Below are 57,671 nucleotides of genomic sequence, written 5' to 3' on the forward strand. Positions count from 1 at the left end.
GTTGGTCGTCAAGCCTCATGGTTAATGAAATCGCCTGTGTATGATCATTTTAGTTTGATGATGCATTATCAAGGTCACTTTAATCTTCAAGGTGAACAGATTGAAGTCGCTGGCATGGGCAGCTTTGAATTTGCCCGCGCAGCAACGCCTCATTTGCTGATTGAACAACCTTTGTCCTTGATTGATAAAATCCCTGTCAACTTTATGACCTATCAAATTATGAATCTGGATGATCAAACCCAGCTTATCTTGCATAAGGTGGATATTGCTGGAAAACCAATGAATTACAAAGCCTATATTCGTCACAAAAGTGGGCTTTGTGACGTTTTTGACGATGTTGAGTTTCAAGTGACCGATTATCTGGATAAACCGACCATGTCAAGGTTAGGCGAATACACACTCCTGCCTAAAACATTTGAATGGAAAATTTTTGATCATTCTGCCGATCTGTTCCTCGAAATTCAGGCTGAGGTGAAAACTGAATACCAATTTGGTCTAGGCCTTGGTTATGTTGCTGCTTTTGAGTTTAAAATTCTCAATGATGAGCATATGCATTCTGGTCAAGGTTATATGGAATACATTGATATAGTTGAACAAACTGAAATTTGTCCATATTCAGAAGCTGAAACGACTGAATTAAATACTCGCCATTCAGCGCTGACTGTATAAAGCATAAAAGGCGTTGAATCCTTCGATCCAACGCCTTTATAGCATAGCGTGAGCGTTTTTATTGCTATTTTCTTAGAAAACCAGACACCATATTCAATACATTTTGAATGTCCTGATTGGCTTCCTGATGATTGGTCTGATCACCTTGCGGCGTTAATGAATTAATAATCTGAGGCAATACCGATGAAATTGCGCCATAAATATCTTGCTTAGGGACTTGCGTTTGCTCAGCCACCTGCTCGACTTGTTGATCATCAAACAATTGCTCGACGTTAGCAGCGGGGACATTGTTATTACTTTGCTCAGGATCAACCCAGCTTTGTACTTGCGAACCTAAACCGACATTTCTCAGTTTATCCAAAGCCCCTTGTAAACCGCCCTGTTGTTGAATCCATGCCAAAATTAAAGGAACCACAGCAATCAATAATGCCTGTGTCGAACCACCCGAACGATTACTAGAACTTTGATTGTTTGTATTTTGATTGTTTGTGTTTTGATTATTTGAAGCTGGATTATTTGTACCCACGCCAAACTGATTCAGCACAGAACCTAAAATACCGCCTAGCCCACTGTCTGTATTTTGATTTTGGCTATTCGGCTGATTTTGAGTCTGTTGGTTGTTACCTAACTGACCCAACACAGAACCTAAAATACCACCTAAACCGCCTTGTGAAGATTGTTGACCGCCTAATGCCTGTTTTGCCAGTATTTCAACAATATTGGTTAAATCCGTCATGTTATGTTTATCCTAAAGAAAACCACATCATGATCAGCATAGACCAAATTCTAGGGTCATTCCAAAAGACAAATTGTTTATTTTTGCAAGGTAAAATATATTGAAAACTTACCAACGGAATTTATCCCAGTTTTCAGGATTTGCCCAAAATTTTGAATTAAACCAATCTGGTACATGTTTATAGGTCAAAATATTAAACTGCCATAACGCAAAATCTGCTTCATGGGAGGTTTTATCAATTAACTGAGTAAAACCCAAAGCACGAAGTAATTTTTCATCCTGACGCTGACTGACGACCACAATTCGTTTTGCCATCAAATCACGCAGCTTGACCAACATTTGAGACTTTTCTATGTCTGAAATTTCACTCATCAATGCTGTATCAAAAACCACAAAACCTAAATCATAACGTTGACTAAAGGGCAGATTTAAAAACTCATTTACGTTAAAATAGTCCCACTGGATTGCGCTATTTTGGTCAATATTTTGACCTATACAGAGTGCAGTATGTATGGGCTGTTCACTTGATAAATCGTCTAGCATAGAAGTGATGACATTTAATTCAGCCATAACTGCAACCTTTTTTGATGTGAGTTAAATGAATGGAACGACAAGGCATTTGCCATAAAATGCACGCAGTGCTCAAAGACTGTAGTGTAACTGATCAGCAAGCAAGCAAGGCAAATGTTGAATACAAATTTATATTAGACCGTTCAGAAATTGACCTACCTTTTGTTCCGGGTCAGGAAGTTGAAATTGAATGGACGGGAAATATCTATTGTACCTCTTGCGGTGCAAAAACACCTAAATCCTATTCACAGGGACATTGCTTTAAATGTTTTAAAACCAAAGCTGAATGTGACCTGTGCATCATGAAACCAGAAACCTGTCATTATCATCTGGGCACCTGCCGTGAAGATGATTTCGCGCACAAGGTTTGCTTTCAGCCACATATTGTTTATCTGGCAAATTCAAGCGCACTAAAAGTTGGGATTACCCGTGTGAGTCATATGCCGACACGTTGGCTCGATCAAGGCGCGACTCAGGCTTTACCCATTTTGAAAGTGGGTTCACGGCGTTTATCCGGTCAACTTGAAATTTTATTTGGTACACAAGTCGCGGACAAAACTGATTGGCGTAAGCTGTTAAAAGGTGAAGCTGAACCTTTAAATTTGCTTGAACAACGTGATCAAATTATTGAAGAATTTGCGCCAAAAATTCAGAGTATTCGAGAAGAGTTTGGGCAAAATCTCGAATTTGATGAATCTGTCGAATTACTAGAAAATGAACAGCCACGCGAGTTTGTCTATCCAGTAGAACAATATCCTGAAAAAATTAAATCTTTAAACCTAGATAAAACGCCTAAAATTCGTGGTGTGTTACAGGGCATTAAAGGTCAATATCTAATTTTTGATATTGGAGTAATCAATGTACGTAAATATACAGGTTATGAGCTGATTCTCCGTGCTTAAAGCCTATTCTACTATTGAATAAAAATGGAGTGGTAATCGCTCCATTTTATTAAGTGTCCTGCTTAAGCAAACTTAAAATTGCTTGAACGGGATCTTGAGTATCCCCTGAAATAAGTCGCTTATGCATACAAAGATGCTGCATCACCTGAATTTGTGCTTTTTCAATATCCATGAGTGATTCAATTTCCTGTGCCAAGCGTTCAGGAGTCGCCTGTTTCTGGATCAGTTCCTCAATCACCTTTTTACCTGCTATGATATTCGGTAAAGAATAATAGGGAATTTTGACCAAAAACTTGGCAATAAAATAAGTCAATGCATTTAATTTATAAAACGTCACCATGGGACGGTGAAGTAACATTGCCTCTAATGTTGCTGTACCTGATGCTAAAGCCACAATATCACTGGCATTCATCACCATCCGACCAATTTTTGATTCAGTGTCCGTGTTTTCAAGAATGTGCAATTTAGGAATTAAGTTCGTATCACACTGGGTGACTCCAGCTTCAATTTGAGTTTTACGCGCATCATTAATTGCCGGAATCAAGTATTCAACAGCTGGGTACTTAGTAGATAAAATCTGAGCCGCCCCTAATAGCATAGGAAGAAGCCGTTCTACTTCCCCTTTGCGGCTTCCTGGAAGTAAAGCGACATATGTTTTTTCAGGATCAAGTCCTAATGCCTGTTTGGCAGCAATAAGTGGATTATCTAATGGTAATTGCTTTGCCAGAGGATGCCCGACAAACGCTGCGGGTACACCATGTTGTTCATAAAAGTTTTTTTCAAAAGGAAATAAACACAACACTAGATCGATGGTTTTCTTAATGCCATGAACCCGACCTTGTCGCCAAGCCCATACTGATGGACTAACATATTGCACCGTTTTAATGGGAAGATTTTTCTCTTTTAATGTTTTAGAAAGTCTTAAATTAAAATCTGGGGCGTCAATCCCAATAAATATATCCACCGGCTGTGCTGTCCAGAGTTCAACCAAACCATCACGCACCGCAAATAATTTTTTCAGGTCTTTTAGAACTTCCACAATTCCCATGACTGACAAGGTTTCCATGGGATAATAACTTTTAAAACCTTCCGCAATCATTTGTGGGCCACCAATACCCTCAAATTCGACATCAACGCCTTGTTCACGAAAACTTTTAATGAGTTTTGCACCCAATGTATCGCCTGAAACTTCACCAACCACAATACCAATTTTTAATTTTCGATTAGACAACGGAAATCGCCTTGCATAAGAATTTTTTAATACAACCATTTTAGCATATCTAGTCAGGTAGCTTGAGTCTCTAATCCTTACCTTTTGGATTTTGATGCTCTGTTACAAAAACACATTCAAAATTACATTCAGAAAAGTCTCCACCATCAAAATTTACTATTAAATAAGAATTGCAGCCAAAGAATACAAATAATAAAATAAATGAGAATTATTAACATTACTTATCTCCCATGACGCCATCTACTCCGACTATATTTAAATTATCATTAATTACACTTGCAATTTTTCAAATACATTTGGTACATGCCGAAGACACTACTCTACCTGTGATTGAGCTTCAGGCAGATAGTGCTGGAGGCGAAAGTTCCGAAAAGACCAAATCCTATATCGTCAAAAAGAGTAGCAGCGCGACTAAACTGAATATTGATGCACAAGAAACTCCACAAACGATAAATGTTGTCACTCGCCAGCAGATGGATGATTTTAATTTTAATTCAACACGAAAAGTTCTCGAAAACACACCTGGTGTCACTGTTTCAAATCAAGAAACCGAACGAACCAGTTATATGGCGCGTGGTTTTGAAATATCAAATATTTTGACTGATGGTGTTGGTTTTCCACTGTCAAATTATAATTACAACAATACTAATCCAGATACTTATTTTTATGATCGAGTAGAAGTAGTTAAAGGCGCAGATGCACTTACCAATGCATTTGGCGACCCTAGTGCAACCATTAACAATATCCGCAAACGACCGACGAAAGACTTACAGATCAATGGTGGGATTAGTTATGGTTCTTGGGATACTCAACGCTATGAAGCGGATATATCTGGTTCTTTAACCAAAGATGATCGTGTCCGCGGTCGAATTATGGGCTTTGAACAAACTGGGGACTCATACCTTGACCGCTATTCATCAGAGAAAAATGGTTTTGCAGGTATTTTAGATGCCGATTTAACGGATTCGACTACACTAACCGTAGGTTACAGCGAACAGCAAAATAACCCCAATGCCAATAACTGGGGTGCTTTACCACTTTTAGACCATAACGGCCAGCAAATCTCTTATAGCCGTTCATATAATCCAAATCCTGACTGGACCCATTGGGATCATAAAACCCAAGAGGCTTTTGCAGAGCTCAAGCAAAAGCTTGGAGAAAAATGGACAGCAAAACTGACTTATAATTATACCAAAACCGACCATGACAGTAGATTACTCTATTACTATGGGAATCCTACAGCACAAGGGAGTGACGTTTCTTTAACTGCATGGGGTGGTAAAGAAAGAAACGAGCAGAATCTATTTAATTTTGATTTGCAAGGCAGTTATGCACTTTTTGGAAAAGAACACGAAGCTGCTTTTGGTTATAGTCACATTGAAAATAAACAACATGATCTACAATCATCTGGATATATTAATGATACAAATATCAACAACGATGACTCTTTAGGGTATCCTCGCCAATTGACTACAGACTGGGCAAGTTGGACACCTCAATCTGTGACGTGGTCAGACTTTTCAGATGCTGCAAATTACAAACAAAAAATTGATTCATTTTATGCTGCTACACGTTTGCATCTTACAGATGATTTAAAACTGTTATTAGGCGGTAATTATGTACAAGCCGAAAGTAATGGTGATAGTTATGGTTCAGACATGTCTTATGATAAAGACAAGTTTTCTCCATATGCTGGGCTTACTTATAACTTCAGTCCTGAATATACAGGCTATGCAAGTTATACTTCAATTTTTAGACCCCAAACAGGTGTGGATGAAACAACAAATCAGGCTTTAAAAGCAGTTGAAGGAAAAAGTTACGAAGTGGGCATGAAAAGCTCATGGTTAGATCATAAACTCACAGGGACACTTGCTGTTTTTAAAACTGAGCAGAATAATTATCCATTAAGAAGTTCAGATGGCAATCCACTCAATCGAAAAGTATTGACCAGTGATCTCGACTCTCAAGGAGTTGAAGTTGGTTTAGCAGGACAGCTTACAGATTATGTCAATCTATCATTCGGTTATGCTCAGTTCAGCATTAAAGATAAAAAAAATGGTGGACAAGCTCGTACCTATAATCCATCTCAAACATTGAATTTACTTGCAACTTATACTGTTCCAGTTTTACCGAAACTAAAACTTGGAGCAGGTTTACGTTGGCAAGATGCAATTAAATTGCAAGATGTTAGTTTGGGTACTCAAAACCTCATCAAACAAGATGCATATGCTTTAGTCGATGTAATGGCTAGTTATGATGTGAATGAGCATATCAGCTTGCAGGCAAATGGAAATAATATTACAGATAAAAAATATCTGAATAGTTTTCCAGATGGGCAAGCCTTTTATGGAGCACCTGCCAACTACACCGTGGCTGTAAAATTTAAATATTAATAGATTCAGCCAAGTTCTAAATCCAGAACTTGGCTTTAATTTTAAAAAAGAAGCAAATTGACATGAGTAAAACACATCCTCTTTCTACCACTTACCGGTTTGCAGTGTTATATCGCTTTATGGTGGCATTTATCCTTGGTTTTATTGGTACAGCTTTTTTAAGCATTGCTTTAAGTTATGTGTTTCATTTTGCTTTACCCAAAGCAGAATCTGTCTATTTAGCCGCTTTTTGTTCTATTCTATTTTATGCTGTTTTTGTGATCATCGCATTTTGTGTTCAATCACTCATCAAACTCACAGTTTATAGTGTTGTAACTATAAGCATATGTGCCGCTCTCAGTATAGGATTGGGTTAAATCATGCATAAGAGTATTCGACAATCGATGGCATGGTTACACTCATGGACAGGGTTGCTATTAGGGTGGTTGCTATTTGCTATTTTCCTTATGGGTACAGCGTCCTATTATCGTCATGAAATCAATTTATGGATGCAACCTAAGCTTGCTCAATACGATGTCAATCAAGAAACTGCCATCAAAACCGCCTACCGATATTTAGAAGAACATGCTGTGGGTGCTAAAAGCTGGTATATCGGTGTTGCATCTGAACAATCCCCTGTTACCAATATTTACTGGCAAAAAGCAGATGGTGGTTATGAAAGCAAAACTCTGGATGCCACTACAGGCAAAGAGCTAAGTCTTTCTGCCACGCAAGGCGGTGATTTCTTTTATGCCTTTCATTATCAATTGTTTGGTTTTCCCATCATTCTTGGTCGTATCATCGTTTGTTTAGCCGCATTTATTATGTTGATTGCCCTAATTTCAGGGATTATTACACATAAGAAAATCATTACCGATTTCTTTACGCTGCGTACATTTAAATCGCAGCGTTCATGGCTAGATTTTCACAATGTTTCATCCGTGATTGCCCTACCATTTTTTTTAATGATTACTTTTACTGGTTTAGCCATTTTCTTTTATCTCTATTTACCGTTTGGAATGAAAAAGCTTTATCCAGAGAATTCTTTTCAATTTTTTAAAGAAATTCGCACCAATGTCCTTGAAAATAAAGAACCGCCCAAAGAGATGAAAAATCTACCTCTTCAAGTTTTGCTTGCAAAGGCACAAGCTCAATGGGGTCAAAAGGAAATTGACTCGATTACGGCGGAAAAACCGAATACAAATCAAGCTCAAATTACCCTTACTCAAACTGAAGATCATTCTATTACAGGCAATAAGCCACAAATTACATTTGATGCAACTACAGGCAAGCAGTTGGCTGCCACAAGAAATGATAGTGCTATCGCCACATTAAGTTTTGGGGTTTATGGGCTACATATGGCGACTTTTGCACAGCCATTATTACGTCTTGCCTTTTTCTTTTCTGGAATTTTAGGCTGTTTGATGATTGCCTCAGGGCTTTTACTCTGGAGTTTAAAACGTCAAATTCAAAATAAAACAGAAACATTTCATTTCGGACATTATTTGGTTGATCGCCTAAATGTTGCGACTTTTGTGGGTTTACCGCTTGCCATGCTGGCTTATTTATATAGCAATCGTTTTATCGAACTAAAACCAGATCTGCCTAACTATGAAATTTATACTTTTTTCACCGTCTGGCTCATCAGCTTTATATTTGCACTGTTGACTAAAAAACAATGGCTATGGCGTTCACAACTCAGCATTTTTATCGTTATAGCGGCTGCTCTACCTTTGTTAAATAGTGTCTATCTTATTCAAAATAATCTTGTTTCAGATTTTAGAAGCTATTGGTTATTTTTAAGAGTCGATATTTTTTGGGTGTTGTTTGCAGCATTAGCGGTATTTATCCTTCGAAATATTCATCCTATACAAACTAAATCGCGAGAAAAACTTGAAAAGAAATTAGCGCTTAAAAATACGGAGGTAAATGCTTCATGAGTATTATTTTCGGCATGATATTGATTGGGATAGGCATGTATATTTTATACATGCTGAGTAGCAAACACATTGAAAAAACAAAAAAATCTCAATTTAAGTTTCTCACACATTACATAACAGCAATGCGTCTCTTCGCATTTATTTTATTCTTGATTGCAGGCAGTTGTTTTATTGCCGCCTACGGCTCTTCCATCGGATTTATTAGTTGGTGGCTATTTGCAACACCTTTAGTGTTTACACTTATATTATATATCAATGACTTAAAACCTAAGAATTCAAGAATTCCGCAGCTTGTAAAATCACAAAAATCTTAACTCTTTAAATTTTAGTTTTAAGTCTAATGACGAAATTAAGAGAACGCTAAAAATTTCTTTAGCGTTTTTTTGCATAAGCAAAGCATTATTATTCACAATCCTTTATCTTAAAAAGTCATAAGATATGCAGGTTTTTATCTTTGGCTGATTTGTTCATGTTTGGTCCTCTTGAGTTTATATTGGCAGGTGTTCTGGTTGGTTTCTGTGTTGGGATCACTGGTGTAGGTGGCGGTTCACTAATGACGCCCATTTTGATCAGTTTGTTCCGTATTGAACCGCATATCGCAATTGGTACTGACTTACTCTATGCCGCAATTTCCAAATTTTGTGGTTCGCTGGTTCATGCAAAAAAACTGAATATCGTCTGGCCAATCGTCATTTGGTTAGCGGTTGGCAGTATTCCAGCGTCTTTTGCGACCTCTTGGGTGCTTGAACATTATCTCAGTCAGTCTACTCATTATAAAATGGTACTGACCATGGTGCTGGGGTTCATGTTAACCCTCACAGGTATCTCCATTATTTTTCGCACCAGTATCGAAAAGTTCTTTATGGGATTGCGGAGCAAAAAAGAAGTTGCAAATGTCACGCATGCAGCAAATATTTCAGAAACCAAACGTATTTATATCGTGATTATGGGCATTGTATTAGGCATCTTTGTGACTCTGTCATCTGTAGGTGCTGGTGCATTTGGAATTATGGCTTTAATTATCATGTTCCCTAACCTCCCGATGATCCGGATTATCGGTTCAGATGTAGTCCATGCAGTACTTTTAACACTGGTGGCGGGTTTAAGCCATATGAGTGCGGGTAATGTGGATTTTAGTCTGTTGATGTGGCTATTAATCGGATCAATTCCTGCCATTATTGTGGGGACTTTAATTAGCTCTCGCTTACCAGAAAAAATTATCCGTAAAGTACTCGGTGTGACCTTATTCGCATTAGGTGTCAACTTTATGATTAATCCCATTAAAGCTAAACCAGTTGAAAAACCAGCCATCACCCAAACTCAGCAAACCCAAGTTGTTGATAATACAGCTACAAAATGAGCGATATAACGGATTAATCGTTTGATTTAAGCGATTAATCCGCAGTAAATATAGCCAGTTTGAGCTGATTTCATGGTATATTCATTAAACAAATATTTTCAAGCAATGATCGAATCAGTGACAGCAATGAATAGTCTACAGTCCAATCCAGTCTCACAGCCAGATATCGATGACGTTAATATTAAAAGCATTCAGCCCTTAGTAACGCCAGCAGAATTAAAATCTGAATTACCACTTACCGAAGATGCATATCAAACTGTATTAAAAGGTCGTGAAACCATTCGTAATATTCTGGATGGCAGTGATAAACGTGTCTTTGTTGTCATTGGTCCATGTTCCATTCATGACCCCAAAGCGGCACATGAGTATGCGGATCGTTTAAAAACCTTAAGTGAAAAAGTTAAAGATACCTTATATATCGTCATGCGGGTTTATTTTGAGAAACCACGTACGACTGTAGGTTGGAAAGGATTAATTAATGATCCTGATATGAACGATTCGTTTAATATCGAAAAAGGTTTGCGTATTGGTCGTCAACTATTGCTTGAGTTAAACCAAAAAGGTTTACCATGCGCGACTGAAGCACTTGATCCAAACTCTCCACAATATTATCAGGATTTGATTTCATGGTCTGCGATTGGCGCACGTACCACTGAAAGCCAGACTCACCGTGAAATGTCATCGGGTCTTTCCTCTCCTGTTGGCTTTAAAAATGGGACAGATGGTGGCTTAACGGTTGCAACCAACGCGATGCAATCGGTCAAACATGGTCATAGTTTTTTAGGTCTGAATGAAAACGGTCAAGTTTCCGTGATTCATACCAGCGGTAACCCATATGCTCACGTCGTTTTACGTGGCGGTAATGGTAAACCAAACTACGATGCAGGTTCAGTTGCTGAAGCTGAGGCAGCTTTAGCCAAAGCTAAAGTCAGCAACAAAATCATGATTGATGCCAGTCATGCCAATTCAAACAAAGACCCATACTTACAGCCATTAGTATTACGCAATGTGGTTGAGCAAATTAGCGATGGGAACAAATCAATTGTAGGCGTAATGGTGGAAAGCCATTTAAAAGGTGGTCGTCAGGATATTCCTGAAAACTTATGTGATCTTGAATATGGCAAATCAGTGACTGATGGTTGTATCGATTGGGATACGACTGAACAAGTATTACTAGAGATGCATGAGAAATTAAAACAAACTTTGCCAAATCGTTAAGATTAAATTGTGAAGTTGCAAAAGCCCTTATTTAACATAAGGGTTTTTTTATTCTATGATAAAAACTAGGCTCATTTAAAACTGACTATTTATTCATAGAATCCAGTAGATTTTATAGGGAATTTAAAGCAATATAATTGGGCGGTTAAAATCGAAGTCTATGCGACTAGGCATAACTTCATTATATTCTAATGATATATCAGTATTCCTATGACCACTTTAGAACAATCTTTATCAGAAATCTTGAATTTTTCTCATGTTCATGAACATCTACTCACGTCTGGACAACCTACAGCTGAACAGCTTCATCTTATTAAGGAATATGGTTGCAGTACAGTCATTAATCTCGCACTTTGCGATGCCACACCACGTTTAGAACATGAAGATCGGATTTGTCTGGAGCTGGGACTCAATTATATTCAGTTGCCTATTCTTTGGGACATGCCAGCAGCAGATCAGTGTTTATTGGTTCTGGATTTGGTTGATCATCTCGTACCAAACGAGATCGTCTGGGTACACTGCGCCAAGAACTATCGCGTAAGTTGCTTAATGGCACTATATCGTCAATATTTCATGGGAATGGATATAGGATCTGCACAAGAAATTTTGCACCAGATCTGGGAACCCAATGAAACATGGACAGGTCTGATGCATAGTGTTGCCCTACAATTACAAGGGCGCATGGCAACTCAAGATTTACAACAGTCTTTAATTGACCCAAATCAATTTAGCTGATGCGTCAGTAGCACCGTCGCCGTTGAGAGTATGCCCTCTTGGCGGCCAGTAAACCCTAGCTTTTCTGTAGTCGTGGCTTTAACACTAATTTGGGTAATATCCAAGTCTAAGACATCCGCAATACTTTGACGCATTTGCAAGTGATGTGGGGCAAGTTTGGGACGCTCGCATGCAACAGTAATGTCTGCATTATTTAAAACATAGCCTCGATCAAGAATCAATTGATAAACATGTTTCAACAATACACGACTGTCTGCACCTTTAAACTCTGGGTCGGTATCGGGAAAATGTTGTCCAATATCTCCCAATGCCAAAGCACCCAATAGAGCATCTGCTAAAGCATGTAGTACCACATCACCATCAGAATGGGCTTTTAAACCGTGCGTATGTGGAATTTTAACGCCTGCTAAAGTCACATGGTCTCCATCTTCAAAAGCATGAACATCCATACCCTGACCGATGCGAATTGGTAAAATCATTTATTTTCCTTTACAAAACAAATCACATAACTTGTATTCTGGCTTTTGGTTTCGCTATAGTACGTTTAGCCAATGAAAAGGAAGTATAAGCGATCATGATGGTTCGTACAGATAGATTTTCTTTAAAAAACGTAGTTTGTGCGCTCGCGATCGGTTTTTGCTTTTCATCGACTCATGCGGCAGATCTTCTCAATTGTTCAACAGAACATTCATCATTTGTTTCGAAGAAAATCTGTTCAAGTCATTTTCAAGAACAAAGACACGAACTCAACAATAAGTTTTTAGTGGCTTATCTCGTTTCAGATGCACCCGTTAAATTGCTATACGATACACAAATGTCATGGTTGAATCGTTTACAGCAATGTAAAAGCCAGAATTGTATCAATCAACAGTTCTCTATCCGCGAGGATGACCTTAATTTTTATACTTCTTTAAATCAGAGCCTGACTCAACATTTTTTAAAATTTGAGCATGGAAAAATCTCCAGTCAGCCGATTCATTTACAAGTCCATCAACTGAATAAAGATAAAATTAAGGTTGAAGGTATTGCCTATCGCAATCCTAATAACAGAACTGATCGTCAGACGATTTCTTTTTTAGCCTATACTGCACCTGAAAAGAAAAATCAAATCTATGACAATGAACATGACTGTCAATATGATTTTAATTTTCAAAAGAGTATTTTAGTCGTTAAAACTGAACAAAAAGGCTGTGAACGTTTTAGTGGTGTCTATCGCCTGTATGATTAAACAAGATGAGGATCATCTCCCATCATCTTGTTTAAGTTAAAATAACTCAGTTTACTTAAGCTGCTGCGAGTTTAGCTGAAATTTCCTGACTAATAATCGCTGCAGTGGCTGCTGAAAGTGTCCAACCCAAATGACCATGCCCTGTGTTATAAAACACGCGAGAATGTTTGCCTTGTTTAATTACAGGCATCATATTCGGCATCATAGGACGTAACCCAGCCCACGGAACAGCATGCTCAGTTGAAATGTCGAAATTGGCATTCACCCAATTAATTAAAGGCTGAATACGATCGGCACGGATATCCCGATTGTAACCATTAAATTCGGCTGTACCTGCTACTCTAAAACGGTCTTCGCCTAAACGTGAGGTCACAATTTTAGCACTCTCATCCAGCAAACTGACCCAAGGTGCATTTTGAATACTCTTTTCATCTTTTAAATGTACCGTAATGGAATACCCTTTTACAGGATAAACATTCACTCGATCGCCGAGCATATCTGCTAATTGGTAACTGCCCACACCGCCGCAGACTAAAATAGCATCTGCTTCTATTGTCACAGGCTGATCTTTAGGATCCAGCATGTTTTCAGAACTTGGCTGACAAGACACAATCACTTTTTTATCTAAAAGTTGCACATGATTGACATCCAACCCAAAACGATATTTCACGCCATATTTTTGAGTAGTTTCGGCTAAACCAACAGTAAATTTATGGATATCCCCAGTCGCATCATCGGGAGTATAATAACCTCCAAAATATTCACCCGACAATGTCGGTTCAATTTGCTTAATTTCTTCTGGAGTCACGGCATGACGTGCTAAAGCACCACGACATAACATATCATTGACGCTATTGGCGACTTTATAATCATATTCATTATGGTAAATATGTAAAATTCCACGCTTTTCCAAATTAAAATCAATCTGTTCTTTTTCAGCGATTTCAAATAAACGCTTTCGCGCTAACAAAGCCAGTCGAACTGTTTCAAGGGTATTGGTTTCATAGTGTTTAATACTGGCAAGGAATTCAAACAACCAGCTATATTTATGCACATTAAAAGAAGGATTGAGCAATAATGGTGCATCTTTTTTTGACATCCATTTCATGCCTTTTAACACAGTCGATTTTTGATTCCAGACTTCAGCATTACAAGCAGAAAGTTGTCCACCATTGGCAAATGAAGTTTCCATGGCTGGAAATAAATGCTGATCAATGACGGTAACCTGATGACCTAATAGCGCCAATTCATAAGCAGAAGTCACACCCGTGATTCCAGAACCGACTACAATTACATGAGACATATGAGCTCCTTGAAATGCCACCACATTTCAAAATTGCCCCATCTGTCTATGTACCTGAGAGCTTCGGTTTTCAATAATTCCTATTAATTATTTTAACCATCCCCTTCGGTGAGTATTTTGACAATACTTCTCTCCAGATTGATTTTGATTATTACAGTCCTTTTGCCTGAGAGTTTCCGGGGTCGTTGCTCCTTCGGCGTGTTCACAGGAACATCTCTCCTGCAATAATTCATATTGTTATAAAAGCAATGTACATGCCAATTTTTAAAAAACCAACTTTATTTTGTAGCTTCAATAAAATAAACCTCACCAGTTTAGAACTGATGAGGTTTGTTGAACATTAAAGATTTTAAGCCATTATTCATCGACAGGATAAGTAATTTTCACAGTCTTGATTCTGTTTTCATCCATTTCCAAAACTTCAAAACGAATGCCTTCATAGTCAATGACCGTACCCACACTCACCACGGCATGAGACTTGTCCATAATTAAACCTGATACGCTGATATATTCACCATCTTCAGGCAGTAATTCAATCATTCCGAGTTCAAGTTCAAGCTGATACAAATCCAAAAGACCTGTCGCCTGCCAAGTACGCTCATCAATTTTAACCAGTTCAGGCTGTTCATCCGCATCTGGGAATTCACCTGCAATTGCTTCAAATACATCCAGCGGTGAGATTAACCCCTGTACCATCCCAAACTCATCAGTGACCAAAACCAGAGAGCCTTTAGATGAACGCAAAGTATTAATCGCATCAATCACTTTCATTCGTTCAAAGATAAAAATCGGACGCTGACGTTTAAGTACGAGTTTTACATCCTCAGGATGTTCCAGTGCATCAATCAAATCTTTGGCACGCGCAACAGTGATGACTTTATCCAGACTGCCACGACACACAGGAAACAGGCTATGCGGAACGGACAAGATTTGCTGACGAATACTTTCAGGATCATCTTCAATATTAACCCATGAAATTTGTGATCTTGGTGTCATGATAGATGAAACATTACGTTCTGCCAGCGTCAGTACACCACCAATCATATAACGTTCGTCATTTACAAAAAGATTTTGTGAATCCACACGTTCTGTTGTGGTAGCAATCGTATCTTTTTCGCCCATCATTTTAAAAATGGCATTGGCTGTACGGTGGCGCAATGGAATCTTGGATTGATTTTTTTCCACATTTCGCTGCGAAAATTGGTTAAATGCTTCAATTAAGATCGCAACACCAATACCTGAGTAAATATATCCTTTTGGAATATGGAAACCCATACCTTCGGCAATCAGACTAACACCAATTAACAACAGGAAACTTAAACACAAGATAACCACAGTTGGATGACGGTTTACAAAGGCAGTCAATGGTTTAGATGCAATTAGCATGACAATGACAGCAACAGTGACCGCTGTCATCATGACATAAATATTATCCACCATACCAATTGCGGTAATTACAGAATCCAGTGAGAATACTGCATCTAAAACAATAATTTGTGCAACAACTGCCCAGAAACTCGCATAGGCAACAGACGAGGACGTTCTAATTTCGGGTTTGCCTTCCATTTTTTCATGTAGTTCAGTGACGGCTTTGTAAACCAAAAATAAACCACCGAATAACAAAATTAAATCTCGTCCAGAGAAGGTCATTCCAGCCACTTCGACAAGGGGTTTGCTTAAGGTCACTAGCCATGAAATAACGGAAAGAAGAGCCAAACGCATAATCAGTGCCAAGGATAAACCAATGACACGTGCTTTATCACGTTGTTCAGGAGGAAGCTTATCAGCCAAAATGGCAATAAAAACGAGATTATCAATCCCTAAAACAATTTCTAACACAATCAGTGTGATTAAGCCTACCCAAATACTGGGATCTAATAAAAATTCCATTTTTAGATCACCTCAGACACTTTTGAGCAGTAAATAAGAACAGACCTAGACGGCGATGGATCCATTAAGGAGTACCTTTTCAATTAACATGGTTTTAATTATGCCTAACTTTGGGGACTTATCATTGTTTTTTTGTATTTTTATGCAAATAAAGTAATTTTCTACCTAAATTGTAATTTAAGAGAAATTCAATTTTTTCGGTCAAAGTATTTCATCGCTTAAATTTAAAACATATCGCACAAAAATCAAACAAAAAGTGAATTACATTTATTTTTTAGAAATATAGCGGCTTTACATAAACTTATCGATTGTTATAAATTATATATTCTGAATGATTACTTCGAAACTTGAAGCAAAATACTATGCAATTATAAAAAATATTGCAAACTCAGTCACACAATATTATTATTAAATCGCTAACACAAACTACTTAAGAAAAACACCACATAGCAACAATAATTACTCATTAACCAACCAACTTGGGAATTCTAAAATGAGCAAAAAATATCTGAAGTTTTTACCAAACACGAATGGGGTTGATTTGAATGAATTTCCCTATTACTGGATCACTCAAGTTCATGCACGATATGTGCTCAACATAGATAATGTCCTTAAAAAGTATGGTCTTGACAATTCGCGTCGCCGTATTTTGTTGGCGTTAGGTGCTAAACCTAAAGCGAGTATTTCAGACTTATCAGAGATGATCATTTCTAAAATGTCGACGACCACTAAAATTGTTTATCGTTTAAAAGATGAAGGCTTAGTCAATACGTTTTCATGTTCAGAAGATGCCCGAATTACCCGAGTAGAACTCACAGAAAAAGGCAAAGATATGATTTTAAAAATTAATGATATTACCAGTGTCGTACTAGAACAATCTTTTGAAGGCTTAACTCCCCTTCAATTAGAAAAAACCATTGATAGTTTGAAAGTTTTATATAGAAACTTATCGCATTAATCAAAAAAATTAAGTTGCGGTGAAATTTTCGAATTCATTTGTCGAGGTTTATACTCGCATTCAAACTCTTCTACAGGAAAACCTTCTACAAAACTATGGATATCCGGTGTTTTCAGGTTTAACCACTCCTGTAAACGTTCATGTGGAATCACAATCACAGATCTCTTCACATCACCAGGTTCGTGAAATTCTCTCATCATCGGGTGATCGATCGCGTCCATGGTAATCATTGCTGCGGAACGAATGATTTCATCATCAATTTGGCAAATTTCATAAATTGCAGCAATAAAGAATGCCTGACCATCTTTGCGGCGTACACACCAGCGTTGTGGTTTACCATCAATATATTTGGCTTCATAAAACTCTGTGACCGGAATAATGCCAAAGTTACATTTAATTGCAGCTTCATAGAAACTGGAACGCTGTAAAAGAGTTTCATTACGTGCATTATAGGTTTTCTTGGCAGTCGATAAATCAGTCGCCCATTTCGGCACTAAACCAAACATTACTTCACGCCACTGCAACCCTTGTTCTGAGTTAAATAATAAAGGTAACTTATATGCAGGATAAACTTCATCCACATATTCAAATAGTATAGGCGGCAAATTAAGTGCTTGGCATTGCTCTACAGTTAAAGGCTTAAAATTGGCACACATTGATTGAAAATTTCTTTCTGACCTTATATCTACATAATGCTGATTTTTTATTTTTCAATAAAAAAGTCCCCACAGGGACTTTTTTATCATCAAGTGATCAGATTAATCACCTGTATAACCTTTTAATTTTAAACGTGCAGCATGTAGCAATGGCTCTGTATAACCAGAAGGTTGTTCAGCACCTTTAAAAATCAAGTCAGAAGCTGCTTTAAAAGCAATATCATTGACAAACTTAGGTGCCATCGGCGTGTATTCTGGATCATTGGCATTTTGACCATCGACCACTTTCGCCATACGCTCAAGTACTTCTTCCACTTGTTCTTTAGTCACAATATCATGCCGTAACCAGTTTGCTACATGTTGTGAAGAAATACGTAATGTTGCACGGTCTTCCATCAAACCTACATCATTGATGTCTGGAACTTTAGAACAACCTACACCCAAATCAACCCAGCGAACGACATAGCCCAAAATACCTTGACAGTTATTTTCAAGCTCTTTGGTAATTTCTTCAGTAGTCCAGTCTGTGCTTTCAGCCAAAGGTGGAGTAAGCAAATCATCAAGTAGTAAAGCTTGTGTGTTTAATAACTCTTTTTGACGTTCAGATACATTACACTGATGATAATGAATCGCATGAATCACTGCGCCAGACGGTGATGGAACCCATGCACAGCTTGCACCCGCTTCTGGATGTTCAATTTTGGTTTTGTACATATCCAGCAACATATCTGGTTTTGGCCACATGCCTTTACCGATTTGTGCTTTGCCACGTAAACCTGTTTGTAAGCCAATCATAACATTACGGTTTTCATAAGCAGGGAACCATTTTTGGCCTTTGATTTCGCCTTTACGAACAAATGCACCGGCTTCCATAAAGGTATGGATTTCATCACCAGTACGGTCCATAAAGCCAGTATTAATAAAGATGGTACGATCTTTCGCTTCTGCAATACAATTTTTCAAATTGACAGAAGTGCGGCGTTCTTCGTCCATAATACCGACTTTGAGAGTTTTCGCAGGTAAACCAAGTGCTTGTTCTACGCGTTCAAATAGTTCAACTGTAAAGGCAACTTCTTCAGGACCATGCATTTTTGGCTTCACAATATACATAGAACCTTTACGTGAGTTCTTCAATGTATTTTCACCACGAATATCTGGAATTGTGAGTAAAGGTGTCACCAAAGCATCCATAATGCCTTCGTAAATTTCTTTCCCATCCACTAAAATGGCAGGATTCGTCATTAAATGACCGACATTACGAAGAAGCATAAGTGAACGACCATGTAAAGTTGTCGTACTACCAATCAGGTTTTTGACGACACGGTCTTCGCTTAATTTACGTGTAACAGTTTTACCGTTTTTAGCGATTGATTCTTGAAGATCACCCTTCATCAAACCTAACCAGTTACGATAACCTTCGACTTTTTCTTCTGCATCAACAGCAGCGACAGAATCTTCCAAGTCCTGAATCGTAGTCACCGCAGCTTCAAGCACTAAATCTTTTACGCCAGCTGCATCTGTTTGACCAATCGGGCTGGTTGCGTCAATTTCGATAATGACATGCAAGCCATTATTGAGTAACACCACTTCATTTGGTGCTGATTCTTCGCCATTAAATCCAACAAAAGCAGACTCTTGTTTAAGCTTGGTTTGTGAACCATCTTTTAAAGTCACAACTAAGGCTTTATTCTCAATGGCATATTGAGTTGCATCAGCATGTGAGCCTTGCGCTAATGGGAATGTTTGATCGAGGAAGTTTTTAGCAAAAGCAATAACTTTTTCACCACGAACTGGATTATAACCTTTACCTTTCTCTGCACCATCCGTTTCTGGAATGACATCAAAACCATATAGCGCGTCATACAAAGAACCCCAACGTGCATTGGCAGCATTTAGGCTATAACGTGCATTACGCACAGGTACAACCAATTGTGCACCAGCAAGCAATGCAATTTCTTCGTCTACATTTTCCGTTGTAATCTGGAAATCTTCTACTTCTGGTAATAAGTAGCCAATTTCTGTAAGGAAAGCTTTGTAAGCTTCTAATTCAAATTTGTTATTACGGTGCCACTCGTCAATTTTAGCCTGTAACTCATCACGCTTTGCTAAAAGCGCCGTGTTTTTAGGACTAAGATCAACAACGACTTGTTCAAAGTTCTTCCAGTAAGTGTCACTGTCTAAACCTGAAACGGGTAAAGCTTCATTTTCGATAAAGTCGTAAAGTTCTTTAGCAATCGCTAACTTGCCTTTTTGAATACGTGCCGTCATTGTCTTTCCTGATGTTGCTACTTTTTATAACAAGAGTTTCAAGTATACCGATTTATACTTTGCTGAATAGTAATATCACGCTGCTAAATAACAAGCATTTCTAAAACAAACAATCTTGTTTTGGTCTTGTAGGCATGCGGGAGTTTCATTTCAGCAATTTGAATACCCAATTACAGTGTATAAAATTTTAAAAATGTCGAAATTAGACTTAAGTTCAGGTCAGTCTATTCGACTCCTTTTCATAATGAACCATAGTTATAACAAAAAAATATGGCATTGAAAGCATAGGCTCAAAGAAATTTGTACATTCTTTTATCAATACGTTAATACAAAGAAAAGGCGTTCAATCTGAACGCCTTTGGGATTAGTTATTTTCTGCGGTTTGATGAATTTGCCGATGTTCAGAATGTAGATATTCATCTGACTGCATTTCAAGCAAACGTGAACGTGTCCGTTCAATTTCAAAGGCTAACTTTTCACCCTGATACAAATCAATGATGGAATCCTGAGAAGTCAGAAGCAATTTGACGCCTCGGTCATAAAATTCATCGACCAGATAAATAAAACGACGTACACCTTCAGACAGGCTGTCAGTGAGGTGCGGTACATTACTCACCAAAACGGTGTTATAAAGATTTGCAATTTCAATAAAATCCGCAGGACTACGCGGTTTAAAACACAATTCTGAAAATTCACACCAAAGTACGTCTTCGGTATGTCCTAATGTGTCTACAACACGGTTGTTAATCGTAATAGGTTCGTCAGAATAACTTTGTGTCTGGGTTAATGCTTTAAAGCGTTGCGCCATCCAGATTTTTGCATCATGAGTCAGGGGATATTTAAACAGTTGCGCTTGCTTGAGCACACGTAAACGATAATCCACTCCTGCATCGACATTGAGTACCACACAATTCTTTTTCACTTGTTCAATCGCAGGCAAAAAACGATCGCGGTGAATCCCGTTTTTATATAAACCATCGGGTGCAATATTCGAAGTTGCTATTAAGGTAATGCCACGTGCAAACAACTTCTGGAATAAATCACTTAAAATCATGGCATCCGTAACGTTGGATACAAAAAATTCATCAAAACAAATGACGACAGCATCTTTATAAATTTGATCAGCAACTAAATCCAACGGGTTACGTTGACCAGATAAGCGATTTAGCTCACGATGCACATGCTGCATAAAATGATGAAAATGCATTCGAGTTTTGCGACGAAATGGAACAGATTCATAAAATTGATCCATTAACCATGTTTTACCACGCCCTACGCCACCCCACATGTACACACCACGTGGCGCAGTTTGACGACGAAAACGACGAAATGCTTTTTTAGAGGCTTTGTAACGACTGATGAGATCCTGCCAAACTCGTTCTAGCTCATGTACAGCCTGTGCCTGTGCGTCATCAGGCATAAATTGGCCTGAAGATAATGCTTGTGCATAACGCTCTGCTGGAGATAAGGGAGTAAACGCTGTACCATGATGAGAATGAATGTTTGCCATGTCGTTTATATGCTTTCAGTATTTGTAAGGAAAAGTATATCGAAGATTCGACGAGTGAAAATAAAACTTTGGACGATAACATTGACGCTATTTTCCATACTGTCTTGGACTCTGTCCAAACCAGCGCTTAAATGCATGATTAAATGCAGCAGGCTCGGAATAACCCAGTAATTCTGCAATCATTTCGATTGAATATTCCTTGTATTCCATAAGCTTTAAGGCCTTATTTTTGATTAACTGCTCACGAATTTGTTTATAACTCGTATTCAGTTGTTGCAATTGATGTCTTAATGTCCGTTCAGGAATATGTAATGCAATTGCAGTTTCCGCCATTGTAGGGATGACGCCCTGCTGTAGTTCAAGATAATTATGCACCCGTTGTACCAGATCAGCTTGCTGCGCTTGTTCATCATTTAAACGTTTGATTTCATCCAGACATTTTGCTTCATATACGCGATGCGTAATAATATCCACAGATGGGATTTTTACATCTAAAACCGTTTCATTCAAACTAAAAACGGCGTGATCTGCATTAAAATGCAAATTATTGCCATAATAATGTCGATACTGCGCTAGCATATTTAAATTTTGCGGTTGCGGGAATGGCAAATCCACTCGAATTTCAGGCGCATCCAGTCCCATCATTCTATAAATATCTAAAATAAATTTATAGGTTCCAGATATTTCACATTGTGCTCTCAATAATCCCATTTCTGTATTTAAATCAACGGGAGAATAGATTAATGATGCACTATGATGCCCTTCAATCAGGCTCAACTGACCAAATAAATGAGTAAGACTTTGGTATTGAATCCCTTTATCAATGGCATGACGAATCGTATCCGCAGTGACCAATAACATCAACAAAGGACCATAACCAGCAAGCGCGTAATGTTGTCCAATATAGAGCCCATGCTCAGAAGGCACATCCTGACTGATAATCTGTTGAATATCCCATTCCAGACTATCATGGATGATAGAGTGTGGATTGAGTGCATCTACCTTGATACCAATATTGGCAAGCCGTGTATCGACATCAATGCCAGAATTACGCATTCCTTGTATTAAGTACATGAGTCCAAGGATAGATCGCTTCATCATCCAACCTGTTTTGTAATGACTCAGATGTTGTACTATAAACCCTCTATAAAATTAATTGCCGAATCTATCAATTTTTCTGTCGTCGTAATCATGTTGTTTTATTTTCAAATTCATTAAGCTTATGAGCATGATTTAATCGCGGGATAAATGTCATGCAAGTTTCAACCGTAAATACGATTCAAAAAACAAAAGTTGCAATTATTGGTGCTGGTTTTGGTGGGCTTGCAATGGCGATCCGCCTGTTACAAAAGAATATTCAAGATTTTGTAATTTTGGAAAAAGCACAGGATGTCGGTGGTACATGGCGTGAGAATCAATATCCGGGAGCGGCTTGCGATGTACAATCGCATATGTATTCTCTTTCATTTGCGCCAAAAACGGACTGGTCGAAGCGTTATGCAGAAGCAAGCGAAATATATTCATACATTCAGCAAGTCACAGAACAATTTCAACTGAGACAATATTGCAAGTTTGAACATGAAGTTACACGCGCAGAGTATGATGAACAACGTTTTCTCTGGACACTTTCATTTAAAGATCATGCTCCACTTGAAGCACAATTTGTCATTTTTGCGTCTGGACCTTTGCACGTTCCACAAATTCCACATATTCAGGGTATTGAAAATTTTAAGGGTAAAGTCTTTCATTCATCAGAATGGGATCATCAATACGATCTAACTGACAAAACCGTCGCTTCAATTGGAACAGGCGGCAGTGCCATTCAATATATTCCTGAAATTGCCAAACACGTAAAGCAGCTCTATGTATTTCAACGCACCGCTGCATGGGTCATTCCGCGTGATGAACGTAAATATTCAGATTTGAGTAAATTTCTGTTTAAGCAATCCAATGTTTACCGTCAGTTGCATCGTGCCCGTTTATACTGGAGTAATGAGTCGCGCGTGGTGCCGATCGTACAACCTCAAATTATGAAAATTGGACAAAAGCTTGCCGAAGCATTTATCCGTTTTCAGGTCAAAGATAAAAAAATTGCGCAAAAACTGATCCCAGATTATGTCATGGGCTGTAAACGTATTCTGATTTCGAATAAATATTTTCCAACCTTTAATCGTAAAAATGTTGAGTTAGTCACGGATCATATTCAGCATTTAACTGAAAATAGTATTGTCACGAAAGATGGCAAAAAAAGAAAAATTGACTGTTTAATCTATGGGACCGGATTTATTACTGACCCACGTATTTATATGAAACATTTTGACTGTATTGGTGTAAATAAACAGGAACTCAAGCAAGTCTGGAAGAATGTGCCTGAAAGTTATTATGGTATTAGCACCAAAGGCTTTCCAAACTTATTTCAATTGGTCGGTCCCAATACAGCACTTGGACACAATTCGATTATTTTTATGATCGAATCACAAGTGAATTATATTCTTCAATTGATTGAATTAGTTGATAAAACTAAAACGCTTGCAACCGAGGTCAAGGCAGACATTCAGGATCAATTTAATAACAAGATTCAAAAACAACTCAAAGGCACCGTTTGGCAGTCAGGTGGATGTGTCAGTTGGTATCAAACTGCCGATGGTAAAAACTTTTCTTTATGGCCAACCTATACATGGAAATATTGGTTAGAGACACGTAAAGTCGATGCATCTGATTATGTTTTTCTTGGTGAAAATAGATCAAAAGGTAAAAAATCAGTTGCTGCATAATTTTTTCTAATCATAATAAGTGGGTTGCGCGCAATCTACTTATTTTTATGCAATCTTTTATTCTTATATTTCAAATTTTTGTTGCGATCGGCTCAGGCTATTTTATTGCACCTCGATTAAATCTTAGGTTAAAACAATTCGTATTTAAAACACTGCCCTACTTTTCATACCTTCTATTAATCAGTGTTGCATTTGAATTTACACAGGCATTAACGCATCTTGAACACCCTGAACGGATTTTGCCTACCGCAGTTTTAATTGCCTTCTCAACATCTGTGTCATCCTTTTTTGTCTGTCTGATTGCTTATAAATATTTAGATAAAGACAGCATTCAAGGTAAAATCTCACTACATTTATTTATGAATGCACTTAAAAATATTAGTTATGCCTTTCTTGCACTTGGTTTAGGTAGTGCAATAGGTTTTATAGTTCATGGTTTGGATGTCGCTGTTCGCTTTAACAGTTGGTACTTGCTGTTAATCTTTATTTGTTTTATTGGAATCGAACTCGCATTTACTCCTTTTGACCGCTCATGGCTAAGCTGGAAGATTTTAGTCGTACCTGTTGCCGCTATCATTGGTTCACTCTTGGCCGCCTTGATTTGCTATGTCGTATTACAGGGTTATACCTTAAATGAAGTGATTGCACTTTCTCAAGGTTATGGCTGGTATTCCATGTCAGGAATCTTATTTACTAAATTACATTCAACAGAACTCGGTGGAATTGCCTTATTAACTGATCTATTTAGAGAAATTTTTGCGATTCTTTTAATGTACTGTCTCGGCTGGCGTTTTCCACGCTCCGCTATATCCAGTGCGGGCGCCACGTCCATGGATGTAACTTTAGCAATGGTAAAGCAATCATGTGGCACACATTATGTGCCACATGCCATGATGAGCGGTATTATATTAAGCTTGCTTGCACCTTTACTCATCAGTTTTTTCTTAATGATTTAAGTCAATGATGCCAAAATACTTTTTAACATTTCATTTGGATTTTCTGCTTTGGTAATGGGACGACCAATCACCAAATGCGTTGCACCATCGAGCATCGCTTGCTTAGGCGTGACAATCCGTTTCTGATCATCCGCGCTTGAACCTTCAGGACGAATACCCGGCGTCACTAAAGAAAATTCTGAACCAATCAGCTCACGCAACATTTTCGCTTCTTGCGCAGAACACACTACACCATCTAAACCACTGTCTTTGGTGAGCTGTGCCAAACGTTTCACTTGCTCAAAAGGCTCAATGTCCAATCCAATATCACGTAAATCCTCACGTTCCATCGAAGTTAGCACGGTTACAGCGATGAGTTGTGTTTGATAGTTTCCAGCTTTTAGACGTTCTACACAGGTTTCCATCATTTTACGTCCACCTGAAGCGTGAACATTGACCATCCATACACCTAAATCCGCTGCGGCACAAACTGCTTGCGCAGTAGTATTTGGGATATCGTGAAATTTAAGATCTAAAAACAATTCAAAACCACGATCCTGCAAGATTCGTACAGTTTGAGGTCCATCGTGAGTAAAAAGCTCTTTGCCCACTTTTACACGACAAAGTGATGGATCAAGTTGATCCACTATTGCGAGCGCGTCATTTTGGCTTTTAGCATCCAAGGCAACAATGATACTCAAGAGACTTTTCTTCCAGTAAAAATAAAGCCCATATTATAATGGGCTTTTATTCTCAGTGTTAGTATTAACATCTAATACTGTCTTTTCATGCTTCGCACTTGCAGCCACTTGAGCCGCTGCCACTTGCGCCATTTGAATTTGTTCCTTACGCAAGTGTTCAATATCTTTGCGTAAACGCTTAATTTCCCAACCCTTTTGAATGACTTTAAATACCAGCACTCCCAAGAGAAGTCCAATCACGATACCTAAAGCTAATGTAATTAAAAGCAATAAACCTAAACGCATTGCAGGGATTTGAGTAAATAACAGATCTACCGAAAGTTCTGTACTATTTTGCAAAACCAATGCAAGCGAATAACCAAACAAAACAACGAGTAATGCGATAAGAATAATACGCATGGCAACCTCATTTTTCTTAATTTTTATTTTGCAACAACTTCGTTTACCGCATCGCGAAGTGCTTTACCAGGTTTAAAATGTGGAACTGCCTTCGCTGCAACCTCTACAGATCGTCCAGTCTTAGGATTACGTCCAACTCGCGGATCACGATGATGCAAGGCAAAACTACCAAATCCACGAATTTCAATTCGATTATCTGTAGATAATGCTTCAATCATTTGATCGATCATAATTCTTACAGCTTCTTCGACCAAGGGTTCTGCCAAGTGAGGATTTTTTAAAGCAATACGCTCAATTAAGTCAGATTTATTAAGTGCTTCAGTCGTCATTGATGACCTCTTTATTTCTTGCTCGTTTTCAATGACTTTTATAATAACCTGTTTAAATACAAAACGGTAGCGCAGTACACTAATACTACGCTACCGTTTACAGTAATCGTATAAAAAATACTAATTAGTTACACTAAAAGTAGTCTTTTTTCCGATCTTACTTCATTTGTGCTTTGATCAAGTCACCAATTGTCTTAGGACCATTGTCTTGAGCACCAGCTGGAGCTGCTGTACGAAGATTCGCAACTGCTTCTTTCTCTTCAGCTTCGTCTTTCGCTTTGATAGACAAGTTGATAGAGCGAGATTTACGATCAACGTTGATGATTTTCGCTTCAACTTCTTGACCAACTTCAAGGAACTTAGTTGCATCTTCAACACGATCACGATTGATTTCAGATGCTTTCAAAGTTGCTTCAACTTCGTCAGCCAACTTAACTGTCGCGCCTTTAGCGTCAACAGCAGTTACAGTACCTTTAACCAATGCACCACGTTCATTCGCTGCCAAGAAGTCATTGAATGGATCGCTGTTCAATTGCTTGATACCAAGGCTGATACGGTTGCCTTCAGCGTCTACAGACAGGATAACTGCTTCAACAGTGTCACCTTTCTTGTAACGACGGATTGCATCTTCACCTTGTTCGTTCCAAGAGATATCAGACAAGTGAACTAGACCGTCGATCCCGCCTGGCAAACCAATGAAGATACCGAAGTCAGTGATTGACTTGATCGTACCAGAAACTTTTTCGCCTTTCTCATGTGCTTTAGCAAACTCTTCCCATGGGTTAGCACGAGTTTGTTTGATACCAAGAGAAATACGACGACGTTCTTCGTCAACTTCAAGAACCATAACATCAACTTCGTCACCAATCTGAACAACTTTAGATGGGTGGATGTTTTTGTTGGTATGATCCATTTCAGAAACGTGAACAAGACCTTCAACGCCTTCAGCGATTTCTGCGAAACAGCCGTAGTCAGTTAAGTTAGTTACACGTGCTTTAACGATAGAACCTTTAGGGTAACGGTTCATAATCGCTAACCATGGATCTTCACCAAGTTGTTTAAGACCTAGAGAAACACGGTTACGCTCACGATCAAATTTAAGGACTTTAACAGTCACTTCTTGACCGACTTCAACCACTTCAGATGGGTGCTTGATACGTTTCCAAGCCATATCTGTAATATGTAGAAGACCATCGATACCGCCAAGATCAACGAACGCACCATAATCAGTAAGGTTCTTGATTGTACCAGTAACTGTTTGACCTTCTTCAAGCTGTGCAAGAAGTGCTTCACGGTCAGCAGAAGATTCTGCTTCCATTACCGCACGACGAGATACAACAACGTTATTACGTTTTGCATCAAGCTTGATGACTTTAAACTCTAACTCTTTACCTTCAAGATGAGTGGTGTCACGAATAGGACGAGTGTCTACAAGTGAACCTGGAAGGAAAGCACGAACTGGACCGATGTCAACAGTGAAACCGCCTTTAACTTTACCAGAGATAACACCGGTAACGATTTCGCCATCTTCAAAGATTTTTTCAAGTTTAGTCCATGTTTCAGCACGTTTTGCTTTTTCACGTGATAAAACAGTTTGACCCATACCGTTGTCAAGTGCTTCTACAACAACGTCAACAGTATCGCCAACTTGAACTTCAAGTTCACGTTGTTCATTTAAAAATTCAGCACGGTCAACAACGCCTTCAGATTTAAGGCCAGTGTCAACAGTTACCCAGTCACTATCGATGCTAACAACAACACCTTGGATGACTGCACCCTTTTCAACGTTGAGGTTTAATTCACTTTCTTCAAAGAGGGCTGCAAAAGATTCGGTCATGATATACCTGATAAAGTCAGCGGTCTTGGATCAGACAAGGCCGGTTTAGTTAAGTCTCTACATAGTCCGTATAAACTGATCAAGCTATGCTTTAACTGGTTTTAAAAATTGATTAAGCTTCAATACGGCTATTTACGTAACGAGTCATAAGCTCAAAGACTTCATCGATTGACAAATCAGAACTGTCAATCTGATAAGCATCCTGAGCTGGTCGCAATGGAGCAACTGCTCGCTCCATGTCACGTTTATCTCGCGCCTGTATATTGGCTAAAATGTCGCTCATTTTAACATCTAGCCCCATTGCCTGCAACTGTTTTACCCGACGCTCTGCACGGGATTCAGCAGATGCGGTCAAATAGATTTTTGCTTGCGCTTCAGGGAAAATAGCCGTTGCCATATCTCGTCCATCGGCCACCAGTCCCGGCGACTGAATAAAGGCACGTTGCCGATCAAATAAAGCTTTGCGTAGTTCAGGTATAGTCGCGACTTTAGATGCAAACTCGCCTACACGTTCGGTCCGAATGGTCTGAGTAACATCTACACCATCTAAAATAATGGCTGTTGTTTCATCTTTTGTTTCAAATTTAATATCTAAATGAGTGGCAATTTCTACACATTCATCCAAACGTGTATCGAGCGCATCTAATAACTCTTTTTGATGTAATGACAGCCCAAGCAATCGATATAAAGCGCCAGAATCTAAAAGATGGTAACCATAATGTTTTGCCATCTTTGCTGCAAGAGTCCCCTTGCCTGAACCACTTGGCCCATCGATTGTAATAATATGAACTGTCATTTAAATCCCACTAAGTCATCGATTTTGCTAATTTTGAAAAGCCTAGTGTAATCGCTGCTTTAAGTTGTGCAAGAATTAATTTGCTAATGAAAGGTATTCTTGCTGTCAATTCAATCGTATAAGTCACCAAGGTTTTATCTGCGGAAATTTCTTGAAAATCAATTCGACCCAGATGATGTTTGATCAATGGATTATCAATCAGCTTATATTCGATTCGTTTATTTTCTTCGAGTAATGTAATTTCTTCTTTTAACGGTTTAACTGGACCATATCCCATTCGACGAACCGAACCCAAACCATCAGGGCGGGTAGGATCGGCAGAGTCCTTCACTCTTACAACCTGTAAAGGGGCGAACGCTTTATTGTAAGTGGCATGCTTGGCAAGTAAATTAAATACTTCATCAATTGGCACGTTAAATTCTTTTTTTATGGTGATCGAATTCATATTATCCCTCTGGCTTATTTGACAATTTATATTGTCAAAGCACATTATCTAATCTATCCACTAGAATCAAGAACTGCTTGCATAAAAATTCAGATATCAGATGATCATATTTTAACTATTATTTTTTTTAAGGCTCTGTGGCTCAACTGCGTTTAAACTTTGAAATAATTCACGTTCTGATCTTTTCTGTTCACGACGTTGTTTAAAAAATTGGCTTAGTTGTGCCGAGCATTGCTGCTGCATACAGCCATGATCGATAATAAATTTGTGATTGTAATAACCTGAATCCAGTAACTGACGCGCACTAATCAAGGATCCAGCTTTAGGTTCTTGAGTGGCAAAAACCACTCGATAGATACGTGAATGTACCAATGCACCTACACACATTGTGCACGGCTCTAAAGTCACATACAGCGTTGCATCGACTGGTAAGCGATAATTTTGAACCGACTCACACGCCATACGAATTGCACGAATTTCAGCATGTGCCGTAGGATCGTTCAAGCCAATAGGCGCATTATAACCAGAGCCAATAATTTTATTCTGGCTCACAATAACAGCACCAACAGGAATTTCCCCTTTCGATGCCGCAAATGCAGCCTGTTCATAAGCAAACTGCATCCAATACTCATCAGGGTAATTCTGTTCAGACATGGCTTAACTGATTACAGCATAATGTTTAAGTAATTGATTCCAGCTTTCGATGTTGGTCACAGGCGGATGATTGCCCAAAATACCTTTCAACGTTAAGTCTTGCGTGTTGACCCATGCAGGCGATAAGTCTTTGTCGACTAAACGTGCACGAACCCCTTCGACAAAATCAGGATGGCGTATTTTCCAGTCAGAAATCTGGGCTTCTAGCTTAAAGACTTCATCCCAAGCATGGACCTGTTTGCCCCATTGCCATAACAACCATGTAATGGCTGCGGTACTTGGAGAGCCTTTTTGCAGATTTTCACTGGCTTGGCGCAACCAGTCACTACGCGCATCATTAAGACCAATAATCGCTTGATAATCCTGCTCAAAACTTATCCCACGACAAACACTATGAATAACATCTAGGGAGTTCTGTAAAGGACCAGCAGCAACAGGTCGATGCAAGCTATTCAGGGTGTCATCAATCGCTCTAAAATCACCTGCTGGATAATGATTCCAGTCGATATCAATTACTTTCTTTAACACATTATCGCGTTGTGCATCGCAAATATGAGTTGCCCAACCAATGCTATAAGCACCAGCTGCCGTCATAATAGAGCCAGTTAAACCAGTAAATAAACCGATAGGTCCACGATCAGCCAAGAAGCGACTCGCTCCCACATCAGGATAAAGACCAATATTGATTTCAGGCATGGCTAAACGCGAATAAGGAGTCACCAAACGAAATGGTGCAGCCATAAATAACCCTAGACCGCCCCCCATGACGTAACCTTCACCCCAGACAATCACAGGTTTTGCATAGTTATGCAGCAGTAAATCTAGCGCATATTCCTGTTCAAAAAACTCATTGGCCGTTTCAACTTCGTTATTGATAACCAGTTGGCGAAGCTTACGAACATCACCCCCTGCACAAAATGCTTTCGGGGTCGTAGAATCTAGCCAAATCGCTTTTACCTGGTCATCTTGGTGAAAATCTTCAAATACACGCAACAATGCTGTCGCAATCGACTCATCTAAAGCATGTAACGATTTAGGACGGTTTAACCGAACAATGCGCCAGCCATTTTTTGCTTCTTCAACAATAAGATCGGGGTGATAACGGTTTACATCGGGAGAATTTGTCATGCGTCCAACTGCCAGTCTATAGGCTCAATGCCATTTTGTTTCAAATAATTATTTGTTTTGGAAAAAACCTTACAACCAAAAAAACCACCCCGGTTTGCAGCAAGAGGCGATGGATGTGCTGCGGTCAACACCAGATGTTTTTCTCGGTCTATCCTTTGTCCTTTACGCTGCGCATAAGCACCCCATAAAATGAAAACGATGTGTTCACGCTGTTCATTAAGCACATCAATAACATGATCAGTAAACTCTTCCCAACCGCGTTTTTGATGCGATGTTGGCTGCCCTGCCTCTACGGTTAAGACACTGTTTAGAAGCAATACGCCCTGATCTGCCCATTTGGTTAAATCACCATGAGGTGACATCGGCACACCCAAATCAGTGTTTAACTCATGAAAAATATTGCGTAAAGATGGTGGTAAAACCATCCCGCGCTGTACAGAAAAACTTAATCCATTGGCCTGATTGGGCCCATGATAAGGATCTTGCCCCAAAATAACGACTTTTACCTGATCTAAAGGCGTCGTATTTAGCGCATTAAAAATCTGCTTACTCGGTGGATAGACTACTTTTTGTGCCTGTTTTTCCTGAACCAGAAAATCACGCAAGGTATCCATCAGTGGGCTGAGCAAAAAATCTGCCAGTGAATATTTCCAGCTTTGTTCTAACTGAACCTTCGCCAGTTGATCCTGTTGCTGCTCAGTTAATTGCATTTTTCCATCCTGAAAACAATTGATGACCTAATTCTTTTTTATAATTTAAAGGCTAACCTGCAATTCCACTTTTGGATTTTGGAATTTACTACCATGCTTTAATTTTTCATACATTGTAGGATCAGTCCATTCTGATTGTACCTGTTCAGAAAACACGATACTGTCCAAGTCAAGCTGACCCATTTGTTTATTTTCGATATCTTCCAAGAAACTTTGTGCGTAGCCTGTATCGGTTTCATGCACGATCACAGAATAAACCTCAACATCGCCCTCACCATTTTGAGTTTCTGTCGACTTTAAAACCTGCTGCGCCAAATAAAAAAAGATACGTGAAAATTGTTCTGCCGAAGGTGAAACGGGTAAAGCCACCCAGCGCGCACTAAAAGTTTTACAGGCTTGAATATATTCAGGTTGGTCATCTTGCCAAAAACAAATTGCATGATCGAAACTATCAAATAATTCTTTGATTACGCCTTTTAGCAAACCGAAGTCATACACCATTTGCCCATGATCAAGTTTGGAGGCTTTAAGGATGAGCTCGACTTTATAACTATGCCCATGAATCGAGCGTTTGCAACGATCGGAGGTACAGTTTCTGACGATATGAGCATTTTCAAACTTAAATAACTTTCGGATTAACATGCGCCAAATTAAAAATGATGATCAACAAGTTTTAATTATAAAGGAAAAAGTTAACTCTTTACATTTATTTTAACGTTAATAGCAATAGGAAAAAGGTATCAAAACTTAAAGAAAATGCTGAATTTTAGCGCACTTATGATCTGTCCAATCTATTTTAAAATGGCGCCAAACTTCTTGAATAAACAAAGACCTGTTGATCTTTACGCATTAACAAACTGGTAAACTGACGTTTACGCTCACTGAGCATCACTTCAATTCGTGCCTGAAAATAACTGGATTTAACATCCAATAATGAGGTTACACTTTGTTTATTTTGCGGATCAATATTTTTAAAAGCCTCTAAAGACCAAAGATCATTGACACTTTGAAAATATTCCATCTTGGCGAATTTTGCTTGTATCTCCTGATCTATTGCATTCGCATCCAGCTTCTCATCCATACTTGCTAAAACCAATGCTGGCGCTGTATTCAGGTTTATTTTAGTCAAATCACTTGATGGCAAAGCACTGATATACGGTTTAATTAAGTCATAATTTTTGCCTTCAAAACCACGTACCATTTTCAACTCTTCAATACTGTGAAACTTGGTATTTGGAGCCAGATAAGGTCGTTGTAAACCTTGATAATACGAGCTTTCCGCGCCCATCGCCCCGGTTGGTTGATCATCTGGATCTTGCCAGTCAATGACTGCCTGACTGAGTTCGGCTGGCAGACCCACTCGAACCAGTAATTTTTCAAACCATCTTTGAACGTTTTCATTAGGTTTTCCATCTGCTTGAACCAAATTATTAAGATTGAATTTTCCAGACTCATCTTGCAAATAACCTGATACATAACCATCCTCAACAGGAAATGCGGGCATCGGTTTTGCCCATGTCTCACCCATATGATCGACTTGTGCACTACCCTGTGCATCTTGTACCAATAGTTCTGAAAAAAAGGCTTCTGCACTTTTCGCATATAACAATGATTGATTTTGACGAATCAAGTAGGCTGTATTTTCAGCCGTATTACTTTGATGTCTGGCGATGCTTGCGGCCAGTATGGTCGCCAATGCCACCATGACCAGAATTGTAATCAGCGCAATTCCTTGCTGAGTTTTTCGCTTATTTCTGATCATGCGATTAATTTTCCCCTACACCACTATTGCTGGAATTTTGCCCTGAATCTGTATTTGAGGAATTATTGTTATCTTCACCTGTTTGAGCTGTATGTTGCTGTAAATTCGAAACGACCGCTTTGGTATCGAGCAAACTATAAATCCATTCATATTCAGTACCATCAATCGTGACATTGATTTTTAAACCTTGAGGCAATTGCTTTAGATTTGCCGACTGACTTAAATCAACACTGGCATCTGGCCATTGTGTTAGAGGCTGCGGATTAAGTAGACTGATTTGAAACTGCTCAACATTTTTTAATAAAATACTGGATTGTGGTTGAACATGATTGGGTAGATTTAAATCTGGATATTTCAAACGATACACTAATTTCTGTACCGCATCATAGCGATATTCTACTCGCTCGTAGGGCGATAAACCCTGTTGAAGTGGATCAGTGACTCCGGCTTTACTAAACTGGAGCACATTATTATTGAGAGAAAGTGCAGGTCTTATTTGTCCATTCATATTGGCAGTCAGTGGAATGATCTGCAAACTATCCCTTAAAATCTGCTGGTAAGCGTCCTGTAAAATAAACAACCGTTGTTCATGCTGACTATTACGATCTCTCGTTTTAACTAAATAATCGAAAACTTTCCAACCCAATGCAGACAAAACCGCAAAAATTGCAATTGCCACCAAAAGCTCAACCAAGGTAAATCCTGAGCGAGTGTAAGCAAAGCGAAGCTTTGCACGAGCGCAAGACGAGAAACTATACTTCGAGTGATAAGGTTTAATTCGATTGCAACTCGGTCGCACCGCGACACCAAAACTTTGATCTGAGCTACAAGTAGATAACGGCACTTTTTGATTATTTTTCATTGTGTCTTAACTTGGTTGATATAATTAAAAAATACAACGTTACCAACCCCAGATCCCACTTTGCCTTGTTCTGTATTAAATAAACTGACTTGTATTTCAATACGCTGTACTTTAGGGCTAATGGTTGATTCAGAACGCTTATCAATTTGCCATGTTTCGCCTTGCGAAGTCACTTGTTTGGATTCTGTTCCAGTAAGCCATTGTTTATTAATTTCCATCTGAGCAGCTTCGTTCATCGCGACGAATTGTGCTTTGGTTCTTAGCATGGCATTCGCCGTAGACTGAGTGTATTGCATCGCGACTTTAGTCAGCGCAATAGCCGCTGTTGCAAAAATCGCCAAAGCCACCATCACTTCAAGCAAGGTAAATCCTGAGGCAGGTTTTAATCGAGCAACGCTCGATCCTGCCGCAAGGCGAGAACTCCTACTTCGAGTACAGCGACTAAAAAAACCACTTCGCTTTGCTACGTCTTGCGAAATGTATTTCTCATTTGCCGCTGCGCAAGACGAGAAACTTTTTTTCGTGTCGCAAAGTTTAAATCGAGCAATGCCTGATTCATCTATGCTGGGCTTATTCGTTTTCATTAATATTACCCAAATGATCAACTTCAATTGGTTCGCCGACAGGCTGTTGTTCAAAATAAAACTGAATTGTTACTGGCTTTGCCTCTCCATTTCCAAGCCAGATTAGTTTAGGTGCTTGTTGGCTGATTAAATCCTGATTTGTGCCCGTTTGCTCGTTCCAATCCTTTGCTTCGACATTAAACATCACATGCTCAGGTAAAGTGCGAACCGGAAATTCTGCATAAGGCTGCCACTTTTTATCTTCCTGAATAATACGCTGATTGCTTTGCTGCTGATACTGCAAAACTTGGTAAGTAAATGGCGTAACATCTGTTGCACTGCGCGTTGCTAATGCCAAAATACGAGACTGATCAGTTGCCTCTTTATTTATTTTTTTTAAATCTAATATTAAAAACTCACGCGCTTGCATTGCTTTACGTTGATCAACACCATCAATATTTAACAGAATCAGTGATGCTAAAATCGCGATGATCACAATGACCACCATCAGCTCAATTAACGTAAATCCTGAGCAGCGATCAGCAAAACAACGTTTTGCCGCTGCGCAAGACGAAAAGCTATGCTTTGAGTGGCAGAGATTAAACCGAGTGCAACTCGGTCGCACCGCAAGACCGAAAACTTTGTTTGAGGTGCGATAAGCAAAACCACTTCGCTTTACTACGTCTTGCGAAATGTATTTCTCATTTGCCGCTACGCAAGACGAGAAACTATGTTTTGAATAATGAGGTTTTAATCGAGCATCTCTCGATCTAACAAGCACCCTTTCACAACAAGACTGAGAAGCTTGGCTTCCACTACGAACATAAGACCACAAGCAATGCTTAGGCATACTGTTCTTGAAGAAGATGAGGCATAGCTAAAGCCTGATCAATATAGGCAATGCGCAAAGTATCACGCGACCCGAGATAACGCTGATAAAAACTTGAGTTTAAAATAGCGGCGCCACCATGAGTCAAGGACCATATTCCAGCCAAATAATCGCGGGTCGTCATTTGACTATTGATGGATTCAAGATAGGTATCTGTCATACCAATAATAATGCGCAGACGCTTTTTTCTAATCTGGTACAATTCCTGAAAAAACTGTTGTATCCCCTGTCCTGTAGTGGATAGTCGCTCTTCAATCTGATGAAACATGACCGTGCGTTCAGGATGATGTAAATGATGCAACATAAAAAAAGCCAGATGTTCCTGAAAGGTCTTTTGCGTATCCTGAATCATTTCCAGCAGCATTTTTTCATTCTGGATTATCAGCAGAATATAGAGTTCATCTTTACTTTGAAAATGCTTATACAGTGTACCTTTTGCCAGATCCAGCTCAGCCGCCAACGCATCAAGCGTCATTCCAGCTTCACCATTTTCCAGTAGCAGATCTTGAGCAACCTGAAATATTTGTACTTCTCTCGCTCGAAACTGAGCCTGACGATCCATCTTCACGCAATAACTCTCATACTTAAGCTTTAGTTTAATGCAACTACTTCATATTGAGAAGATTTTCAAAATTTTGACGAGTAATCGCCGCGATTTCTTCTACAGGCTTATCATATACATCACTTAAAGCTTTGGCTACAAATGGCACATATTTTGGTTCATTTGATTTACCACGATACGGTACAGGCGCTAAATAAGGACTATCTGTTTCAATTAACACCCGATCAAGAGGTACTTGTTTAACCACATCACGCAAGTCCTGCGCATTTTTAAATGAAACGATGCCTGAAAAAGAAATATAGTAACCACAATCAAGCGCTGCTTTAGCCGTGTCCCAATCTTCAGTAAAGCAATGCAATATACCGTGGCTTGAACCTTCAGCCCGAATAATATCAATGGTGTCCTGCCTAGCCGAACGGGTATGAACCACAACAGGTTTTTTGACAATTTTAGAAGCTGCAATGTGTCGGGCAAAACAGTGTTTTTGCGCCTCTACAAAATCGGTACTATGATAATAATCCAGTCCGGTTTCACCGAGTGCCCAAACTTTATCTGACTGTGCCAATTCGACCAAAAGCTCCGTGGTTGCACGTGCCATGGTGCTGGCATCCTCACAGGGATGCACCCCTACCGTATAGCCAACATCATCATGGCACGCAGCAATTTCGGCAAGGGCAATATGGTCATCTAAATCCACTGAGATACTCATAAATTTAGAAACGCCTGCCAGACGTGCCTGAGCCAAAGCCTGATCTAAATTACCCTCATAAGGGCTTAAATCCAATAAGGTTAAATGGCAATGAGTATCTACAAACACAAAATTTTCCTATTAAGTTTACATGGTGAAATTTGGACGATCCGATGCACTTCCAGCCAGTAGTTTCTCAGCCTCATTTTTATAATAGATGCCTTTTTCACCACTGAGTTGAATCGCAAAACCATGAGGTTTAACCCCCGTTTGTTTACGTGAAATCCAGATCACTTTTCCTGTTAAAGGGATTTTCTGCGCTTGTTCTGGTAAAGTTGCCAATACAAACACTTCATCACCCAGTTTGACCGCTTGTTTTGAAGGAATAAATAAACCACCACCTTGTACGAAACTCATATAACTGGCTTGTAAAGTTGCACGATCAGGTATATTTAACTGAATAATACCGCCCATCATACGTGGTTCCATGTTATTTCCCCTTTAAGTCACATTCATTAATTTTATAAATAATTGATCCATCACTAAATTACTTTGTACATTTTGCTCAACTAATCGTTTGGCATGTTGTATTTCAACGTAAATTCCAAACAAATATTCAAGCGTATACGCAGGTAGCAATGGATCAAAACTTAAATCGATATTTTTAATGCTCTGATTTAGCTTGACACAAATTAAGTCACCCAACAAGTATTCAAACATGCTGATAAAGTCTGTAAATGCAAGCTCTTTATTCCACTTGGTCGCAAACAACATCGGTTTATTCTTTTGCGTGACAAGATTGATCCAATCCAAAAGAAAATCCTGCCGTTTTGCAAGCCAGTCACTTTGAGCCAATTGCAATGCTTTTAGTGGCATGGCACCCGAGAGGTTGAGTAATAAATTGATCTGTTCAACCGAAAGCTCAGATTGCTTAGTCTGAATATATTGTAACGCCTGCTCAGGCGAAATCCGATCCAAGGCAAAATGTTGCAAACGGCTGCGAATCGTTGCTGGCAGTTTAAGATAATGATCTGCCAATAAAATTAAAATGACTCTTTCACCGGGTTCTTCCAGTGTTTTTAACAATGCGTTAGATGAGGCAATATTCAAAGCTTCGGCAGGTTCAATCACAATGACTCGCCAACCATCTACAGTCTGCTGTACGAAGGGTAACAGCTCACGTATTTTTTCAATTTTAATTTTGGCATTTTGTTTTTTGTTGTCTTCATCTGTGCTGATGTGGACATAATTCGGATGTGTATCTGATTTAAGCCACTGACAACTTACACACTCACCACAAGCTGCTTGAGACTGCTTGTTTGAACATAATACCCAAGCCAGAAATTGCTGGGCAAATTCGTGTTTGCCACAACCTGCCTTACCATAAAACAATAAACCATGACCCATTTCAGGAAAACGCCCGGTTAAGGTCTCCCAAACGTTTTGTTGCCATGGATAAACTTTTTGCATGGTTTTATCCAAATATCATTCAAAGCTAGACAAAGGCATAGCATTTAATCTTGCCAGATCTGCGGGGGTATCTACTCCAGGTGGTAAATTGGATTCAGCAACAGCAATTGCAATGCGGTGTCCATTTTCAAGCACGCGTAATTGTTCAAGACTTTCCAGTTTCTCTAACACTCCCATTTCCCAGCTCACATAAGCTTGTAACAGCCCAACACGGTAAGCATAGAGACCTAAATGACGGTAGGCATGTGAATGCAGTGCGGCTTGAGCCTGTTGAGCCGCATCACGATCATAGGGAATAGTGGCACGGCTAAAATATAATGCCTCATGTTGGCGAGACATCACCACTTTGACAATACTGTCGCGCTGGAATTCTTCTAATACATGAATCGGTTCACATAAGGTAGACATTGAACAATCTGGCTTATCGACCAATAATTGACTCACCTGTTGTACAAGCTTGGCAGGTAACAAGGGTTCATCCCCTTGTACATTGACAATGATATCCTCACTGGCCCAGCCCTTTATTCGTGCGACTTCACTCAAGCGATCAGTACCAGATGGATGATCAGGACTGGTTAATACCACATCCACCCCATCAGCACGACAGACTTGTGCAATCCGCTCATCATCGGTTGCCACACATAGATCATCAAAACCCTGCACTTTTTTCGCCTGATCGACAACGCGTAAAATCATCGGGCGACCATGAATCTCTAAAAGTGGTTTTCCCGGTAGGCGTGAACTGGCAAAACGTGCGGGAATGACGATATGTTTCATTTAACTTTCCTAAGACCTAAGACAAGTGAATGCCAAATTGATTCAACTGCTGTGCAAGTAATTGATAACATTGCTCTGATAAAACTGCCTCTACAGGCACGACCCAAATTTCGGTAGAGAAATCAGGGTATTGTTTAAGCAAAGCTAAAATTTTTACCGCATCTTTTTCAGTGGTAATAATTGGATTTTGATCCTCAAACTGCAAATCCTGAATGTCATAATCATAATGATCGGGAAATTCGTGACATTGAAATTCTGTCACGCCAATAGATTCAAGCGTTTGATAAAAACGTTGAGGGTAACCAATCCCCACGACTGCGTAAAAAGCGTCATTCGCCTGAAATGTTAAGGCATGATCCTGTTTTGGATTAAGCAGATAAGGTTCGCCTGCGCGTAAATGCATATGCAGTGCAGATGTGCTGTTAACACCATGTTCGATCACAGTTCCAGAGGCTAATCGCTGCTTTGGTTCACGTAAATACCCTTCTGGCAATAATTTTTCATTACCTAAACCACGATTCAAATCCAGTACAATCCATTCAATTTGCCGATCTAGTGCCCAATGTTGCAAGCCATCATCACTGATAATCAAATCAAGCTGGTGCTCATTTAAGAGCAATTCAATAGCAGCTTTACGGTCGGGTCCAACCGCCATGGGTACTTGCGTCGATTGCACAATCAAGCAAGGTTCATCACCAACAAGATTGGGTAGTGCATCAGAATTAACCAAAGCAGGAAAAGGACCTTCGCCGCCATAGCCTCGACTAATCACGCCAACTCTAATCTGATGTTGTTGTAAGTAATTGACCAATTGAATCAGCAGAGGTGTTTTACCACTTCCCCCTACCGTAATGTTACCAATAACTAAAACAGGAACTGGAGCAGTATAAACAGACTTAATCCCATGTTTATAAAGCTGATGATTAAAGTCAGATGCCGCTCGGTATAACCATGACAATGGACGTAGCACAATCAGCCATTTTGCCTGTTTCGACCACGCCTCTTGAATCAACTGAGCAAAAGACATTTGTCTTATTCCTCAAAATTACGTTGATGTAACTGATAGTATGCACCACGTAAATTGAGCAATTCAGTATGTGTGCCTTGCTCAACGATTTCACCTTTATCCATGACCACAATTCGATCTGCATTTTCAATCGTAGATAAACGATGTGCAATCACAATGGTGGTACGGTCTTGTTGCATCGCCTGATCAAATGCCTGTTGAATAAAGTGCTCAGATTCATTATCCAGCGCACTGGTGGCTTCATCCAAAATTAAAATTGGAGCGTCTTTTAAAATGGCACGGGCAATCGCAATACGCTGACGCTGGCCACCTGAGAGATTCAGGCCTTGTGCGCCCAATACCGTGTCATAACCTTGTGGCAAGTTCATGATAAAGTCATGTGCATAGGCGGCTTTTGCAGCAGCCACAATATCTTCTTCTTTTGCGCCTTCAAGTTGCCCATATGCGATATTGTCACGCACAGTTCGGTTAAATAATACAACTTGCTGATTCACCATTGCCACCTGTTGACGCAGACAAGGTAAGTCGATGTCTTTAATTGGAATATTATCCATATAAAGTTCGCCACTCGATACTTCCTGAAAACGTACCAGCAAATTGACCAGCGATGTTTTTCCAGCACCAGAACGACCCACCAAGGCAACCGTTTCGCCAGCTTTGATGTTTAAATTAAAGTCCTTAATAGCATGTACTTTATCTGCATAATCCAGACTGACATGATCAAAACGGATATGACCATGTAACTTAGGCTTTTGCACACCCGTATTTTGCTCTTCAGGCAAATCAAGTAGCTCAAATACTGAATAAGCCGCCGCAATACCGCGCTGTAATTTTTCATTGACATCGGTCAAGTTCTTAACGGGTTTAGCCAGTAGACCGGCAGCGGTAATATAAGCGACAAATTCACCTGCGGTGGTATTGCCTAAAATCTGTGGTCGCAATGCCAGCCAGACAATTAGACTCATGGCAATCGCCATGACCAATTGAACCAGCGGACTATTCAGGTTTTGTACCACCACCATTTTAAGACCGCGTTTTAAGTTTTCTTCAGAAGACTCATAAAAACGCTTTTGTTCCGACGCTTCACCAGAGAAGCTTTTGACTACCGCCTGACCATTAATACTTTCCTGCACCACATGGTTCACATCACCCATGGTATTTTGTACTTGTATCGAAAGCTTACGCATCCGCTTAGACGCTTTACGCACTAAAAAGCCGATTAATGGAACAAAAACAATAATGCAGAGTGTCAAACGCCAATTGGTATACAGTAGATAACCGAGCAAACCTAAAGTCACTAGACCATCTTTGACCATAATCTTGAATGATTCAGAAGATGCTGCGGTCAGTTGCTCAACGTTATACATAATTTTAGCGGTAATATGACCCGCGGAATTATCCAGATAATACTGAGAAGGCAGACACAAAAGTTTGGCATACACTTCCTGACGAATGCTAAAGACCAATCGTCGTGAAATCACGGCGGTATAGTATCCGCCCATGAACAAACCCAGACCACGGAAAAATATCAGTAAAACGATTAATGCAGGGAACCAATCAAGGTTAGCCCGACTCCCTTCCTGAATGGCATCGATAATATATTTAAGCAACTTGGCAACAGACACCTCAGTTGCAGCATTGATCCCAAAACCGGTCAATACTAATAGTGCAATACCCCAATATGGTTTTAAATAGGACAGGAGACGAAGATAAACCTTAAAATCTTGCTTCACTCAGTAAAACCTCTGGAAGGAACTTTGGTACTAATATTGATGTTCACAAAGCCAAGCTGACCTGCAACATCCATCACACGAATCACATCCTGATGCGTCGCTTTCGCATCAGCAGCAATGACAAACATTAAATCCCGACGATCATGCGACGCCTGTTTAATCGCAGTACTCAAATCAGAAGCACTCTGACTTGAAATTGCCTGACCGTTGACCATGTAATGTCCGCTAGAGTCTACCATGACCTCAATTTTCTGATCGTATTGTTTTGGTGGAACACCTTGCGCATCTGGCAAGGTCAAATTAATACGACTATTTTGTGCAAAAGTCGTTGAAAGTAGTAAAAACACCAGTATGAACAACAAACAGTCAATCATGGGCGTTAAATTAATATGAATATCTTCAACTTGTGGACGTTTAAATTTCATACCACCACCTTAGCCTATTCGGCGTTGCTCAATCGCATTGGATGAAGGCACTTGATAAAACAGTGCAGCATGAAACAAAGTCGCTTGCTGCTCAAATTCAGCAATATATTCATGGACTAAACGTTGAAAATAGCGATAAGCCATCAACGCTGGAATCGCGATGAGCATGCCGACTGCTGTGGTGATTAAAGCTTTAGAGATCCCAGGTATCATCAGCGTTGGACTACTGCTTGACCCTAGATCAATCACTAGAAAGGATTCAATAATTCCAATCACTGTTCCCAACAATCCCAACAAGGGTGCTACTGCGCTCATGGTGCCCAAGAAATTGATATGACGTTCTAAATACCCAATTTCCTGCGAAGCTGTCACTTCCATCTGCGCTTTGGCAAATTGTTCGCCTAAATTTTGATTATCCACTCCAGCTTTTAAAATTCTTCCAAGTGGACTATTTTGAAGTTGTGGGCTTTGCTCAAGCTGAGTTGCCACTTGATTAACTGAATGTGAGCTGGTGGAAATTAAGGCATTGGGAAGGACAGCCGACCTTTTCAGTCGTACAAAACGTTCAATGCTAATTGCCACTGTAAAAATAGAACACAAAATAAGGGGCAGCATTAACCAGCCCCCTGCTTTTACTAATTCCCACATGCTGATATTCCCCAATAACCACAAAAAAATTAAAAAGTCAGCATAGACTAATCTGTTAAGCAAATATTTAAAATACCATCCAGCTCATCCAGTGAATGATAGTGAATGACGAGTTTGCCTTTTCCTTGTTTATTGTGATCAATTTTCACATTTGCACCGAAACGCTCTGATAATTTTTGTGTTAACTGTTCAATATCAGGCGAAATAGCAGCTTTGGTTTTGTCCTGTTTAGGCTCATTCCATTCGCGAACCAACTGCTCGGTTTGACGCACAGATAGACTTTTTTCAATGACAATTTGGGCAACCGCAATTTGATCTTTTGCTTTAAGTGCCAAAATTGCGCGAGCATGTCCCATATCCAGTTGACCATTTTGCATGTGGTCTTTAATCGCATCATCCAGACTGAGTAAACGTAACAAGTTACTCACTGTAGTCCGTGCTTTCCCCACTGTCTCTGCAATTTCCTGATGGCTTAAACCAAATTCATCATGAAAACGCTGCAATGCCAATGCCTGATCAATTGGATTTAAATCCTGACGCTGGATATTTTCAATCAACGCCAAGGCAATCGCAACCTGATCATTCAGCTCACGAACAATGGCTGGGATTTCTTTTAAACCTGCCAACTGTGCCGCACGCCAGCGACGTTCACCTGCAATAATTTCATAGGAATAGAATTCATCATCAATCGGACGAATCACGATCGGCTGCATCACACCATGTTTTTCAATAGATGCTGCCAACTCTTTTAAATCTTGTTCCTGTATAAAACGACGAGGTTGATATTCACCACGTTTCAACACATTGACATCAATCTGTTTTAATTGACCGTGATCAATTGCCTGCGCTTCAATTTGTAACTTTTCTTTTTGAATAGAGCCTAGAAGTGCATCTAAACCACGACCTTTTGCTAATCCGCGTTTTTTTGTGGTCATGCATGACTCCCTTTTTTCACTTTACTTTTTTTCAACATTTCGGCAGCCAGATTTAAATATGCCACTGCACCTTTTGAACTTTTCTCAAAATAAATAATCGGCAAACCATGGGCAGGTGCTTCGGCAAGACGTACATTACGGGGAATAACCGTATCGTAAAGTTTTTTGCCAAAGAATTGCTCAAGCTCCGCTGAAACATCACGGGTTAAAGCATTACGCGCATCGTACATCGTACGCAAAACCCCAATAATTTGCAGATCAGGATTCAATGCTTGCTGAATACGATCAATGGTCTGGGTTAAATCAGCCAAACCTTCAAGTGCATAATATTCGCATTGCATCGGAATCATCACACCATCTACCGCAGCCAGTGCGTTGACGGTAATCAGGCTCAAACTCGGCGCGCAATCAATAATAATATAGTCAAAAGAATCTCGCACACTATCCAGTGCTTTTTTGAGAATAAATTCGCGCCCTTGCTGATCCGCAATCGCGAGTTCCACACCTGAAAGCTCACGGTTTGAACCAATTACCTTATAACCTACTTCTGATTTTGTAATGGCAGTTTCAACCGGAACTTCACCAAGCAGTACATCAGTAATAGAGTACAACAAATCATTTTTTTGTACGCCTGAACCCATGGTGGCGTTGCCTTGCGAGTCCATATCCACCAAAAGTACACGTTTTTTTAACACAGCCAATGAGGCAGCCAGATTCACGGCTGTCGTGGTTTTACCTACGCCACCTTTCTGGTTGGCTATTGCAATAATCTGAGCCATCTTTACCCCAACTTAAGATTGTTTTTGTTCAAGTAAAAGCAAATGACGCTGTTCATCCAGACGCGGGACTTGCAACTCGATTACCTGACACGAAAATTCATGCTGCATATGCTGTATTTCTTCTGAAGGAATTAACCCTTTCATCGCAGCAATAATACTGCTTTGGTGCATATAGGGTCGAGCCGCATCGACAAAATCTGTCAGCGAAGCAAAGGCGCGACTGGTAATGACGTCGAACTGCCCGAGTTCACCAATCGAATCTTCATTTTCTACACGCGTTTGCACCGCAATCACATTTTTTAATTTTAAATCTGCAATAAACTGTTTTAAAAAACGAATCTTTTTACCATTGGAATCCAACAATACACAAGAACGTTCAGGCTGACATAAAGCAATGATCATGCCCGGCATGCCGCCACCTGTTCCGACATCTAGCAATCGACCTTGTGGCAAATCTTTTAAGATACTCAGACTATCGAGCAAATGCTTCACCAGCATTTCTTTCGGGTCGCGTATTGCCGTCAGATTATAAGCTTTGTTCCAGAGCACCAATGCATCTTGATATTTCAACAATAGACTCAGGGTTTCATCACTCAAGTTTAAACCCAAAGCTTGGCTACCCTGTTTTAATTCGTGGAAAAATGGATGCATATCCGTGGAACATCTCTAAAAAGTTAGTTGCAGTATACCTATTTCTCTACTCAAAAATAGTGGTCAACGATTAGCGTTTACACAGTTAAATGTACAAACCTGCTTTAATTTGTTGATCTAGCTCATTTAATCGCTCAGGCGTACCTACATCGACCCAAATACCCTGCATTTTTTCAGCCGAGACTTGTTGATTGAGCATCGCCTGTTTCAGCAATGGAGCAAGTGGCCGTTTACCTTGTTCTAAATTTTCAAACAATTTCGGCGATAATACCGCTACACCGCTATAAGTTAAGGCTTCGCCGTTTTGTTGCTGTTCAAAAGTATAAGCTTTGTGATTTGACAAAATAAAATCACCATTTGGATGCTGTACTGGATTAGGAACAAAAACCAAATGCGCCAAATCATCCGCTAAATTAATATTTAACAATGATGAAAAATCCATCGTCGTCCAGACATCACCATTCACTAGAATAAAAGGGTCATTCCCCAGCAATGCTAAGGCATTGATAATACCTCCTGCTGTTTCTAACCCTTCACCTTCGTGTGACCATAAAATTTTAACACCCAAGGTCGAACCATCACCTAAAGCATCGACCAGCTTATCAGCCAACCATGCCGTATTGATGACAATCTCAGTAACACCAATCTGTTTTAGCTTTTCAATGTGCCAGACAATCAATGGTTTCCCACCTACTGGCAACAATGGTTTTGGGGTATGCAAGGTCAATGGACGCATACGATTACCCAAACCCGCCGCAAGAATCATGGCTTTCATTAGGCTGCGACCTCATACTTACCATATTTTTCAACAAATTTCGGCATCACCGTTTGGTGTATAAAGTGCATGAATGCATCTAACTCTGGATAGGATTTACTTTCTTCGAGTAAATACCACATGACACGTGGCAAATCTTTGAGATAACCCGATTTTCCATCACGCTCAAACAAACGTACAAAAATACCTAAAATCTTGAGATGTCGCTGAATTGCCATAAAATCAGCTTGTTTTTTAAATTGTTCAAAGCTGCGGTTGAGTTTGGCTTCATCTTGTAGTAAATCATAGAAAAGCTGGAACCAGCGATAAACTCGATCTGCATTCCACTGTACATAGGCATCTCGCGTAATTGAGATCAAATCATAAGTGTCTGCGCCAATCACCGCATCCTGAAAATCAATCACACCGAGTTGTTCTTCACCTGCAATTTTCATCAAGTTACGGCTATGAAAATCACGATGTACGATCACTTGAGGTTGTGCAAGCGCAGTATTTGCTAGTAAATCAAAAGCTTGATCAATAACTGCTTGTTGTTCTGGGCTTGGATTAATCTTTAAAGATGGCAACATCCAATCGGTTAGCAATTTCATTTCAGTCATCAGCTTTTCATACGAATACGCTGGAAACTGATGTTGCCCTTGAATAGATTGCAATTGAATCAACTGTTTAAAACTTTGTAGATAATAATGATCGACCGAGACATCATTCAATAAAGTCGATAACAGTACATCACCAAAATCTTCAAGCAATAAAAAGCCCTGCTCTAAATTTTTGGCAATAATATGCGGCACCCGTACTTCATGTTGGTCAAAAAACTCGTCAATCATCACAAATGGAGCACAATCTTCTTTTTCAGGTGGCGCATCCATCAACATATAGGTATGATTTTGGTTAGTGACGCGTGCATAGCGTCTAAAACTCGCATCTCCAGCTAAAAAGTGAACCTGAAAATCTTCAGTATTCAAAGCAGAGGCAATCCATGATTGTATCAATTGTTCACGTTGTGTATTCATTTGCAATAAAATCTAAAACTAGCTGAGATTTTGAAGTCATAAGTGTAGCCACTTATAAACTTTTTCTCTATGATGCGACAATAATTAATTGCGAATTAGCATACTTGGTTAATGAAACAATGAAGCATCAGTTTAAATTTAATCCTTTAGCGACCGCTATTTTGACACTTTTATGTGGTGGCTCCATACAATCAAGTTATGCTGAGTCGGATCAGGCGATTTCTAAAGTCGATAACAAACAGCTCAAGGAAAGCATTCAAAAAGCTTATCCCGGTCAAGAGTTTTTTGAACAATATTATGTCGATAAATCTGCCCCTGAAGCACAAATTAGAGACACAAAGTCATTAAGTTCAGCATTTTGTACAGGCACTTGGATTACTCCAATTAGCCCGACAGCGCAGGCGGTTGATCCAGAAAAAGCGACTTCGGTCGTGACAGCTGACTATGGACATTACAACCCCAAAGGCGACTCTGAACTGAGTGGTAATGTGGTGATTGATCAGGAAGGTCGTACTATTCGTGCTGATAAAGTCACCATTGATCAAACCCAAACTTATGCCAATGCGCAAGGCCGGGTGCAATTGGCTCAGGGTGGACTGCTATCACAAAGTGATCAGATCAATTACAACCTAAAAACCCAAACAGGTGATCTGAACAACAGTTTTTACATTTCCGAGCAGCAACATGCGCACGGACATGCCCAGCAAATTAATCGCACCTCACCTACCACAATGGTGCTGAAAGATGCGACATATAGCACCTGTCCACCTGAAGAAAAACCAACATGGCAGCTTAGAGCCAAAGAAATCAAGCTGGATCAGGACACGGGACGTGGTGTTACTAAGGACACCAAGCTGTATGTTAAGGATGTTCCTGTATTTGCAGTGCCTTATTTCAATTTTCCAATCGATGACCGTAGAACCACAGGGATTTTAAATCCGACCTTTGGTTTCTCTAATGATGGTGGTGTCGAACTTTCTGTTCCTGTTTATCTCAACTTGGCACCTAATTACGACGCAACCCTTACCCCGCGTTATTATGCTGATCGTGGTGCAATGCTTGAAGGTGAATTCCGCTACATCACTGAAAATTTTGGTGAAGGAAGAATCGCGGGCGGCTATCTGCCAAACGATAAAAAATATAATGATGAAGATCGTAAGGATTTAACGTTCTTACATAACTGGGATATCAATGATTATTGGTCAACCAATCTGGAATACAATTACGCATCAGATAAAGATTTTATTGCGGATTTAAACTCAAATCCTGACTCTAAAACTTATTTGAACTTACGCCGTGCGTGGGTTTTAAACTACAAAGATCAGATTCCCGGTTTAAAAGCACAACTCAAAGTTGAAGACTTTCAAACGCTGGACAAAACAGTCCCAGATGTTGATAAGCCTTATGCGCGTTTACCGCAGTTCCTTCTTAACTATGTCACTGGCAATCCACTCGGCTTACAATACGAATTTAATAACGATACAGCTTATTTTAAAAAAGATATTAATGATACTACTCAACCATTAACGCAACCTAGCGGTACACGGATCTATAACCAGTTAGCTGCACGTTATAACTTTAGAAATACCTATGCCTTTGCAATTCCTGAAGTATCCGTGCGTAGCATCAATACCTTTTATGATCAAAATACAATCGATGCTTTGAATTCTCAAGGCGGTGCCAGTTCCGATGACAAAAATAAATCTGTTGTAGTTCCGCAGTTTACACTGGATACAGGTTTAACTTTTGAAAAAGATGGTAAGTATCTGCAAACCATTACGCCACGTGCATTTTATGCTTATGCGCCGTATGAAAATCAGACAGATTATCCAAACTTTGATACCACTACTGCATCCATTAATTACGATCAGTTGTTTAACCCTTATCGTTTTTATGGACATGACCGTTTAGAAGATAATAACTTTTTATCTTTAGGCGTAAGTTATAGTTTATTTGATCCAGAAGGTCTGGAACGTTTACGTGCTAGTGTCGGTCAGAGTTATTATTTTGAAGACCGCCGTGTTACCTTGATCAGTAATGACGAAATTGACAACGAAAAAAATACCGGGCCAATTGTTAGTTTGTCCAGCCAGTTATCGCAGCATTTTACCATTAGTGGTAACTCTGCTTGGATGTCTAACGGTACAAATTCACACCGTGATTTTCAAATGTACTACACAGGCGACAAAGGAAATCTGTATAACTTAGGCTATTTTTATCGCAAGGATATTCCTGACCGTCAAAATACCTATGATCAAGTGGTTGCATCCTTTATACAACCCATCAAAAACAATTGGCGTATTATGGGGCATGTACAATACGATCTCGACAACAGTGTCGCGCGCGAGTATTTACTTGGTGTAAATTACGAGTCTTGCTGTTGGGGTGTTTCTGTGTATGGTCGCTCTTATTACAATGATTTAGATGATCCAAATGATCCAAATGTCAATGTAAAAAAAGCAGTGATGGTCGAGCTGACACTGAAAGGTTTAGGCAGCGTAAACAATAAACTTGCATCTATTTTGGAAAATAGAGTTTTAGGTTTCAACCAAATTAATCAATCCTGGACACAACGTTAATGAAGACAAAGTATTTGAAACAGTTTTTTAAAACGACTGCTCTTGCAGTAGTTGTTTCTTCATCAATGCAAGGTTTTGCGGCAACTCCTTCAGACGAAGTCATTGCAGTTGTGGACAACAGTGTTATTTTAAAAAGTGATTTAGAACAAGGTTTAGCGGAAGCAACCCACCAATTGCAAGCTCAGAAAAAAGAAATTCCGCCTCAGCAATACTTACAATTACAGGTTTTGGACAATCTAATCCTGCGTGAAGCTCAGCTTGAACAAGTGAAACGTTATGGCATTAAACCCGATGAAAAGGCGTTGAATGAAGCGGTTCTTAAAGTTGCCAACCAATCTGGAAGTAAATCACTAGAAGCCTTTCAGCAAAAATTAGATGCGATGGCTCCGGGTACTTATGCAGCCCTGCGTGACCGAATTGGTGAAGACTTAGCAATTAGTCGTTTGCGTCAGCAACAGGTTATGTCACGTATTAAAATTAGTGATCAAGATGTCAGCAACTTTTTAAATTCCCCGCAAGGGCAAGCCATGTTGGGTAGTCAGGTACGCGTATTACATGCACGTATCTCAGGTGCGAACGCAGACCCTGCTCAGCTTAATCAAGTTGCTCAGGATGTCAAAGTTGCCCTTAACGGTAGCGATGATGCCACCAGTATTGGCAAACAATATTCTAATAAAGACATTAAAGTAGAAGTGGCAGACATGGGCTACCGTGATTTAGCAGACATCCCTGCTGAACTTGCGGCACGTGTCAGTGGCTTACAAGCAGGTCAAACGACTGAACTTATCAATGTAAGAGATGGTATTCATGTATTAAAACTGCTTGACCGCAAAACCAGCGAGAAAAAAGCGATGGTTGAGCAATATAAGACACGCCATATTCTGATTCAACCCTCAGAAGTCGTGAGCCCAGAAAACGCCAAGCAAATGATCACCAGTTTATATAACCGCTTAAAAGCGGGCGAAGATTTTGCAACTCTAGCAGCAACTTTCTCTAATGATCCGGGTTCGGCTCGCGACGGTGGCAGTCTTGGCTGGGTTACTCCGGGTATGATGGTGCCTGAGTTTGACGATAAGATGAAGAATACGCCAGTAGGACAAATCAGTGAGCCATTCCAGACACAGTTTGGCTGGCATATTCTACAGGTGCAGGATACCCGTAATCAGGATATGACGCATGAGTATCAGGAACGTATGGCGCGTCAAATTTTAGGCGAACGCCAATTTGATACTGAAGTCGATAGCTGGTTACGTGAAGTGCGCTCAAATGCCTATGTCGAAATTAAAGACCCTAATCTTGATAAAAAAGCACTTCAGCAACAAAATAAGCCTCAGGTTTAAATGACCACTGAAAAATAACCAGCACTGAGCTGGTTATTTTTTTATGGTGCAATTATAAAATTTAGATTAAAAAAAACCCTCAATATTTGAGGGTTTTTATTGAAAATCAATTAACGATTATTTTCGTCTTCTTGATTGTCTTCAAATTTGCTATCACCGTCAAAGCCACCTTGACCACCAAAGCCACCGCCTTGACCACCAAAGCCACCGCCTTGACCACCACCAAAGCCGCCTTGACCACCAAAGCCACCTTGACCACCAAAACCGCCCTGACCGCCACCAAAGCCACCTTGACCGCCAACACCACCCTGACCGCCACTAAAGCCACCTTGACCACCAAAGCCACCGCCTTGACCACCACCAAAGCCGCCGCCCTGACCACCACCAAAACCACCTGTTTGAGCACCAGCAGGCGCGCCAGCAGGACGTGGATTACGAGCAGGAACAACTGTAGAAATGGCGTGTTTATAAACCATTTGACTTACGGTATTTTTTAATAAAACAACATATTGGTCAAAAGATTCGATATGGCCCTGTAATTTAATACCGTTCACAAGAAAAATAGAAACAGGGATACGCTCTTTACGGAGAGAATTTAAGAACGGATCTTGTAAAGTTTGACCTTTAGACATGTTATAACTCCAAAAAAATTAAAAATCAGCGCAAAAAACTATCTTTAGTTTTCAAAATTAAAAATTATAAAAAGATAGTATGTAAATTTTGCTTTATCCATAAAAGTTTCGCAAGTCTTCTTGAGCCTGCTTAATCGTTAAATAAGTTCTAAAACAGTGTATTTCTTGCAAAGAACGTAACCAAGTGTATTGACGTTTTGCAAGTTGTCGTGTCGAAAATAATGCTTTATCTTCCATCTCCAGTCTATTTTTGTGACTTCTATCACTTTTTAAAAGAAAATCTAAAGCTTGACGATACCCTACACAACGCATTGAGGGTAAATCATCGTTAATATCGTATTTTTCAATCAAGCCTTCAACTTCATTTAAAAAACCAATATCCCACATTTTACGCAATCTTTGTTCGATGCGCTGATGTAATTCTACCCGATCAGGCAACAAGGCATAGTTATGAAAATTGTAGCGATATGGTAAATTTTTAGGCTGTTCTGCTTGTAATTTGGTGATCGGTTGACCCGTAATTTTAAAAACTTCCAATGCTCTTATAATTCTTTGCTTATCCGAAACCTTAAACTTTTCGCCTGCCAATACGTCAACCTGCACTAACTCATCATAAACAGCCTGCCATCCCTGTTCTGCTGCTTTTTGTTCAATTTCAGCCCGAATTTGCGGGTTCGCATTGGGTAAATTACTCGATAATCCCTCAAGTAATGCTTTGTAATAGAGCATGGTTCCACCCACCAAAATTGGAGTTTTACCACGCGCATGTATTTGATCAATTAATTGAACGGCATCTTCGACAAACTGTGCGGCAGAGTAAACTTCAAGTGGTGAAATAATATCGATCAAATGATGTGGATACTGTACCTGCTCTTGTTGAGTGGGTTTTGCTGTCCCTATATCCATATCTCGATAAATTAACGCTGAATCGACTGAAATAATTTCAAAATGACCACGCTCATATAATTCACATGCCAGTGCGGTTTTACCACTTGCTGTCGGTCCCATAAGATTAATAACGGGCAAAGTAGATGACATTTTAAAATTATTCTCCTCGTGCAAAAAGTTTATCGAGTTGATTTAAGGGAAATGCACGCCATGTTGGACGACCATGATTACATTGGCTGGCAAATTCAGTTTGTTCCATTTGTCGAAGCAAGGCATTCATTTCTGAAAGGCTGAGCATTCGATGTGCACGAACAGCTCCATGGCACGCCATGCCTGCTAATATTGCATCGCGCTTTTGCAATAATGCTTGTGCTTCATCGAGAGGATCCAGATCATGTAACAATTCTGGTATCAGTTTTTCAAAATCAGCTTTTTGCAAAATAGCAGGGACACCGCGTACAATGACTTGATCATCACCATATTGGTCAATTTCAAGTCCTAAACGCGCAAGTTGCGATTTTAAATCTTCAATGCGCGTTGCCTGCATACGGCTAATCGAAATAATTTTCGGAATAAGTAGTTGTTGAGATGTCCAAAATTCAGGTTTATCCCACGCACTTTTCATTTGTTGTAACAGAATCCGCTCGTGCGCAGCATGCATATCAACAATAATCAAACCTTCAGTATTTTGTGCCAGAATATAAATTCCATGCAATTGTGCTATGGCAATGCCTAATGGAAATTCATCTACAGAATGTGCAATATCAGCTGGCTGATCCTGTTTGGGAACACTGTCTTCGCGTAAAGGCGATAGATAATTTTTTAGTGCATTATTGAGTTGGCTTGAACCGTTATACTGGCTTTGCGGCGCATATTGTACGCTTTGTGGTCGGCTTGAATTGAAGTCGGTTAATAAATCAACTGAAAGACTTTCATTGACGACATCAGGTTTTTCATTCGACCCAGACAAAGACATTTCTTGCACTGTCTTGTGTAGTGCAAATTGCTCCTGATAACGCGGCTGTACCACAGAACTGAACGAAGTTGACACTTGTTCGTCACTTTTCATGGCTTGTGCCAACTCAGTATGCGCTGTTTGAAACTGCGCTAGAGTTTCTTTGGCATAATGACGTACAAATTCATGCACTTCCCGTTGATTCAAAAAGCGAATTTCATGTTTGGTTGGATGCACATTGACATCAATTTGTTCTGGGTCAACTTCTAAAAATAACAAATAACCGGCATGTTGATGCCCATGCAGAATACCATCATAGGCCATACGTAAAGCATGAGAAATGGTTTTGTCTTTGACGATACGCCCATTGACATAGACATATTGTAAATCTGCCTGTGGTCGGGCGTCTGAAGGATGGCCAAGCCAGCCTGACAAGCGCATATTGATACTTTCAGCGTCGATCCAATACGCATTTTCAGTAAACTGTTGTCCCAATAATTGTTGAACACGCTGAAAACGTAAAGCACCACTGTCTGCAACAGGTAAATTTAAACGGATCTGGTCGTTATGCTCAAGGACAAAGCGAATATCAAAATGAGTTAAAGCCAAGCGACGAACAATTTCTTCAATGTGCCCAAACTCAGTACCTGGTTTTTTTAAAAATTTACGTCGCGCTGGCACATTAAAGAATAAATCCTGTACACGAATATGTGTCCCCTTTTGTGCCGCTACTGCCTGTACTTGTTGATGATCAAAAGCAGTTCCATTGACTTCGACCTGATAACCAATGCCATCTTCACTTTGGCTACTCAATAATGTTAAACGTGATACGGCAGCAATTGATGCCAGTGCTTCTCCACGAAAACCTAAACTGATAATGGCCTGTAAATCTTCAGCAGTCTGAATTTTACTGGTGGCATGACGCATCACTGCAAGGGCTAAATCATCTGGGTGAATACCATGACCATTATCAATGATTTCAATTAAGGTTGCACCGCCTTGTGCAACACGAATCATCAGCTCAGTTGCTCCTGCATCAATTGAGTTTTCCAAAAGCTCCTTGACCACAGAAGACGGTCGCTCAATCACTTCACCTGCGGCAATCTGGTTCGCCAAGGCAGGATTTAATGTATGAATACGGCGTAAACTGATGGAATCATTCATGATGAAAATTGTTCCTGTAAAATCTCATAAGTATTTTTATCATTGAAAGACAGTGTCAACACTCTTTGCAAATCATCCTGAGATTTTTCAATTTGAATCACATAATCTGCCGCTGGAATTTCATCGCCACCTTTAGACGGCCACTCGAACAAAAATAAAGCATTTGGCACATCCAGATAGTCACGAATTCCCATTAACTCAAGTTCATATGGATCATTTAAACGATACAAATCAAAATGAAAAATTTCCATCTGATTAATTTTATATGGTTCAACCAAAGTATAAGTCGGACTTTTGACAGCACCTTGATGCCCAAATTGCTGCAATAAATAACGCGTAAAGGTGGTTTTACCCGCTCCCAAATCACCGATTAAATAAATCACACCAGACTGCACACATTTCGCCAGATTTTGTGCAACACGTTGAGTATCATCTTCACTATTTAACTGTATGGATAAGGAATATTGCATAGCACACACGACATGAATCGAAGAACGGAATATGATAACATTTTCGGGCTTTAAAACCCATGCCATTGCTTAAAGCTGTTGAGTTTCCACGTCATGCTTCTTTATCTTTCACTGTTAATGCCAATAATTAGCGCCAATGATCAAAACTGATTTTATTCCCCCGATGATAAAAGGAGTAAGTGCCAGTAAGGCCTTTTTGCCTGCTCACAGAGATCCAGTGGTGACAACGATATTTAAATATGTTTGCCAACAGTTTGCCCATATTTCAGTGCATGAATGGCAACAACGCTTTGCAGATGGTTTAGTTTATGATGCAAGCGGACAAATACTGAATGTTCATAGCCCCTATCAGGCAAATACTCATATTTTTTATTATCGTTTTTTAGCACACGAACAGCCTGTCCCTTTTCAACATCATATTTTATTTGAAAATGATGCATTGCTGGTTGTGGATAAACCACATTTTTTGACTATAAGCCCTACAGGACAATATGTTCAGGAAACATTGCTGGTGCGCTTAAAGAATCAAACGGGAATTGAGGAACTCAGTCCAATTCATCGTTTGGATCGGGAAACCGCAGGAATTATATTATTGAGTAAAAAAACTCAAGTACGACATGCGTATCAACAGCTTTTTGCCAACCGCCAAGTACAAAAAACTTATCATGCAATTGCAGCTTATCGTTCTGAATTAAGTTTTCCCCGAACATTAAATTTATGCATGCAAAAAGGGCAGCCCTTTTACACTATGCAAATTGATGCGCACGGTGAACCGAATAGCGAGACTTATATTGAATGTCTGGAACATAACCAGTTCTGGGCAAAATATCGGCTTAAACCCGTTACAGGTAAGCAACATCAATTACGGGTTCATCTGAATTATTTAGGTGTTCCAATCAAAAATGATCCGTTTTACCCGACGGTTTTACATAAAAAGCACGACGATTTTTCTGCCCCCTTACAACTGTTAGCCAAACACATTGAATTTATAGATCCCATCAGCCATGAAAAAATTTGTATAGAATCTCAATATAATCTTGATTTGTAACCTCAATGTAATGACAAATGCGCTATTTTTTATATGCAAAATATTGAAATTACAATTTCTTGGTTTAAAATGAATTTTTAAAAATTAAAATATTAATTGGTTAATATTCATGCGAAAAACTGAAGTCTATCAAGTTCGTCTTGACTCGCAAGAAAAAAAACAGGCTTTTGCTGTTTTTAAACAATTGGGGATTACGCCTGCGCAAGCGGTTCGTCTTTTCTTTAAACAAGTGGTGTTGACCAAGTCCATTCCATTTGCCATTGAGAACCAGAGCATCAATATGGAACAATTGCTTAAACTCAGAAAAATGAAATCATCGACGACTCAGCCCAACCATAACGGCACCGAAAATGAACTTGATGATGATGCATTTTTTGAAGAGTTGAATGCACTGCTAGGGGAAAGTGATCATCTATAATTTAAATTGATCTATAAGTGCTTATAAATATAAACAAGTTTTAACGTTATTGTTTTCATTTTTTCGTTATGCTCTCCATGTTTAGGATAATCAATATAAATATATGGAGAAGTTAAATGATTGTACGTCGGGCAACATTAGAAGATTTAAATCAGCTTGCCGTGTTATTTGATGAATACCGTCAATTTTATGGAGCTTCCTCCAATCTTAAACAATCTTATGATTTTCTTAAACAACGTTTTGAAAACAAACAAAGTGTCATTTTTATCCATGTCAAAGATGATGTATTTACAGGTTTCGTGCTGCTGTATTTAGGCTTTTCATCTGTAGCTTGTGCCAACTATTATATTTTAGACGATGTTTA

Annotated in this window: 60 protein-coding genes and 1 riboswitch (2 of these 61 cut by a window edge); of the genes, 18 read left to right on the forward strand and 42 right to left on the reverse strand. The window is 39.5% G+C overall.

Features of this window, described 5'->3' with window-relative positions; genetic code table 11:
• On the forward strand, positions 1–669 hold the 3' portion of the coding sequence (locus E0D95_RS03945; protein ID WP_130802658.1) for a DUF6670 family protein. Its footprint begins 486 nt before the window's first position; only the last 669 of its 1,155 coding nucleotides appear in the window; its start codon lies off the left edge, out of view; its stop codon occupies positions 667–669.
• A 64-nt stretch (positions 670–733) separates the two neighbouring features.
• Here E0D95_RS03945 and E0D95_RS03950 read toward each other — a convergent pair whose 3' ends face one another.
• The gene (locus E0D95_RS03950) at positions 734–1,405 is read right to left on the reverse strand and encodes a YidB family protein (RefSeq protein WP_130802659.1); all 672 of its coding nucleotides are present in this window, start codon (positions 1,403–1,405) and stop codon (positions 734–736) included.
• A gap of 108 nt (positions 1,406–1,513) precedes the next feature.
• On the reverse strand, positions 1,514–1,975 hold the full coding sequence (locus tag E0D95_RS03955) for a DUF6231 family protein (protein ID WP_130802660.1): 462 nt from the start codon (positions 1,973–1,975) through the stop codon (positions 1,514–1,516).
• A gap of 32 nt (positions 1,976–2,007) precedes the next feature.
• On the opposite strand from E0D95_RS03955, the gene E0D95_RS03960 reads away from it, so the two are divergent.
• Positions 2,008–2,877, forward strand: coding sequence for a DUF2797 domain-containing protein (locus E0D95_RS03960; protein ID WP_130802661.1), 870 nt, complete (start codon positions 2,008–2,010; stop codon positions 2,875–2,877).
• Positions 2,878–2,926: 49 nt separating this feature from the next.
• On the opposite strand, the gene lpxB is transcribed toward E0D95_RS03960, so the two are convergent.
• A complete protein-coding gene (lpxB, locus tag E0D95_RS03965) occupies positions 2,927–4,108 on the reverse strand; it encodes a lipid-A-disaccharide synthase (RefSeq protein ID WP_130802662.1) in 1,182 nt (393 codons plus the stop codon).
• Between the two features lie 230 nt (positions 4,109–4,338).
• Between lpxB and E0D95_RS03970 the strand changes: the two genes are divergently transcribed.
• The 7 genes from E0D95_RS03970 to E0D95_RS04000 all read left to right on the forward strand — a co-directional run bounded on the left by E0D95_RS03970 (position 4,339) and on the right by E0D95_RS04000 (position 11,733).
• Positions 4,339–6,501: a TonB-dependent siderophore receptor gene (locus tag E0D95_RS03970; RefSeq protein WP_130802663.1), complete on the forward strand. Its 2,163-nt coding sequence runs from the start codon at positions 4,339–4,341 to the stop codon at positions 6,499–6,501.
• A 62-nt stretch (positions 6,502–6,563) separates the two neighbouring features.
• Positions 6,564–6,857: a hypothetical protein gene (locus tag E0D95_RS03975; RefSeq protein ID WP_130802664.1), complete on the forward strand. Its 294-nt coding sequence runs from the start codon at positions 6,564–6,566 to the stop codon at positions 6,855–6,857.
• Positions 6,858–6,860: 3 nt separating this feature from the next.
• Positions 6,861–8,420, forward strand: coding sequence for a PepSY-associated TM helix domain-containing protein (locus E0D95_RS03980; protein ID WP_130802665.1), 1,560 nt, complete (start codon positions 6,861–6,863; stop codon positions 8,418–8,420).
• Complete coding sequence (locus tag E0D95_RS03985) at positions 8,417–8,734, forward strand: DUF1634 domain-containing protein (protein WP_130802666.1); 318 nt, start codon at positions 8,417–8,419, stop codon at positions 8,732–8,734. Before E0D95_RS03980 ends, E0D95_RS03985 begins: the two co-directional genes overlap by 4 nt.
• A 155-nt stretch (positions 8,735–8,889) precedes the next feature.
• On the forward strand, positions 8,890–9,780 hold the full coding sequence (locus E0D95_RS03990; RefSeq protein WP_130802667.1) for a sulfite exporter TauE/SafE family protein: 891 nt from the start codon (positions 8,890–8,892) through the stop codon (positions 9,778–9,780).
• A gap of 105 nt (positions 9,781–9,885) precedes the next feature.
• Positions 9,886–10,998, forward strand: coding sequence for a 3-deoxy-7-phosphoheptulonate synthase (locus tag E0D95_RS03995; protein ID WP_130804831.1), 1,113 nt, complete (start codon positions 9,886–9,888; stop codon positions 10,996–10,998).
• Positions 10,999–11,208: 210 nt separating this feature from the next.
• The gene (locus tag E0D95_RS04000; RefSeq protein ID WP_130802668.1) at positions 11,209–11,733 is read left to right on the forward strand and encodes a protein tyrosine phosphatase family protein; all 525 of its coding nucleotides are present in this window, start codon (positions 11,209–11,211) and stop codon (positions 11,731–11,733) included.
• Here the strand turns inward: E0D95_RS04000 and ispF are convergent.
• Complete coding sequence (gene ispF / locus E0D95_RS04005; protein WP_130802669.1) at positions 11,721–12,212, reverse strand: 2-C-methyl-D-erythritol 2,4-cyclodiphosphate synthase; 492 nt, start codon at positions 12,210–12,212, stop codon at positions 11,721–11,723. The two genes, E0D95_RS04000 and ispF, sit on opposite strands and share 13 nt — an antisense overlap.
• Before the next feature lie 95 nt (positions 12,213–12,307).
• On the opposite strand from ispF, the gene E0D95_RS04010 reads away from it, so the two are divergent.
• Positions 12,308–12,961: an A1S_1983 family putative colistin resistance protein gene (locus tag E0D95_RS04010; RefSeq protein WP_130802670.1), complete on the forward strand. Its 654-nt coding sequence runs from the start codon at positions 12,308–12,310 to the stop codon at positions 12,959–12,961.
• Between the two features lie 55 nt (positions 12,962–13,016).
• Here the strand turns inward: E0D95_RS04010 and E0D95_RS04015 are convergent, their stop codons facing one another.
• Positions 13,017–14,264, reverse strand: coding sequence for a D-amino acid dehydrogenase (locus E0D95_RS04015; RefSeq protein WP_130802671.1), 1,248 nt, complete (start codon positions 14,262–14,264; stop codon positions 13,017–13,019).
• A gap of 144 nt (positions 14,265–14,408) precedes the next feature.
• A riboswitch (glycine riboswitch) is annotated at positions 14,409–14,496 on the reverse strand.
• 125 nt (positions 14,497–14,621) lie between these two features.
• On the reverse strand, positions 14,622–16,154 hold the full coding sequence (locus E0D95_RS04020) for a TerC family protein (protein ID WP_130802672.1): 1,533 nt from the start codon (positions 16,152–16,154) through the stop codon (positions 14,622–14,624).
• Positions 16,155–16,647: 493 nt separating this feature from the next.
• Here E0D95_RS04020 and E0D95_RS04025 point away from each other — a divergent pair, with 493 nt between their 5' ends.
• Positions 16,648–17,112, forward strand: a complete 465-nt coding sequence (locus tag E0D95_RS04025; protein ID WP_130802673.1) for a MarR family winged helix-turn-helix transcriptional regulator — start codon at positions 16,648–16,650, stop codon at positions 17,110–17,112.
• Here the strand turns inward: E0D95_RS04025 and E0D95_RS04030 are convergent.
• The 4 genes from E0D95_RS04030 to E0D95_RS04045 all read right to left on the reverse strand — a co-directional run bounded on the left by E0D95_RS04030 (position 17,109) and on the right by E0D95_RS04045 (position 22,644).
• Entirely contained in the window at positions 17,109–17,768 is a 660-nt protein-coding gene (locus E0D95_RS04030) for an SOS response-associated peptidase family protein (RefSeq protein ID WP_130802674.1), read from the reverse strand. The two genes, E0D95_RS04025 and E0D95_RS04030, sit on opposite strands and share 4 nt — an antisense overlap.
• Positions 17,769–17,870: 102 nt before the next feature.
• On the reverse strand, positions 17,871–20,036 hold the full coding sequence (locus tag E0D95_RS04035) for a malate synthase G (protein WP_130802675.1): 2,166 nt from the start codon (positions 20,034–20,036) through the stop codon (positions 17,871–17,873).
• 364 nt (positions 20,037–20,400) lie between these two features.
• On the reverse strand, positions 20,401–21,546 hold the full coding sequence (gene zapE, locus E0D95_RS04040) for a cell division protein ZapE (RefSeq protein WP_130802676.1): 1,146 nt from the start codon (positions 21,544–21,546) through the stop codon (positions 20,401–20,403).
• Between the two features lie 87 nt (positions 21,547–21,633).
• Positions 21,634–22,644 carry a helix-turn-helix transcriptional regulator gene (locus E0D95_RS04045; protein WP_130802677.1) on the reverse strand — a complete coding sequence of 337 codons (1,011 nt, stop codon included), beginning with the start codon at positions 22,642–22,644 and terminating at the stop codon, positions 21,634–21,636.
• 155 nt (positions 22,645–22,799) lie between these two features.
• On the opposite strand from E0D95_RS04045, the gene E0D95_RS04050 reads away from it, so the two are divergent.
• A complete protein-coding gene (locus E0D95_RS04050) occupies positions 22,800–24,320 on the forward strand; it encodes a flavin-containing monooxygenase (RefSeq protein WP_130802678.1) in 1,521 nt (506 codons plus the stop codon).
• A 47-nt stretch (positions 24,321–24,367) separates the two neighbouring features.
• The gene (locus E0D95_RS04055) at positions 24,368–25,276 is read left to right on the forward strand and encodes a LysO family transporter (RefSeq protein ID WP_130802679.1); all 909 of its coding nucleotides are present in this window, start codon (positions 24,368–24,370) and stop codon (positions 25,274–25,276) included.
• On the opposite strand, the gene pyrF is transcribed toward E0D95_RS04055, so the two are convergent.
• From pyrF to E0D95_RS04195, 28 genes are all read right to left on the reverse strand, one after another.
• The gene (gene pyrF / locus E0D95_RS04060) at positions 25,273–25,956 is read right to left on the reverse strand and encodes an orotidine-5'-phosphate decarboxylase (protein ID WP_130802680.1); all 684 of its coding nucleotides are present in this window, start codon (positions 25,954–25,956) and stop codon (positions 25,273–25,275) included. The genes E0D95_RS04055 and pyrF overlap by 4 nt on opposite strands.
• 33 nt (positions 25,957–25,989) lie before the next feature.
• A complete protein-coding gene (locus E0D95_RS04065) occupies positions 25,990–26,355 on the reverse strand; it encodes a lipopolysaccharide assembly protein LapA domain-containing protein (RefSeq protein WP_130802681.1) in 366 nt (121 codons plus the stop codon).
• A gap of 23 nt (positions 26,356–26,378) precedes the next feature.
• Positions 26,379–26,684 carry an integration host factor subunit beta gene (locus E0D95_RS04070; RefSeq protein WP_130802682.1) on the reverse strand — a complete coding sequence of 102 codons (306 nt, stop codon included), beginning with the start codon at positions 26,682–26,684 and terminating at the stop codon, positions 26,379–26,381.
• Positions 26,685–26,841: 157 nt separating this feature from the next.
• On the reverse strand, positions 26,842–28,521 hold the full coding sequence (gene rpsA / locus E0D95_RS04075; protein ID WP_130802683.1) for a 30S ribosomal protein S1: 1,680 nt from the start codon (positions 28,519–28,521) through the stop codon (positions 26,842–26,844).
• A gap of 112 nt (positions 28,522–28,633) precedes the next feature.
• On the reverse strand, positions 28,634–29,317 hold the full coding sequence (cmk, locus tag E0D95_RS04080) for a (d)CMP kinase (protein WP_130802684.1): 684 nt from the start codon (positions 29,315–29,317) through the stop codon (positions 28,634–28,636).
• Positions 29,318–29,327: 10 nt separating this feature from the next.
• Positions 29,328–29,762 (reverse strand): SRPBCC family protein, encoded by a 435-nt coding sequence (locus E0D95_RS04085; protein WP_130802685.1) that lies wholly within the window; start codon positions 29,760–29,762, stop codon positions 29,328–29,330.
• A gap of 111 nt (positions 29,763–29,873) precedes the next feature.
• On the reverse strand, positions 29,874–30,416 hold the full coding sequence (tadA, locus tag E0D95_RS04090; protein WP_130802686.1) for a tRNA adenosine(34) deaminase TadA: 543 nt from the start codon (positions 30,414–30,416) through the stop codon (positions 29,874–29,876).
• 3 nt (positions 30,417–30,419) lie between these two features.
• Positions 30,420–31,544 carry an enoyl-CoA hydratase/isomerase family protein gene (locus E0D95_RS04095; protein ID WP_130802687.1) on the reverse strand — a complete coding sequence of 375 codons (1,125 nt, stop codon included), beginning with the start codon at positions 31,542–31,544 and terminating at the stop codon, positions 30,420–30,422.
• Positions 31,541–32,254: a uracil-DNA glycosylase gene (gene ung, locus E0D95_RS04100; RefSeq protein WP_130802688.1), complete on the reverse strand. Its 714-nt coding sequence runs from the start codon at positions 32,252–32,254 to the stop codon at positions 31,541–31,543. The genes E0D95_RS04095 and ung overlap by 4 nt, the downstream gene beginning before the upstream one ends.
• A gap of 45 nt (positions 32,255–32,299) precedes the next feature.
• The gene (locus E0D95_RS04105) at positions 32,300–32,896 is read right to left on the reverse strand and encodes a 6-pyruvoyl trahydropterin synthase family protein (protein WP_130802689.1); all 597 of its coding nucleotides are present in this window, start codon (positions 32,894–32,896) and stop codon (positions 32,300–32,302) included.
• A gap of 154 nt (positions 32,897–33,050) precedes the next feature.
• The gene (gene gspK, locus E0D95_RS04110; protein ID WP_130802690.1) at positions 33,051–34,016 is read right to left on the reverse strand and encodes a type II secretion system minor pseudopilin GspK; all 966 of its coding nucleotides are present in this window, start codon (positions 34,014–34,016) and stop codon (positions 33,051–33,053) included.
• 4 nt (positions 34,017–34,020) lie between these two features.
• Complete coding sequence (locus E0D95_RS04115) at positions 34,021–34,878, reverse strand: GspJ family type II secretion system protein (RefSeq protein ID WP_130802691.1); 858 nt, start codon at positions 34,876–34,878, stop codon at positions 34,021–34,023.
• A complete protein-coding gene (gene gspI / locus E0D95_RS04120; RefSeq protein WP_130802692.1) occupies positions 34,875–35,462 on the reverse strand; it encodes a type II secretion system minor pseudopilin GspI in 588 nt (195 codons plus the stop codon). The genes E0D95_RS04115 and gspI overlap by 4 nt, the downstream gene beginning before the upstream one ends.
• The gene (locus tag E0D95_RS15810; RefSeq protein ID WP_250645229.1) at positions 35,449–35,949 is read right to left on the reverse strand and encodes a type II secretion system protein; all 501 of its coding nucleotides are present in this window, start codon (positions 35,947–35,949) and stop codon (positions 35,449–35,451) included. The genes gspI and E0D95_RS15810 overlap by 14 nt, the downstream gene beginning before the upstream one ends.
• Before the next feature lie 334 nt (positions 35,950–36,283).
• Entirely contained in the window at positions 36,284–36,892 is a 609-nt protein-coding gene (locus E0D95_RS04130) for a TetR/AcrR family transcriptional regulator (RefSeq protein ID WP_130804832.1), read from the reverse strand.
• A 43-nt stretch (positions 36,893–36,935) separates the two neighbouring features.
• Entirely contained in the window at positions 36,936–37,709 is a 774-nt protein-coding gene (locus tag E0D95_RS04135) for a TatD family hydrolase (protein WP_130802694.1), read from the reverse strand.
• A gap of 18 nt (positions 37,710–37,727) precedes the next feature.
• On the reverse strand, positions 37,728–38,069 hold the full coding sequence (locus E0D95_RS04140) for a PilZ domain-containing protein (protein WP_130802695.1): 342 nt from the start codon (positions 38,067–38,069) through the stop codon (positions 37,728–37,730).
• A 12-nt stretch (positions 38,070–38,081) separates the two neighbouring features.
• The gene (locus E0D95_RS04145) at positions 38,082–39,050 is read right to left on the reverse strand and encodes a DNA polymerase III subunit delta' (RefSeq protein ID WP_130802696.1); all 969 of its coding nucleotides are present in this window, start codon (positions 39,048–39,050) and stop codon (positions 38,082–38,084) included.
• A gap of 15 nt (positions 39,051–39,065) precedes the next feature.
• Entirely contained in the window at positions 39,066–39,827 is a 762-nt protein-coding gene (gene kdsB, locus E0D95_RS04150; RefSeq protein ID WP_130802697.1) for a 3-deoxy-manno-octulosonate cytidylyltransferase, read from the reverse strand.
• 16 nt (positions 39,828–39,843) lie between these two features.
• On the reverse strand, positions 39,844–40,854 hold the full coding sequence (lpxK, locus tag E0D95_RS04155) for a tetraacyldisaccharide 4'-kinase (protein WP_130802698.1): 1,011 nt from the start codon (positions 40,852–40,854) through the stop codon (positions 39,844–39,846).
• A 5-nt stretch (positions 40,855–40,859) separates the two neighbouring features.
• The gene (gene msbA / locus E0D95_RS04160) at positions 40,860–42,587 is read right to left on the reverse strand and encodes a lipid A export permease/ATP-binding protein MsbA (RefSeq protein WP_130802699.1); all 1,728 of its coding nucleotides are present in this window, start codon (positions 42,585–42,587) and stop codon (positions 40,860–40,862) included.
• The gene (locus tag E0D95_RS04165; protein WP_130802700.1) at positions 42,584–43,012 is read right to left on the reverse strand and encodes an ExbD/TolR family protein; all 429 of its coding nucleotides are present in this window, start codon (positions 43,010–43,012) and stop codon (positions 42,584–42,586) included. The genes msbA and E0D95_RS04165 overlap by 4 nt, the downstream gene beginning before the upstream one ends.
• A gap of 9 nt (positions 43,013–43,021) precedes the next feature.
• Positions 43,022–43,660: a MotA/TolQ/ExbB proton channel family protein gene (locus tag E0D95_RS04170; RefSeq protein WP_130802701.1), complete on the reverse strand. Its 639-nt coding sequence runs from the start codon at positions 43,658–43,660 to the stop codon at positions 43,022–43,024.
• Between the two features lie 47 nt (positions 43,661–43,707).
• The gene (locus E0D95_RS04175) at positions 43,708–44,595 is read right to left on the reverse strand and encodes a ParB/RepB/Spo0J family partition protein (RefSeq protein WP_130802702.1); all 888 of its coding nucleotides are present in this window, start codon (positions 44,593–44,595) and stop codon (positions 43,708–43,710) included.
• Positions 44,592–45,374 carry a ParA family protein gene (locus E0D95_RS04180; RefSeq protein ID WP_130802703.1) on the reverse strand — a complete coding sequence of 261 codons (783 nt, stop codon included), beginning with the start codon at positions 45,372–45,374 and terminating at the stop codon, positions 44,592–44,594. Before E0D95_RS04180 ends, E0D95_RS04175 begins: the two co-directional genes overlap by 4 nt.
• 12 nt (positions 45,375–45,386) lie before the next feature.
• Complete coding sequence (gene rsmG, locus E0D95_RS04185; RefSeq protein WP_130802704.1) at positions 45,387–46,025, reverse strand: 16S rRNA (guanine(527)-N(7))-methyltransferase RsmG; 639 nt, start codon at positions 46,023–46,025, stop codon at positions 45,387–45,389.
• An 85-nt stretch (positions 46,026–46,110) separates the two neighbouring features.
• Positions 46,111–46,800: an N-acetylmuramate alpha-1-phosphate uridylyltransferase MurU gene (murU, locus tag E0D95_RS04190; protein ID WP_130802705.1), complete on the reverse strand. Its 690-nt coding sequence runs from the start codon at positions 46,798–46,800 to the stop codon at positions 46,111–46,113.
• Positions 46,800–47,813, reverse strand: a complete 1,014-nt coding sequence (locus E0D95_RS04195; RefSeq protein ID WP_130802706.1) for an aminoglycoside phosphotransferase family protein — start codon at positions 47,811–47,813, stop codon at positions 46,800–46,802. The genes murU and E0D95_RS04195 overlap by 1 nt, the downstream gene beginning before the upstream one ends.
• A gap of 119 nt (positions 47,814–47,932) precedes the next feature.
• On the opposite strand from E0D95_RS04195, the gene E0D95_RS04200 reads away from it, so the two are divergent.
• Together E0D95_RS04200 and E0D95_RS04205 are read left to right on the forward strand one after the other, a co-directional pair.
• A complete protein-coding gene (locus E0D95_RS04200; RefSeq protein ID WP_130802707.1) occupies positions 47,933–50,392 on the forward strand; it encodes an LPS-assembly protein LptD in 2,460 nt (819 codons plus the stop codon).
• Positions 50,392–51,732: a peptidylprolyl isomerase gene (locus tag E0D95_RS04205; RefSeq protein ID WP_130802708.1), complete on the forward strand. Its 1,341-nt coding sequence runs from the start codon at positions 50,392–50,394 to the stop codon at positions 51,730–51,732. The genes E0D95_RS04200 and E0D95_RS04205 overlap by 1 nt, the downstream gene beginning before the upstream one ends.
• Positions 51,733–51,842: 110 nt before the next feature.
• Here the strand turns inward: E0D95_RS04205 and hfq are convergent, their stop codons facing one another.
• The 4 genes from hfq to tsaE all read right to left on the reverse strand — a co-directional run bounded on the left by hfq (position 51,843) and on the right by tsaE (position 55,841).
• Positions 51,843–52,364 (reverse strand): RNA chaperone Hfq, encoded by a 522-nt coding sequence (gene hfq, locus E0D95_RS04210; RefSeq protein ID WP_130802709.1) that lies wholly within the window; start codon positions 52,362–52,364, stop codon positions 51,843–51,845.
• A 93-nt stretch (positions 52,365–52,457) separates the two neighbouring features.
• The gene (miaA, locus tag E0D95_RS04215; protein WP_130802710.1) at positions 52,458–53,402 is read right to left on the reverse strand and encodes a tRNA (adenosine(37)-N6)-dimethylallyltransferase MiaA; all 945 of its coding nucleotides are present in this window, start codon (positions 53,400–53,402) and stop codon (positions 52,458–52,460) included.
• 7 nt (positions 53,403–53,409) lie between these two features.
• Positions 53,410–55,371: a DNA mismatch repair endonuclease MutL gene (gene mutL, locus E0D95_RS04220; RefSeq protein ID WP_431830735.1), complete on the reverse strand. Its 1,962-nt coding sequence runs from the start codon at positions 55,369–55,371 to the stop codon at positions 53,410–53,412.
• Positions 55,368–55,841, reverse strand: a complete 474-nt coding sequence (gene tsaE, locus E0D95_RS04225; protein ID WP_130802712.1) for a tRNA (adenosine(37)-N6)-threonylcarbamoyltransferase complex ATPase subunit type 1 TsaE — start codon at positions 55,839–55,841, stop codon at positions 55,368–55,370. Before tsaE ends, mutL begins: the two co-directional genes overlap by 4 nt.
• A 136-nt stretch (positions 55,842–55,977) precedes the next feature.
• Between tsaE and E0D95_RS04230 the strand changes: the two genes are divergently transcribed.
• The 3 genes from E0D95_RS04230 to E0D95_RS04240 all read left to right on the forward strand — a co-directional run.
• Positions 55,978–56,889, forward strand: coding sequence for an RluA family pseudouridine synthase (locus tag E0D95_RS04230; RefSeq protein ID WP_213073693.1), 912 nt, complete (start codon positions 55,978–55,980; stop codon positions 56,887–56,889).
• A gap of 109 nt (positions 56,890–56,998) precedes the next feature.
• A complete protein-coding gene (locus E0D95_RS04235; RefSeq protein WP_130802713.1) occupies positions 56,999–57,307 on the forward strand; it encodes a type II toxin-antitoxin system RelB/DinJ family antitoxin in 309 nt (102 codons plus the stop codon).
• A 116-nt stretch (positions 57,308–57,423) separates the two neighbouring features.
• On the forward strand, positions 57,424–57,671 hold the 5' portion of the coding sequence (locus tag E0D95_RS04240) for a GNAT family N-acetyltransferase (protein WP_130802714.1). Its footprint extends 196 nt past the window's final position; the window shows 248 of its 444 coding nt (coding positions 1–248); it begins with the start codon at positions 57,424–57,426; the stop codon falls past the right edge of the window.

The organism is Acinetobacter ihumii (assembly GCF_900625095.1).
In the GTDB taxonomy this organism is placed as follows: domain Bacteria; phylum Pseudomonadota; class Gammaproteobacteria; order Pseudomonadales; family Moraxellaceae; genus Acinetobacter; species Acinetobacter ihumii.

What these genes read in the sequence shown, in the direction of transcription:
- E0D95_RS04200 (WP_130802707.1), top strand. Translation starts at nt 47,933, where the DNA reads ATGAAGCATCAGTTTAAATTTAATCCTTTAGCGACCGCTATTTTGACA.
- E0D95_RS03960 (WP_130802661.1), top strand. Translation starts at nt 2,008, where the DNA reads ATGGAACGACAAGGCATTTGCCATAAAATGCACGCAGTGCTCAAAGAC.
- rpsA (WP_130802683.1), bottom strand. Translation starts at nt 28,521, where the DNA reads ATGACCGAATCTTTTGCAGCCCTCTTTGAAGAAAGTGAATTAAACCTC.
- tsaE (WP_130802712.1), bottom strand. Translation starts at nt 55,841, where the DNA reads ATGCAATATTCCTTATCCATACAGTTAAATAGTGAAGATGATACTCAA.
- cmk (WP_130802684.1), bottom strand. Translation starts at nt 29,317, where the DNA reads ATGACAGTTCATATTATTACAATCGATGGGCCAAGTGGTTCAGGCAAG.
- E0D95_RS04050 (WP_130802678.1), top strand. Translation starts at nt 22,800, where the DNA reads ATGCAAGTTTCAACCGTAAATACGATTCAAAAAACAAAAGTTGCAATT.
- E0D95_RS04115 (WP_130802691.1), bottom strand. Translation starts at nt 34,878, where the DNA reads ATGAAAAATAATCAAAAAGTGCCGTTATCTACTTGTAGCTCAGATCAA.
- E0D95_RS04205 (WP_130802708.1), top strand. Translation starts at nt 50,392, where the DNA reads ATGAAGACAAAGTATTTGAAACAGTTTTTTAAAACGACTGCTCTTGCA.
- E0D95_RS04175 (WP_130802702.1), bottom strand. Translation starts at nt 44,595, where the DNA reads ATGACCACAAAAAAACGCGGATTAGCAAAAGGTCGTGGTTTAGATGCA.
- E0D95_RS04170 (WP_130802701.1), bottom strand. Translation starts at nt 43,660, where the DNA reads ATGTGGGAATTAGTAAAAGCAGGGGGCTGGTTAATGCTGCCCCTTATT.
- ung (WP_130802688.1), bottom strand. Translation starts at nt 32,254, where the DNA reads ATGCAATTAACTGAGCAGCAACAGGATCAACTGGCGAAGGTTCAGTTA.
- E0D95_RS04130 (WP_130804832.1), bottom strand. Translation starts at nt 36,892, where the DNA reads ATGGATCGTCAGGCTCAGTTTCGAGCGAGAGAAGTACAAATATTTCAG.
- rsmG (WP_130802704.1), bottom strand. Translation starts at nt 46,025, where the DNA reads ATGCATCCATTTTTCCACGAATTAAAACAGGGTAGCCAAGCTTTGGGT.
- E0D95_RS04010 (WP_130802670.1), top strand. Translation starts at nt 12,308, where the DNA reads ATGATGGTTCGTACAGATAGATTTTCTTTAAAAAACGTAGTTTGTGCG.
- hfq (WP_130802709.1), bottom strand. Translation starts at nt 52,364, where the DNA reads ATGTCTAAAGGTCAAACTTTACAAGATCCGTTCTTAAATTCTCTCCGT.
- E0D95_RS03970 (WP_130802663.1), top strand. Translation starts at nt 4,339, where the DNA reads ATGACGCCATCTACTCCGACTATATTTAAATTATCATTAATTACACTT.
- E0D95_RS03950 (WP_130802659.1), bottom strand. Translation starts at nt 1,405, where the DNA reads ATGACGGATTTAACCAATATTGTTGAAATACTGGCAAAACAGGCATTA.
- E0D95_RS04145 (WP_130802696.1), bottom strand. Translation starts at nt 39,050, where the DNA reads ATGCAAAAAGTTTATCCATGGCAACAAAACGTTTGGGAGACCTTAACC.
- E0D95_RS03985 (WP_130802666.1), top strand. Translation starts at nt 8,417, where the DNA reads ATGAGTATTATTTTCGGCATGATATTGATTGGGATAGGCATGTATATT.
- E0D95_RS03995 (WP_130804831.1), top strand. Translation starts at nt 9,886, where the DNA reads ATGATCGAATCAGTGACAGCAATGAATAGTCTACAGTCCAATCCAGTC.
- E0D95_RS04105 (WP_130802689.1), bottom strand. Translation starts at nt 32,896, where the DNA reads ATGTTAATCCGAAAGTTATTTAAGTTTGAAAATGCTCATATCGTCAGA.
- E0D95_RS04095 (WP_130802687.1), bottom strand. Translation starts at nt 31,544, where the DNA reads ATGACAAATTCTCCCGATGTAAACCGTTATCACCCCGATCTTATTGTT.
- E0D95_RS04235 (WP_130802713.1), top strand. Translation starts at nt 56,999, where the DNA reads ATGCGAAAAACTGAAGTCTATCAAGTTCGTCTTGACTCGCAAGAAAAA.
- miaA (WP_130802710.1), bottom strand. Translation starts at nt 53,402, where the DNA reads ATGTCATCTACTTTGCCCGTTATTAATCTTATGGGACCGACAGCAAGT.
- tadA (WP_130802686.1), bottom strand. Translation starts at nt 30,416, where the DNA reads ATGTCTGAACAGAATTACCCTGATGAGTATTGGATGCAGTTTGCTTAT.
- murU (WP_130802705.1), bottom strand. Translation starts at nt 46,800, where the DNA reads ATGAAAGCCATGATTCTTGCGGCGGGTTTGGGTAATCGTATGCGTCCA.
- gspI (WP_130802692.1), bottom strand. Translation starts at nt 35,462, where the DNA reads ATGAAAACGAATAAGCCCAGCATAGATGAATCAGGCATTGCTCGATTT.
- E0D95_RS04140 (WP_130802695.1), bottom strand. Translation starts at nt 38,069, where the DNA reads ATGGAACCACGTATGATGGGCGGTATTATTCAGTTAAATATACCTGAT.
- E0D95_RS03990 (WP_130802667.1), top strand. Translation starts at nt 8,890, where the DNA reads ATGTTTGGTCCTCTTGAGTTTATATTGGCAGGTGTTCTGGTTGGTTTC.
- E0D95_RS04030 (WP_130802674.1), bottom strand. Translation starts at nt 17,768, where the DNA reads ATGTGTGCCAATTTTAAGCCTTTAACTGTAGAGCAATGCCAAGCACTT.
- E0D95_RS04045 (WP_130802677.1), bottom strand. Translation starts at nt 22,644, where the DNA reads ATGAAGCGATCTATCCTTGGACTCATGTACTTAATACAAGGAATGCGT.
- E0D95_RS04165 (WP_130802700.1), bottom strand. Translation starts at nt 43,012, where the DNA reads ATGAAATTTAAACGTCCACAAGTTGAAGATATTCATATTAATTTAACG.
- E0D95_RS03980 (WP_130802665.1), top strand. Translation starts at nt 6,861, where the DNA reads ATGCATAAGAGTATTCGACAATCGATGGCATGGTTACACTCATGGACA.
- E0D95_RS15810 (WP_250645229.1), bottom strand. Translation starts at nt 35,949, where the DNA reads ATGGTGGTCATTGTGATCATCGCGATTTTAGCATCACTGATTCTGTTA.
- E0D95_RS04180 (WP_130802703.1), bottom strand. Translation starts at nt 45,374, where the DNA reads ATGGCTCAGATTATTGCAATAGCCAACCAGAAAGGTGGCGTAGGTAAA.
- E0D95_RS04195 (WP_130802706.1), bottom strand. Translation starts at nt 47,813, where the DNA reads ATGAATACACAACGTGAACAATTGATACAATCATGGATTGCCTCTGCT.
- mutL (WP_431830735.1), bottom strand. Translation starts at nt 55,371, where the DNA reads ATGAATGATTCCATCAGTTTACGCCGTATTCATACATTAAATCCTGCC.
- zapE (WP_130802676.1), bottom strand. Translation starts at nt 21,546, where the DNA reads ATGGCAAACATTCATTCTCATCATGGTACAGCGTTTACTCCCTTATCT.
- E0D95_RS04015 (WP_130802671.1), bottom strand. Translation starts at nt 14,264, where the DNA reads ATGTCTCATGTAATTGTAGTCGGTTCTGGAATCACGGGTGTGACTTCT.
- ispF (WP_130802669.1), bottom strand. Translation starts at nt 12,212, where the DNA reads ATGATTTTACCAATTCGCATCGGTCAGGGTATGGATGTTCATGCTTTT.
- E0D95_RS04085 (WP_130802685.1), bottom strand. Translation starts at nt 29,762, where the DNA reads ATGAATTCGATCACCATAAAAAAAGAATTTAACGTGCCAATTGATGAA.
- E0D95_RS04070 (WP_130802682.1), bottom strand. Translation starts at nt 26,684, where the DNA reads ATGACGACTGAAGCACTTAATAAATCTGACTTAATTGAGCGTATTGCT.
- E0D95_RS04025 (WP_130802673.1), top strand. Translation starts at nt 16,648, where the DNA reads ATGAGCAAAAAATATCTGAAGTTTTTACCAAACACGAATGGGGTTGAT.
- E0D95_RS03975 (WP_130802664.1), top strand. Translation starts at nt 6,564, where the DNA reads ATGAGTAAAACACATCCTCTTTCTACCACTTACCGGTTTGCAGTGTTA.
- E0D95_RS04000 (WP_130802668.1), top strand. Translation starts at nt 11,209, where the DNA reads ATGACCACTTTAGAACAATCTTTATCAGAAATCTTGAATTTTTCTCAT.
- E0D95_RS04055 (WP_130802679.1), top strand. Translation starts at nt 24,368, where the DNA reads ATGCAATCTTTTATTCTTATATTTCAAATTTTTGTTGCGATCGGCTCA.
- kdsB (WP_130802697.1), bottom strand. Translation starts at nt 39,827, where the DNA reads ATGAAACATATCGTCATTCCCGCACGTTTTGCCAGTTCACGCCTACCG.
- E0D95_RS03955 (WP_130802660.1), bottom strand. Translation starts at nt 1,975, where the DNA reads ATGGCTGAATTAAATGTCATCACTTCTATGCTAGACGATTTATCAAGT.
- E0D95_RS04230 (WP_213073693.1), top strand. Translation starts at nt 55,978, where the DNA reads ATGATCAAAACTGATTTTATTCCCCCGATGATAAAAGGAGTAAGTGCC.
- E0D95_RS04020 (WP_130802672.1), bottom strand. Translation starts at nt 16,154, where the DNA reads ATGGAATTTTTATTAGATCCCAGTATTTGGGTAGGCTTAATCACACTG.
- E0D95_RS04035 (WP_130802675.1), bottom strand. Translation starts at nt 20,036, where the DNA reads ATGACGGCACGTATTCAAAAAGGCAAGTTAGCGATTGCTAAAGAACTT.
- gspK (WP_130802690.1), bottom strand. Translation starts at nt 34,016, where the DNA reads ATGATCAGAAATAAGCGAAAAACTCAGCAAGGAATTGCGCTGATTACA.
- E0D95_RS04065 (WP_130802681.1), bottom strand. Translation starts at nt 26,355, where the DNA reads ATGCGTATTATTCTTATCGCATTACTCGTTGTTTTGTTTGGTTATTCG.
- lpxK (WP_130802698.1), bottom strand. Translation starts at nt 40,854, where the DNA reads ATGTCTTTTGCTCAGTTGATTCAAGAGGCGTGGTCGAAACAGGCAAAA.